The sequence below is a fragment of the Sphingomonas hankyongi genome (assembly GCF_023516575.1).
GTDB classification, from domain to species: domain Bacteria; phylum Pseudomonadota; class Alphaproteobacteria; order Sphingomonadales; family Sphingomonadaceae; genus Sphingomicrobium; species Sphingomicrobium hankyongi.
Window position 1 is genome coordinate 1 of the sequence record NZ_JAMGBE010000001.1, and the last position, 56,924, is coordinate 56,924.

Annotated in this window: 55 protein-coding genes and 2 riboswitches (1 of these 57 running past the window's edge); of the genes, 27 read left to right on the forward strand and 28 right to left on the reverse strand. The window is 63.0% G+C overall.

The window, feature by feature from the left end:
• The 5 genes from LZ538_RS00005 to LZ538_RS00025 all read right to left on the reverse strand — a co-directional run.
• The coding region (locus tag LZ538_RS00005; RefSeq protein ID WP_249829949.1) for a beta strand repeat-containing protein at positions 1-1,978 on the reverse strand (1,978 nt) is incomplete at its 3' end.
• 317 nt (positions 1,979-2,295) lie between these two features.
• Positions 2,296-3,771, reverse strand: coding sequence for a phage terminase large subunit (gene terL / locus LZ538_RS00010; protein ID WP_249829950.1), 1,476 nt, complete (start codon positions 3,769-3,771; stop codon positions 2,296-2,298).
• The gene (locus tag LZ538_RS00015) at positions 3,768-4,154 is read right to left on the reverse strand and encodes a DUF5681 domain-containing protein (RefSeq protein WP_249829951.1); all 387 of its coding nucleotides are present in this window, start codon (positions 4,152-4,154) and stop codon (positions 3,768-3,770) included. Before LZ538_RS00015 ends, terL begins: the two co-directional genes overlap by 4 nt.
• Entirely contained in the window at positions 4,154-5,524 is a 1,371-nt protein-coding gene (locus LZ538_RS00020; RefSeq protein ID WP_249829952.1) for a site-specific DNA-methyltransferase, read from the reverse strand. The genes LZ538_RS00015 and LZ538_RS00020 overlap by 1 nt, the downstream gene beginning before the upstream one ends.
• 517 nt (positions 5,525-6,041) lie before the next feature.
• A complete protein-coding gene (locus LZ538_RS00025) occupies positions 6,042-7,022 on the reverse strand; it encodes a retroviral-like aspartic protease family protein (RefSeq protein WP_249829953.1) in 981 nt (326 codons plus the stop codon).
• Positions 7,023-7,193: 171 nt separating this feature from the next.
• Between LZ538_RS00025 and LZ538_RS00030 the strand changes: the two genes are divergently transcribed.
• Positions 7,194-7,832, forward strand: coding sequence for a PilZ domain-containing protein (locus LZ538_RS00030; RefSeq protein ID WP_283937521.1), 639 nt, complete (start codon positions 7,194-7,196; stop codon positions 7,830-7,832).
• Here the strand turns inward: LZ538_RS00030 and LZ538_RS00035 are convergent, their stop codons facing one another.
• From LZ538_RS00035 to LZ538_RS00070, 8 genes are all read right to left on the reverse strand, one after another.
• Positions 7,833-8,246 carry a PilZ domain-containing protein gene (locus tag LZ538_RS00035; RefSeq protein ID WP_249829955.1) on the reverse strand — a complete coding sequence of 138 codons (414 nt, stop codon included), beginning with the start codon at positions 8,244-8,246 and terminating at the stop codon, positions 7,833-7,835. It lies immediately after the preceding gene.
• Between the two features lie 44 nt (positions 8,247-8,290).
• Positions 8,291-8,929: a DUF938 domain-containing protein gene (locus LZ538_RS00040; RefSeq protein WP_249829956.1), complete on the reverse strand. Its 639-nt coding sequence runs from the start codon at positions 8,927-8,929 to the stop codon at positions 8,291-8,293.
• Positions 8,926-10,494: an aminomethyl-transferring glycine dehydrogenase subunit GcvPB gene (gene gcvPB / locus LZ538_RS00045; protein WP_249829957.1), complete on the reverse strand. Its 1,569-nt coding sequence runs from the start codon at positions 10,492-10,494 to the stop codon at positions 8,926-8,928. The genes LZ538_RS00040 and gcvPB overlap by 4 nt, the downstream gene beginning before the upstream one ends.
• A complete protein-coding gene (gene gcvPA / locus LZ538_RS00050; RefSeq protein ID WP_249829958.1) occupies positions 10,491-11,849 on the reverse strand; it encodes an aminomethyl-transferring glycine dehydrogenase subunit GcvPA in 1,359 nt (452 codons plus the stop codon). The genes gcvPB and gcvPA overlap by 4 nt, the downstream gene beginning before the upstream one ends.
• Entirely contained in the window at positions 11,849-12,532 is a 684-nt protein-coding gene (locus LZ538_RS00055; protein ID WP_249829959.1) for a class I SAM-dependent methyltransferase, read from the reverse strand. The genes gcvPA and LZ538_RS00055 overlap by 1 nt, the downstream gene beginning before the upstream one ends.
• Before the next feature lie 62 nt (positions 12,533-12,594).
• Positions 12,595-12,966: a glycine cleavage system protein GcvH gene (gene gcvH, locus LZ538_RS00060; protein ID WP_249829960.1), complete on the reverse strand. Its 372-nt coding sequence runs from the start codon at positions 12,964-12,966 to the stop codon at positions 12,595-12,597.
• Entirely contained in the window at positions 12,966-14,165 is a 1,200-nt protein-coding gene (gene gcvT, locus LZ538_RS00065; RefSeq protein ID WP_249829961.1) for a glycine cleavage system aminomethyltransferase GcvT, read from the reverse strand. The genes gcvH and gcvT overlap by 1 nt, the downstream gene beginning before the upstream one ends.
• A 59-nt stretch (positions 14,166-14,224) precedes the next feature.
• Positions 14,225-14,294: riboswitch (glycine riboswitch) on the reverse strand.
• Position 14,295: 1 nt separating this feature from the next.
• A riboswitch (glycine riboswitch) is annotated at positions 14,296-14,383 on the reverse strand.
• 79 nt (positions 14,384-14,462) lie between these two features.
• On the reverse strand, positions 14,463-15,098 hold the full coding sequence (locus LZ538_RS00070; protein ID WP_249829962.1) for a hypothetical protein: 636 nt from the start codon (positions 15,096-15,098) through the stop codon (positions 14,463-14,465).
• A 92-nt stretch (positions 15,099-15,190) separates the two neighbouring features.
• On the opposite strand from LZ538_RS00070, the gene ispH reads away from it, so the two are divergent.
• Entirely contained in the window at positions 15,191-16,135 is a 945-nt protein-coding gene (gene ispH / locus LZ538_RS00075; RefSeq protein ID WP_249829963.1) for a 4-hydroxy-3-methylbut-2-enyl diphosphate reductase, read from the forward strand.
• Positions 16,135-16,578, forward strand: a complete 444-nt coding sequence (gene rnhA, locus LZ538_RS00080) for a ribonuclease HI (RefSeq protein ID WP_249829964.1) — start codon at positions 16,135-16,137, stop codon at positions 16,576-16,578. The genes ispH and rnhA overlap by 1 nt, the downstream gene beginning before the upstream one ends.
• Here rnhA and LZ538_RS00085 read toward each other — a convergent pair.
• Positions 16,575-17,663 (reverse strand): NAD(P)/FAD-dependent oxidoreductase, encoded by a 1,089-nt coding sequence (locus LZ538_RS00085; protein ID WP_249829965.1) that lies wholly within the window; start codon positions 17,661-17,663, stop codon positions 16,575-16,577. The genes rnhA and LZ538_RS00085 overlap by 4 nt on opposite strands.
• A 47-nt stretch (positions 17,664-17,710) precedes the next feature.
• Between LZ538_RS00085 and LZ538_RS00090 the strand changes: the two genes are divergently transcribed.
• From LZ538_RS00090 to LZ538_RS00125, 8 genes are all read left to right on the forward strand, one after another.
• Positions 17,711-18,184: an A24 family peptidase gene (locus LZ538_RS00090; protein WP_249829966.1), complete on the forward strand. Its 474-nt coding sequence runs from the start codon at positions 17,711-17,713 to the stop codon at positions 18,182-18,184.
• A 46-nt stretch (positions 18,185-18,230) separates the two neighbouring features.
• The gene (gene cpaB, locus LZ538_RS00095) at positions 18,231-19,277 is read left to right on the forward strand and encodes a Flp pilus assembly protein CpaB (RefSeq protein ID WP_249829967.1); all 1,047 of its coding nucleotides are present in this window, start codon (positions 18,231-18,233) and stop codon (positions 19,275-19,277) included.
• 1 nt (position 19,278) lies between these two features.
• Entirely contained in the window at positions 19,279-20,820 is a 1,542-nt protein-coding gene (locus tag LZ538_RS00100; protein WP_249829968.1) for a type II and III secretion system protein family protein, read from the forward strand.
• Positions 20,821-20,849: 29 nt separating this feature from the next.
• A complete protein-coding gene (locus LZ538_RS00105; RefSeq protein WP_249829969.1) occupies positions 20,850-21,500 on the forward strand; it encodes a CpaD family pilus assembly protein in 651 nt (216 codons plus the stop codon).
• Positions 21,500-22,768, forward strand: coding sequence for a pilus assembly protein CpaE (locus LZ538_RS00110; RefSeq protein WP_249829970.1), 1,269 nt, complete (start codon positions 21,500-21,502; stop codon positions 22,766-22,768). The genes LZ538_RS00105 and LZ538_RS00110 overlap by 1 nt, the downstream gene beginning before the upstream one ends.
• A 58-nt stretch (positions 22,769-22,826) precedes the next feature.
• Positions 22,827-23,792 (forward strand): type II secretion system F family protein, encoded by a 966-nt coding sequence (locus LZ538_RS00115; RefSeq protein ID WP_249829971.1) that lies wholly within the window; start codon positions 22,827-22,829, stop codon positions 23,790-23,792.
• 10 nt (positions 23,793-23,802) lie between these two features.
• Positions 23,803-24,801 (forward strand): type II secretion system F family protein, encoded by a 999-nt coding sequence (locus tag LZ538_RS00120; RefSeq protein ID WP_249829972.1) that lies wholly within the window; start codon positions 23,803-23,805, stop codon positions 24,799-24,801.
• A gap of 80 nt (positions 24,802-24,881) precedes the next feature.
• Complete coding sequence (locus LZ538_RS00125) at positions 24,882-25,160, forward strand: hypothetical protein (RefSeq protein WP_249829973.1); 279 nt, start codon at positions 24,882-24,884, stop codon at positions 25,158-25,160.
• Here the strand turns inward: LZ538_RS00125 and glyS are convergent.
• Both glyS and LZ538_RS00135 read right to left on the reverse strand, forming a co-directional pair.
• Entirely contained in the window at positions 25,157-27,199 is a 2,043-nt protein-coding gene (glyS, locus tag LZ538_RS00130) for a glycine--tRNA ligase subunit beta (RefSeq protein ID WP_249829974.1), read from the reverse strand. The genes LZ538_RS00125 and glyS overlap by 4 nt on opposite strands.
• Positions 27,199-28,056, reverse strand: a complete 858-nt coding sequence (locus LZ538_RS00135) for a glycine--tRNA ligase subunit alpha (protein WP_283937523.1) — start codon at positions 28,054-28,056, stop codon at positions 27,199-27,201. Before LZ538_RS00135 ends, glyS begins: the two co-directional genes overlap by 1 nt.
• Before the next feature lie 103 nt (positions 28,057-28,159).
• On the opposite strand from LZ538_RS00135, the gene LZ538_RS00140 reads away from it, so the two are divergent.
• The 4 genes from LZ538_RS00140 (at position 28,160) to pth (ending at position 31,565) form a co-directional block, all read left to right on the forward strand.
• Complete coding sequence (locus tag LZ538_RS00140) at positions 28,160-29,056, forward strand: TraB/GumN family protein (protein WP_249829975.1); 897 nt, start codon at positions 28,160-28,162, stop codon at positions 29,054-29,056.
• A gap of 252 nt (positions 29,057-29,308) precedes the next feature.
• Entirely contained in the window at positions 29,309-30,106 is a 798-nt protein-coding gene (locus LZ538_RS00145; protein WP_249829976.1) for a TraB/GumN family protein, read from the forward strand.
• Between the two features lie 110 nt (positions 30,107-30,216).
• The gene (locus LZ538_RS00150; RefSeq protein ID WP_249829977.1) at positions 30,217-30,897 is read left to right on the forward strand and encodes a 50S ribosomal protein L25/general stress protein Ctc; all 681 of its coding nucleotides are present in this window, start codon (positions 30,217-30,219) and stop codon (positions 30,895-30,897) included.
• Between the two features lie 89 nt (positions 30,898-30,986).
• Positions 30,987-31,565: an aminoacyl-tRNA hydrolase gene (gene pth, locus LZ538_RS00155; RefSeq protein WP_249829978.1), complete on the forward strand. Its 579-nt coding sequence runs from the start codon at positions 30,987-30,989 to the stop codon at positions 31,563-31,565.
• On the opposite strand, the gene LZ538_RS00160 is transcribed toward pth, so the two are convergent.
• The gene (locus LZ538_RS00160) at positions 31,546-33,336 is read right to left on the reverse strand and encodes a TIR domain-containing protein (protein WP_249829979.1); all 1,791 of its coding nucleotides are present in this window, start codon (positions 33,334-33,336) and stop codon (positions 31,546-31,548) included. The two genes, pth and LZ538_RS00160, sit on opposite strands and share 20 nt — an antisense overlap.
• A gap of 49 nt (positions 33,337-33,385) precedes the next feature.
• Positions 33,386-35,797, reverse strand: a complete 2,412-nt coding sequence (locus LZ538_RS00165) for a zinc-dependent metalloprotease (protein ID WP_249829980.1) — start codon at positions 35,795-35,797, stop codon at positions 33,386-33,388.
• Positions 35,798-35,894: 97 nt separating this feature from the next.
• Between LZ538_RS00165 and LZ538_RS00170 the strand changes: the two genes are divergently transcribed.
• Positions 35,895-36,494 carry a TIGR02466 family protein gene (locus LZ538_RS00170; protein ID WP_249829981.1) on the forward strand — a complete coding sequence of 200 codons (600 nt, stop codon included), beginning with the start codon at positions 35,895-35,897 and terminating at the stop codon, positions 36,492-36,494.
• A 34-nt stretch (positions 36,495-36,528) separates the two neighbouring features.
• Positions 36,529-37,629 carry a redox-regulated ATPase YchF gene (gene ychF / locus LZ538_RS00175; protein WP_249829982.1) on the forward strand — a complete coding sequence of 367 codons (1,101 nt, stop codon included), beginning with the start codon at positions 36,529-36,531 and terminating at the stop codon, positions 37,627-37,629.
• Here the strand turns inward: ychF and LZ538_RS00180 are convergent.
• The 3 genes from LZ538_RS00180 to LZ538_RS00190 form a co-directional block, all read right to left on the reverse strand.
• The gene (locus LZ538_RS00180) at positions 37,619-38,269 is read right to left on the reverse strand and encodes a phosphatase PAP2 family protein (protein WP_249829983.1); all 651 of its coding nucleotides are present in this window, start codon (positions 38,267-38,269) and stop codon (positions 37,619-37,621) included. The genes ychF and LZ538_RS00180 overlap by 11 nt on opposite strands.
• Positions 38,270-38,334: 65 nt before the next feature.
• Positions 38,335-41,085 (reverse strand): TonB-dependent receptor, encoded by a 2,751-nt coding sequence (locus LZ538_RS00185; RefSeq protein WP_249829984.1) that lies wholly within the window; start codon positions 41,083-41,085, stop codon positions 38,335-38,337.
• A 94-nt stretch (positions 41,086-41,179) separates the two neighbouring features.
• Positions 41,180-42,799, reverse strand: coding sequence for a tetratricopeptide repeat-containing sulfotransferase family protein (locus LZ538_RS00190; RefSeq protein ID WP_249829985.1), 1,620 nt, complete (start codon positions 42,797-42,799; stop codon positions 41,180-41,182).
• A 43-nt stretch (positions 42,800-42,842) separates the two neighbouring features.
• On the opposite strand from LZ538_RS00190, the gene LZ538_RS00195 reads away from it, so the two are divergent.
• Positions 42,843-43,298 (forward strand): MaoC family dehydratase, encoded by a 456-nt coding sequence (locus tag LZ538_RS00195; RefSeq protein WP_249829986.1) that lies wholly within the window; start codon positions 42,843-42,845, stop codon positions 43,296-43,298.
• Here LZ538_RS00195 and LZ538_RS13325 read toward each other — a convergent pair.
• The gene (locus LZ538_RS13325) at positions 43,295-43,810 is read right to left on the reverse strand and encodes a hypothetical protein (RefSeq protein ID WP_347402726.1); all 516 of its coding nucleotides are present in this window, start codon (positions 43,808-43,810) and stop codon (positions 43,295-43,297) included. The two genes, LZ538_RS00195 and LZ538_RS13325, sit on opposite strands and share 4 nt — an antisense overlap.
• Positions 43,811-43,934: 124 nt before the next feature.
• On the opposite strand from LZ538_RS13325, the gene LZ538_RS00205 reads away from it, so the two are divergent.
• From LZ538_RS00205 to LZ538_RS13390, 3 genes are all read left to right on the forward strand, one after another.
• Positions 43,935-45,332 (forward strand): leucyl aminopeptidase family protein, encoded by a 1,398-nt coding sequence (locus LZ538_RS00205; protein WP_249829987.1) that lies wholly within the window; start codon positions 43,935-43,937, stop codon positions 45,330-45,332.
• A gap of 137 nt (positions 45,333-45,469) precedes the next feature.
• Positions 45,470-45,823, forward strand: a complete 354-nt coding sequence (locus LZ538_RS00210; protein WP_430741944.1) for a MarR family transcriptional regulator — start codon at positions 45,470-45,472, stop codon at positions 45,821-45,823.
• Complete coding sequence (locus tag LZ538_RS13390; RefSeq protein WP_430741931.1) at positions 45,726-46,130, forward strand: SH3 domain-containing protein; 405 nt, start codon at positions 45,726-45,728, stop codon at positions 46,128-46,130. Before LZ538_RS00210 ends, LZ538_RS13390 begins: the two co-directional genes overlap by 98 nt.
• On the opposite strand, the gene LZ538_RS00215 is transcribed toward LZ538_RS13390, so the two are convergent.
• From LZ538_RS00215 to LZ538_RS00230, 4 genes are all read right to left on the reverse strand, one after another.
• Complete coding sequence (locus tag LZ538_RS00215; protein ID WP_249829989.1) at positions 46,123-46,455, reverse strand: hypothetical protein; 333 nt, start codon at positions 46,453-46,455, stop codon at positions 46,123-46,125. The two genes, LZ538_RS13390 and LZ538_RS00215, sit on opposite strands and share 8 nt — an antisense overlap.
• On the reverse strand, positions 46,452-47,417 hold the full coding sequence (mltG, locus tag LZ538_RS00220) for an endolytic transglycosylase MltG (RefSeq protein WP_249829990.1): 966 nt from the start codon (positions 47,415-47,417) through the stop codon (positions 46,452-46,454). The genes LZ538_RS00215 and mltG overlap by 4 nt, the downstream gene beginning before the upstream one ends.
• Entirely contained in the window at positions 47,414-48,673 is a 1,260-nt protein-coding gene (gene fabF / locus LZ538_RS00225; protein WP_249829991.1) for a beta-ketoacyl-ACP synthase II, read from the reverse strand. Before fabF ends, mltG begins: the two co-directional genes overlap by 4 nt.
• A gap of 106 nt (positions 48,674-48,779) precedes the next feature.
• The gene (locus LZ538_RS00230) at positions 48,780-49,016 is read right to left on the reverse strand and encodes an acyl carrier protein (protein ID WP_249829992.1); all 237 of its coding nucleotides are present in this window, start codon (positions 49,014-49,016) and stop codon (positions 48,780-48,782) included.
• 107 nt (positions 49,017-49,123) lie between these two features.
• Here LZ538_RS00230 and LZ538_RS00235 point away from each other — a divergent pair, with 107 nt between their 5' ends.
• From LZ538_RS00235 to LZ538_RS00245, 3 genes are all read left to right on the forward strand, one after another.
• Positions 49,124-49,585 carry a vgr related protein gene (locus LZ538_RS00235; RefSeq protein ID WP_249829993.1) on the forward strand — a complete coding sequence of 154 codons (462 nt, stop codon included), beginning with the start codon at positions 49,124-49,126 and terminating at the stop codon, positions 49,583-49,585.
• Between the two features lie 111 nt (positions 49,586-49,696).
• Positions 49,697-52,324, forward strand: coding sequence for a TonB-dependent receptor (locus LZ538_RS00240; RefSeq protein ID WP_249829994.1), 2,628 nt, complete (start codon positions 49,697-49,699; stop codon positions 52,322-52,324).
• Positions 52,325-52,410: 86 nt separating this feature from the next.
• Positions 52,411-53,574, forward strand: coding sequence for an FAD-dependent oxidoreductase (locus LZ538_RS00245; RefSeq protein ID WP_249829995.1), 1,164 nt, complete (start codon positions 52,411-52,413; stop codon positions 53,572-53,574).
• Here LZ538_RS00245 and grpE read toward each other — a convergent pair.
• Together grpE and hrcA are read right to left on the reverse strand one after the other, a co-directional pair.
• Positions 53,571-54,131: a nucleotide exchange factor GrpE gene (gene grpE / locus LZ538_RS00250; RefSeq protein ID WP_430741945.1), complete on the reverse strand. Its 561-nt coding sequence runs from the start codon at positions 54,129-54,131 to the stop codon at positions 53,571-53,573. The two genes, LZ538_RS00245 and grpE, sit on opposite strands and share 4 nt — an antisense overlap.
• A complete protein-coding gene (hrcA, locus tag LZ538_RS00255; RefSeq protein WP_249829997.1) occupies positions 54,131-55,165 on the reverse strand; it encodes a heat-inducible transcriptional repressor HrcA in 1,035 nt (344 codons plus the stop codon). The genes grpE and hrcA overlap by 1 nt, the downstream gene beginning before the upstream one ends.
• A 75-nt stretch (positions 55,166-55,240) precedes the next feature.
• On the opposite strand from hrcA, the gene rph reads away from it, so the two are divergent.
• The 3 genes in view from rph to hemW are tightly spaced (each overlapping or abutting the next) and all read left to right on the forward strand, a layout consistent with a single transcriptional unit that may run on beyond the window.
• Entirely contained in the window at positions 55,241-55,957 is a 717-nt protein-coding gene (rph, locus tag LZ538_RS00260; protein ID WP_249829998.1) for a ribonuclease PH, read from the forward strand.
• The gene (gene rdgB / locus LZ538_RS00265; RefSeq protein ID WP_249829999.1) at positions 55,954-56,565 is read left to right on the forward strand and encodes an RdgB/HAM1 family non-canonical purine NTP pyrophosphatase; all 612 of its coding nucleotides are present in this window, start codon (positions 55,954-55,956) and stop codon (positions 56,563-56,565) included. The genes rph and rdgB overlap by 4 nt, the downstream gene beginning before the upstream one ends.
• Positions 56,562-56,924, forward strand: partial view of a radical SAM family heme chaperone HemW gene (gene hemW, locus LZ538_RS00270; protein ID WP_249830000.1) — the start only. The gene runs 861 nt beyond the window's last position; 363 of the gene's 1,224 nt are visible here — the first part of the coding sequence; the start codon lies at positions 56,562-56,564; its stop codon lies off the right edge, out of view. Before rdgB ends, hemW begins: the two co-directional genes overlap by 4 nt.

Consider the following 56,924-nt stretch of genomic DNA (forward strand, 5'->3'; position numbering starts at 1 on the left):
GGTCACGCTCATCCTCAGGCGTCGTGGGATCGTCTACCGTCACTGGCGTGCCGAGGCCGTTGTCCTCAACAACAATACCCGTAGCGGTCGCCGCGCCACCGTTCTCGGCGATAGCATCGACGCTGAGCGTGCCGATGTTGGTGACAGCAACCGTGTTGACGCCAGAAGTCAGGCGAATGCCGGTTGCGTTGGCCGAGCTTTGCGCGACCGTGGTGGTCCCGCCGCCCGGAGTAGAAGTGGTGAACGTGCCGCCTGAAGCGTGGGCGACGACGTTCATCGTTCCACTGTTTGTGATGGTACCCGTCAGAACCGCCGGTGCTACGGCAGCTGCCGCCACCGAGCTGACCGGAATCACTACCAGCCCCTCGGCAACGACGCTGAGGCCAATGGCATTCGCCACAGCAGTTTCAGGCGCAATCGCATTCGCCGCGACGCTGAACGACCCGCTGTTGGTGTCAGCGATCGTCAACCCCTCGCGGCTCTGAATCAGGCCGGTCGCGTTAGCGTGCGCGGAACCGGCATCGCCCGACGCCGACGCACTCGCCACGACACTGTAGTCGCCGCTGTTCGAGAAAGTCGCCGAAGTCGCCGATTGGAACGCGCCCACCGCGGCGGCATTGGCCACTACATCGGTCCCGACCGCAATGGCCGTGGCAGAAACGTTTATCGTGTCCGTATTGACCAGGGATGCTGCGGCCGTCGTATCGCCATAGACGAACTGGCCGATGCCATTCGCGACAGCATTCGCAGAACCGGAGGTCGTTCCGTTCGCGGTTGCTGTGGCCGTGATGTCGATCGAGCCCTCGTTCGACAACGTTGCGGTGGCGACGTCACCCCCGAAGAAATTGACGACCTGGCCGACACCAACGCCGGTGCCACCCGAAGCGGTGGTCGCTCCGACGGTGGCATTAGCCGTTGCGATATCGCCAGTCGCGACTGCGTTCGCAGCAACCGCCATCGTCCCGTAGTTGGAAACGACCGCGTTGCCGGAGGTCGCAAGGATGGTGTTGGCGATGCCGTTGACAATCGCGGCATTCGCAACTGCAGTCGTAGTCCCGACCGCAAGCGCAGCGGCATTCACGGCCATATCGCCATGGTTGACGATCAAAGCAGTCGCAGTGTCAGCGGTGTATGCAACATTGACGATCCCACCAAAGACGTCGGCGCTGGCGGCTGCGGCGCCGGAAGCAGCGACCGCGGCGGCGGTAGCGGTAACGTCCATGATCCCATCGTTCTCGATGGAGGCGTTGATCGTCACCCCGTTAGCGCCGTTCTGGAAAACGCCGAAATCGATATCAGCGTGCGCAGTGGCGGCCGTGCCCCCGTTCGCGTTGGCGCTGGCAAGGACCGTGAGAATACCGTCGGCGCCATTATCAATCGCAATAGAGATCGCATCAGCGCCTGCGCCAGAGCCTCCCCAGCCGAGCTGGTAGATGCCGTAGCCGAAGCCGACACTGCCATCGAACGTAGCGTTCGCCACGGCCAAGCCCGTGCCCGTTGCATTAGCAACCGCGCCAACACCCAGCGCCCCGTCATTGTCGAGGGTCAGCGCGACGGTACCGCCGCCCGTCCCCATCTGGTTGACGCCGTCGTTGAATATCTGCGCGGTCGCGGTCGCGTCTCCGGCTGCATCAACGGCAGTGGCTGTCGCGCCGACATGGGCGGCCCCCGTGTTCGTGATCAAAAGCGTAACGTCGCCGGCCGGATCAGCACCGGTTGCGAGTGCATTCTGGCGAATTTCACCGGTAGCGACGCTGTTGACGACGGCCACGGCGGGATCATTGACGTCGTGCACGCCGGTGTCACCGATGTCGGAGATGTCCAGTGTGTCGGTCACATTCGCGCCGGTGTCAGCGGGCGGCGTGGGCGAATAAACGCCGGGCGTCACGGTGGTTGCAGCAAGCGCCGGCATGGCCATGCCAAACGCGGAAATGGACGCTCCCGTAAAAAGCGCGATGCGCCGCTTAGTGATATTCATAAAGTTAGACTTCCCCTTTCGCCGCGAATGCGGCGTTTAAATTCGAGTTGAGATGGGCTCCCCCTGGGCCGTCGCCCTGAAAGCGTGCGGACAACGTCACAACCCCGTAACAACGAAACGTTTCCGTTGGTCGTCGCTTCCGCGCAAGCGTGTGCTTTTTCGGCTACATTTTATGTCGGATAGCCGACATATTGGCCGATGATTTTGGTTATTATTGATTTAGTCAGAAGCTGTGTACGCTTTTTAATTGCGCTGATGGCGACCCGACAAAAGTCTCGGTTTTCGGGACTTCGGAGGCGAGGATTCAGCTTTGAGCTTCACGGGCGTCGGTCATTCCCGCTGTATTGTGGAAGTCCCTTCGGCCGCTTGGTGCCGGCAGGACGCTGGCGGGCGTAGCCCTCGGGCAGGAACTCACTCGCAAACCGCTGCTGGATCCAATCAAGGGCCTGGGACGTGCTATCCACCTGGTCGTCATTTGCCCGGTTGGGGAAGCCAAGCAGCTCATCGAGATAATCGGAGAGCCACGTTGCTTCTCGCGGAAGAACGACGCGCCCGGTTTCGAACATGACGCTCCTGGCCTGCATCCGTGCAAGCTTCTCGATCCTCGGCCTGACTATCACAGGCTTGCATTGAGTGGAGGTGCGTCGGAGATCCTGCGCGATCCCGCGGCCGAGGTCCGCATCCTCGATCAGTGTCATGTCGGCGCGGCAGTCGACATGCATCTTCTCAATCAGAGCGCGCAGGTCGGGCACCTCGAGACGCACGCGCTCGACGTGCAGCAGGTGAACTTCGCCAGCGCTAAGTCCCCAGACAGTCCCCGCCGACCAGTCCGCATTCTCCGACAGGGTCGAGGCCGTGTCCCAACTAATAAGCTTGAAATCGAACTCCTCGGGCGGTGCTTCACTAAAGCGCAGCCAGCCGCGCTTGATGATAATCCCGTCGTCCGGGACCGGCTGCTGCTGGTACTGAGCTTCGAAAGCGGTCCGGCCCATCTTACGTCGCAGCAGCTCGAGCTCTCGCTCGCCTGTCCTGGTCGGCTGGATCAGGTGACCTGGCTGGCGAACATGCGCCGGTCCGTATCCAAGGTCCCAGCACTCGCGGGTCGTGGCCACTGCAGGGATCCGAACCTGATCCCACTCCTCCTGCGCGAGCATGTGACCAGCCAGATCGTCGGCATGGAGGCGCTGCATGACGCAGATAATCGCGCTTTTCTTAGGGTGATTGAGGCGCGTTGAGATTGTGTGGTCGTAAGCGTTTTTCACGCGGTCGCGGGCGACCTTGGAATAGATCTCCTGTCCTTTGTTGGGGTCATCGAGAATGATGATGTCCGCCCCGCGGCCCAACACGCTCCCGTCGATTGAGGCAGCGAGACGATAACCTCCAACCGAGTTCTCCCACTCCATCAGGGAGGTGGGCACTCGTGGACGCAGGTTCGGAAACACACGGCGGATCCATTCGCAGGCCATCAGGCGCTGGAACAGCTTCGCCTGCGCCTTCGCAACGTCCCGGCTGTACGTGAGGCACATAATCTGTCGCCCAGGATGATGTCCCAGCACCCACGCAACAAACGCAATACCGACCAGGATGCTCTTCATGGTCCGCGGCGGCATGTTGAGCATCAACCTTTTGGTTTTCCCGGACCGCACCTCCTCGAGCTTCTTGGCAATCAGGTGGATATGCCAGTTCTCCTCGTAGGGGTTGCCGGGCTCGAGGGTCTCCATGACGCGCGCGACGAACACCGGAAAGTCGACACTCGCCATGGCGTCATAAAGGTTGGAAGGGAGCTGGTTCACGACGCGCCTCCCTCACCATCAGATCCACCACCATGGCGCCTCAGGAAGCTCGCGAGGACAGCTGGGTCGATCACGACCATCTTGTCTTCGTCGGAAGAGGCCGAAACGAGAGCGATCACGCGATCGATCGCTCTCAAATTCCCATTGGCCGCGTCATTGACGAGCTTTTTGACGATCAACTGTCGCTTCATGAGGTTGACCGTCTTGCCGTTCTCGGTGCCACTGACGATCTCGTCGAGTTCCTTCTCGACCAGCTTGACGAAGTCCCGCTCCTTTTTCGGACGGCCCCCAGGGTTCCCCGACTGCCCCTTGCGAAACTGTGTGCTGCGCGGCGGATTGCCCGGACCGACCTTCTCCGCGGGCTCGTTTCTAAGCCGCGCCATCACTCGGCCTCCTCGTCGAAGTCATCTTCGGCGACGGCTTCGGGGATTTGCGCGGCATTGGCGCGATCCTCGAGCTCCTTGAACGTCTCTCCGGTTTCGACGAGCACGGCGTCCTTGCCCGTGAGCTTCTCCCACCGGCGGATCGTCACATCACAGTAAAGCGGATCGATCTCGATCAAGCGCGCCTTACGGCGCGTTCGCTCCGCCGCGATAAGCGTCGTTCCGGAGCCGCCAAACGGATCCAGGATGATCCCGCCATGCTTGGAACAATCGCGGATCGCATCCGCGACCATCGACCAGGGCTTGACGGTAGCGTGCGATGCAAGTTCGTCGCTGCGCTCACCGTGGAAACCCGCGTTCCCGCGGTAGTCCCAAACGTTCGAGCGATATCGACCTGTCTCCCCGAGACCGAAATTATTGACGTGCGGAGCACTGCCGTTCTTCCACACGAAGACGAGTTCGTGCTGAGAACGGTAAAAGCTGCCCATTCCCGCCGAGTGCTTCTTCCACACGACGAGGTTCTTGAGTTCGGTGTAAGCCGCGTGACCCGCGTCGAGCATCTCGCGCATGTGGCGCCAGTCCATGCACTGATAGTGTATCGAACCGTCGATGCTGAACTTCGCCAGCAACTCGAAAGACGAACAGAGGAAACTGGTAAACTCCGTCGGCGCCATCTCTCCCGACGCCATGGCGAAATTGCCATGCTGGTGCTTGCCGTTGCCAGAGATGGCTTTCGCCGGGAGGTTATAGGGGGCATCGCTGAAGATCATCTGCGCGCGTTCCGCGCCAAGCAGCTGTTCGAAACTCTGCTCCTCGCGACAACTCGCGCAGATCAGACGGTGATCGCCGAGCGCCCAAAGAGCACCCGAAGCCGAGACAGGGACCGACCAAACATCAGGGACGTCATCCTCCGGTTCCTGCCCAGCTTCCGACTTCGTGACGGGCAAACAATCCAACTCGGCGGTGGAGAAACCGGTATCCTCGATGTTGAAGCTAATATCGAAGCTGAGGTCGATGAGTTCATCGAACTCCGCGCGAAGCTCACCGAGGTCCCACTCACCATCCTCGGACAGCTTGTTGTCCAGGATGGTGAACAAGCGAAGCTGTTCATCGCTAAGGTGGGACAGCTCGATAACGGGAACGAGTTCAAGCTTGAGTTTCTTGGCGGCGGCCCACCGGCGGTCTCCGACAACGATGCGGCCATTCTGGTCAGCGATGATGGGTACGAGAAATCCGAATTGACTGATAGCGCGCTCCATCCGCTCAACCGCCAATTTGGAATATTTGCGCAGCGATCGACGAGATGCCTTCAGCTCGGCTGGCGAACGATAGACAATGAAAATCCGAAGATCCTTGAGATCAAAGGTCATCGGAACCGACAATTGCGCAGCTGCGACCGTGCGGAGGCGGGACCGAACACGTATCTTAGAGGCAGCGTGGTTGATCGAAACGTCCATTGTGGGTCACCAAAGGAACCGAGCAGTTACGGGTCCAGCCGAGGAGCTCGTCCTCGAAAGCCCATTTCTGCTCTCCCTGGTGCAACGGGTTGCACGACTTGCGGAGTGCTGCTCCGCCCCCTCGGTTACGTTCGGGGCGAATAGTCGGATTGTAGCAGGTTGCCCTCGTCCGGGCAACTAACGCCTTGAATTAACCCGTTGAAAACGTTGACGAAAGATTGCAGACTCGCTTGGCTGCTCCCTGTTCGAGCCCTCATCGCGCCGCTGGTCTTTGCGGCACAAAGACGGCTAAGGCATTGTCCGAACTGGCTTATCTGAACAGCGGATGGTCAACGTGTGGGTCCACGGCTGGCCAGCCTCGCTGTTTTAGCAGGCAGAACAGGGAAGAGTCGCGAGCCCAAAAGTGGTTCTGGCAGTGACTGGCTTTGAATTAACGCGTCCGCGCGGCCGCCCAGCGCGTTTCCATTTCGCTTCTCTCCGGCAACATCACCCGGAACTTACGGTTCGCGAAGTCTATCGACACCTTCTTGAATGCTCGGATGGCGTTCATGCCGAGCAACAGCGCGGGCCTGTTCTCAAGGTCGAGCTGCCGAAACGTGTGCGCGTCGGTGAAGATGATCCCGAGATCATTGAGCGTGACCCCACCCAGCTCGAGCTCGCGGACGAAGGTGTAATTGCCGGATATCTTGCCGCCGGTGACCGACAGGAGTTCGACTTGGTCCTTGGACGCCCGCACGCGCTTACCCTGCAATTGCCGGCGCAGCGCTTCGTTCCCGAGGCTCACGGCAGAACCGGTATCGATCACCACAACGACGCGCCGGCCGTTCACGCTAGCATTGGTAAACAGCAGACGACCATAGCGACGCTTGCCGACCACCACGATCGTGCCAGGCTCGCCCCTGAAGTCGGGGGCCGAGGAAGGAACCACCGACATCGTATTCTTGTCGAAGTCGAACATGACCCGCTGCGAGGCGAGGGAATCCACTCCCAGGATGCCGTCTGCTCCCATGTGGGCCCTATCCAGAAGCGCAGCGTCGATCTCGCGCACTCGCTTCCGATCGAGTTCGAGCAGGGGAATCTTGGCCGTTTCAACGGAGGTCGCGCCGGATACGCTGTGAAGCATCACTGGCGCCTGCCGCGTGAAGCGAAGGCGATCGGCAACCTGGCGCGAAACGGCGGTGCGGTCCGCTCCGGTGTCGACAAGGAAGCGGTACGGGCCTGAACCCGCGAGCATGACCGGGACCGTCATCCGCTCGTCGACGTCGTCCTTCATCTGGACGTCGTCGGTCTGCGTGGTCTGATCAATCGGCTGCGGTCCGCTTACGGGCTGCAGCTGTATTCCGGGAGCCTGCGCTGAAAGCGGGGGCGCCGATCCAATCAAACAAACGGCCAGTGCCATGAGTCTCCGCATCGGGACCTCCCTGCCTGGAACACTACGACCGATAGATAGGCGGCGCAAATTCCAACCGAAGCGAACCGGTCTGAAACGAACTGGTAAGGGGTCATCGTTACGGCTCATGCGTGGGGCGGCTCGCGTGGCGAGCTGGATTGACGTGCGCAATCGAGGCTTGGAGCTGCAATTTTGGACCAACAACCGGTCGAGACCACGCTTTACTCGTTAGAGAAGTCACCCCCGTCTCCCAAACAGAGACGGGCCGATGAGAGGCACGTGAGCCTCCTTCGCGTCGGATCGCTGCTGGTGGAAGGGCGTCGCGAGCTCTGTCTAATCAAGAATATCTCGGTCGGCGGAATGCTGATTCGACCATATTCCCACCTCGCTGAAGGCACTCGGGTCTCGATCGAACTCCGGCAGGGCGAACCGGTGAGCGGCACCGCCCGCTGGACGCGCGGCGACAACGTCGGCGTCGAATTCGATGAGCCCATCGACGTGATCGGTCTCATCTCAACCCCAGACAATGGCCCTCGCCCGCGCAAGCCGCGGATCGAGGTCAGCTGCAATGGGTGGCTGCGCGAAGACGGCTATATCCACCGCATTGCCGTGGAGAACGTCTCGCAGGGTGGCCTGAAGGTCCTGAGCACCAGCGAACTTCCGGTCGGCGCGGACGTCGTCGTCTCACTCAGCGGCCTCCCCGCCTCCCCAGGCGTAATTCGCTGGCGGAGCGGCGATACTTACGGCGTGACCTTCAATCGCGCGCTTTCGCTTCCGGAACTTGTTGAGTGGCTGAAAGACCAGCAGGAGGGACCGCCGACGGCGGTCTGATCAGTCGCCGGGCCGCGGCACTGGAGCCGTGGTCATCCAGCGCTCAATCATCCTGCGTTCGTCTTCGCTCAATGGCCGGCAGGCGAGTCCCGGACGGCGAAATTCGGGCTGGATCCGCGCCTTTGGCTTCGGGACGTTCCGGAGCACTTCCTCCTTTTCGAGAGGCCGCTCGAAAGCGAGTCCCGCGAAGCGCCCCTGTACCCAGGCAACGCGCGCTCGAACGCTGAGGTCGTTCCTGCAGAACAGCGTCGAGGAGCCTTCCACCGGAAGCGCGTCACCCTCGATCAGGGCACCGTCTTTGGATAGGTTGCGCAGCTTGACCGCCTGCGTCGCGCCGCCGACTTCGACGGATGCGGCAAGAAGCACCGGCGAGCGGCGCGAAGACCGGTTATGCGTGATGCTGCTCTGGTCCATCGGGCCATCCTTAGGCCCGATCGGGTAAAACTTAGTTTAACGAGCTAGGGCGTCCGGACAAAAAGTAGCATCAGATTATTAGCCGGCATATCGCGCGTTTCGACAAGCTCGAAGCCCTGTGGCTCGGCGGCAGCAGCGAAATCCTCGACCGTCCTCAGGCCCCAGGCAGGATCCCGCCGCCTGAGGTCCGCGTCGAAGGCTAAATTGCTCGCAACCGTTGGAACATTCGATCTGAGCCAGGGCCCGTACAGGATCAGCGGAGCGCCCGACTTCAGCAGCTGTGCGGCGCCGGCGATCAGTCCCAGCGCGGAAGCCCAGGGGCTGATGTGAACCATGTTGATGCTGAGCACGGCATCCGCGCCGTTGATCGGCCATTCGCCTTGCGCTGCATCAATGACCAAAGGCGGGAAAAAGTTCTGCCGAGCAGATTCGACGCGCCATGCCTCGATCGAGGCCAGAGCGCCCGGATCCACATCGCTGGGCTGCCAATCAAGCTCAGGGAAGCGATCTGCGAAGTATTCGGCGTGCTCGCCCGTTCCGCTGGCGATCTCCAGGACCGTTCCTGTCGACGGCAGCCAGTCCTTCAAGACCTCGGCGATCGGTTGCCGGTTGCGAAGCGCAGCTGGCGCCGAGCGGAGGGCGCCAGCCTGCGGCGCCTCATAAAAGCGCCGCTCGTCGCTCACTCGGCGGCCTGCGCCGGCTCCGGCTCTCGATAGGTAAGGATCGGTTTCCGAGCGGCGAGCGTCTCATCGAGACGCCGACGCGGCGCGTGAACCGGTGCACCCTTGAGGCTCTGGTCCCCAGCTTTCGCTCGCTCGGCAATCGCACGGACTGCCGCGATGAACTGGTCAAGCCCGGCCTTGGATTCCGTCTCGGTCGGCTCGATCAGCATCGCGCCATGAACGACCAGCGGGAAATACATCGTCATCGGGTGGAAGCCCTCGTCGATCAGAGCCTTCGCAAGATCGATGGTGCTGAGACCCCCGGCGAAGCCTTTGTCCGAGAATATGGCTTCGTGCATGCAGGGCCCGCTTTCCGCGAAAGGTGCGTCCAGGACATCTTCGAGGCTGCGCAGGACGTAATTCGCATTGAGAACAGCATCCTCCGCTACCTGCTTCAGCCCGTCGGCGCCGTGACTGAGAATGTAGGCAAGCGCACGGGTGAACATGCCCGTCTGTCCGTGGAAGGCGACCATCCTCCCGAAGGCGTTCGGATGTTCGTCCCCCGCATTTTCTTCCTCGACCATCTTGTAGCTGCCGTCAGGATATTTCGCTGCGAATGGCAGCGGCCCGTAGGGCGCAAGAGCTTCGGACAGCACAACCGGACCCGAGCCCGGGCCTCCGCCGCCGTGGGGCGTCGAGAATGTCTTGTGCAGGTTGATGTGCATCGCATCGATGCCGAGGTCGCCGGGGCGGACCTTGCCGACGATCGCGTTGAAGTTCGCGCCGTCGCAATAGACGAACGCTCCCGCCGCGTGGACCGCGTCGCTGATCGCCTTCATGTCGGGCTCGAACAGTCCGCAGGTATTGGGATTGGTGATCATCACCGCAGCGACGTCCGGGCCCAGGCGTGCCTTCAAAGCGTCGAGGTCGACGCGTCCGGCCGCGTTTGCAGGAATATTCTCGACACGGTAGCCGGCGAAGGCCGCGGTCGCCGGGTTGGTGCCGTGGGCACTCTCGGGAACGAGGACAACCTCGCGCTTGTCTCCGCGTGCTTCCAGCGCAGCGCGAATGCAGAGAAGACCGCACAGCTCGCCGTGGGCTCCCGCCTTCGGGCTCATCGCAACTCCGTGCATCCCCGTGAGATCGAGGAGCCAGAAGGCAAGTTCGTTGATCACCTGCAGCGCGCCCTGCACCGTTTCCTGCGGCTGCAGCGGATGCACATCTGCAAATCCAGGAAGCCGCGCTACCTTTTCGTTGAGGCGCGGGTTGTGCTTCATCGTGCAGGAGCCGAGCGGGAACAGCCCCAGGTCGATGGCGTAATTCTGCCTCGACAACCGCGTGTAATGCCGGACAGCTTCCGGTTCGCTGAGACCTGCGAGGTCGATCGGCTTCGAGCGTTCCAGGGACCCGATGCGAGACGAGCGTTCGGGCATTTCGGCAAAATCGACGCCCGTCTGGTCCGTCTTGCCGATCTCGAACAGCAAAGGCTCTTCGAGCATCAGTGCGCGGTTTCCAGTTACCGTCTGCGCTTCGCCCTGCTCGTTCGCGGGCGCGGAAGGCCGCCAGCCTGAAGGATTGACGGTCACTGCACCACCTCCTCGAGCGCCGCCTTCAGCGCCGCAATGTCCTCACTCGTCGAAGTCTCCGTAACCGCGATCACCAGGCCGTTCTTGAGCGCATCGACGCCGGGATATAGCCGCCCGAGCGACACTCCGCCGAGCACGCCCTTTTGGACCATGGCATGAACCGCCGGGCGCGCCTCGACTGGCAGGTTCACCGTGAATTCGTTGAAGAAGCTTTCGTTGATCACCGTGACGCCGGGGATTGTTTCCAGCTGCTCCGCCGCTTCGCACGCGCGCGCGTGATTCAATTGAGCAAGCTGCCGAAGCCCCTTCTCCCCAAGCAGGCTCATGTGGATCGAGAAAGCTAGCGCGCAGAGCCCCGAGTTGGTGCAGATGTTCGACGTCGCCTTCTCGCGCCGGATGTGCTGCTCGCGGGTGGACAGGGTGAGTACGAAGCCGCGCTTGCCTTCGGCGTCGACCGTCTCGCCGGCGAGGCGGCCAGGCATTTGCCGGACGAACTTCTGGCGCGTAGCGAACAATCCGACATAGGGGCCGCCGAACTGCAGGCCGACGCCGATCGACTGTCCTTCCCCGACGACGATGTCCGCGCCCATCTCGCCAGGCGATTTGATGAGGCCGAGCGCGACCGGCTCGGTCACGACCGCGATGAGCAGCGCCCCGGCGGCATGCGCCGCCTCGGCGATCGGGGCGAGATCGACGATGCGTCCGAGAATGTCGGGATATTGCACCACGACCGCGCTGGTTTCCCCATCGATTGCCGCGATCAGCTTTTCGGCGTCGGTTTCACCGGTCAGCTCGGGCAGAGAAGCCTGGAGCTTGTCCTCCGTGAACTTGGCCATCGTCCTGGCGACGCCGACGTAATGCGGATGCACGCCGGATGAGATGATTGTGCGGTTCCGGCGCGTGATGCGGTGCGCCATCACGATCGCTTCCCACATGGCGGTCGAACCGTCGTACATCGACGCGTTCGCGACTTCGCAGCCGAGCAGCCGCGCCACCTGGGTCTGGAATTCGAACAGCATCTGCAGCGTGCCCTGCGCGATCTCGGGCTGATAGGGCGTGTAGCTGGTCAGATATTCGCCGCGCTGGATGATATGATCGACGCTGGCAGGGACATGGTGGCGGTAGGCGCCGCAGCCGAGGAAGAACGGCGCTTCACCGGCGACCATGTTCTTGCGCGAAAGCGCCGTCATGTGACGCTCGACCGCCATTTCCGAGGCGTGCATCGGCAGGCCCTCGATCGGTCCTTTGAGACGCAGGTCCGCAGGAACGTCGCGGAACAAATCGTCGATCGAGCCGGCGCCGATGACTTGCAGCATCTCGCTGCGGTCGGCGTCGCTCAGTGGCAGGTAACGCATCAGTTGGGCTTCCTCATGATGAAGCGAAGTCGGACATAATCGGCCATGTTGGAGCCGACGCGGTCGGCAACGGCATCGGCAATTTCAGCGCGCTCGCCTTCAGGAACCAGCGCTCGGTCGAGCCAGCCCTTGCGGAAGGCTGTGACCCAGGCGGCGATGCCATGATCGATCGGAGTCGGGCGCTCGATCAGGCGCGCATCGACGTCGCGGAAGCCCGCCTCCTCGTAGACCTCGGCGAATTCTTCCGGTGACGCGTACCAATTGCCGGCTTCGGAAGGCGGCCGATAACCTCGGCCGATCAGTTCGTCATCCAAGGCCTCGCGCAGCTTCTCGAGGTTCCCCTCGCCGCCCATCTCGCCAACGAAGCGGCCGCCGGGCCGAAGGGCCCTGAAGATCGCCGCTGCCGCCTGCTCCTTGGCGAGCACCCAGTGAAGGGCGGCATTCGAGAAAGCCGCGTCGAATTCCTCGGAGAAAGATATGGCCTCAGCGGCCAGCAGTTGCGCATCAACGCCATTCGCTTGTGCCGCCGCGACCATCTCGGGCGAATTGTCGATCCCGAGGACCGTAGCGCCGCGTTCGGCGATCTTCTTTGTCAGGGTGCCCTCGCCGCAACCCACGTCCAGGATTCGTTCGCCCGCCTGCGGATCGAGAAGCTCCAATGCAGCGCCGCCAAGCTCGGACACGAACGTGCCTACGCGGGCGTAGTCCGCCGCATCCCATTTGCTGGTCGAGGCGACCGCTGGCCTCAAAGCGTTTTGATCCAGTCGCGGTACGATGCCTCGTCCATCAGGCCTTCGACTTCGCCCGGGTTGTCTAGCTTCAGCCTGAAGAACCAACCTTCGCCTTCCGGATCGCTGTTGATCAGGCTCGGATCGTCCGCGACCGCCTTATTGCCCTCGACGACCTCGCCGGCGACAGGCGCGTAGACGTCCGATGCCGCCTTCACGGACTCCACGACAGCAGCTTCCTGGCCCTTATTGAGCTTGCGCCCTGCCTCGGGCACTTCGGCGAAAACGATGTCGCCGAGGGCTTCCTGCGCGTGGTTGGAGATGCCGACGGTCGCGGTTTCGCCGTCGACGCGGACCCATTCATGTTCGCGAGTGAAATACAGAGACATCAGGCGGCTCCCTTGCGGTGATAACGGTGGGGGACGAACGGCATTGCGGCGACGCGGGCATCGAACAGCTTTCCGCGCTGCTCGAGCTTCAGGGCGGTGCCGATTTCCGAGAGATGCGCGGCGACATAGCCCATCGCGATCGGCCGCTGGAGCGACGGCGAGAAGCCGCCGCTGGTTACCCGGCCAACCTCATTGCCTTCAGCGTCGAGCACGAGTGCGCCCTCACGCACCGGCTGCCGCCCGTCGACGTCGAATCCGACGCGCTTTTGCGGCGCGCCATTCTCGATCTCGGCGAGAATGCGAAGGGCTCCAGCGAAACCGCCGTCAGCCCGCCGGCGCTTGTTGATCGCGAAATTGAGCCCGGCCATGACCGGCGTAGTCTCCGGGTCGAGGTCATGGCCGTAGAGCGGCAGTCCTGCTTCGAGGCGCAGCGAATCGCGGGCACCCAGGCCGATCGGCTTTACGAGGGGGTTGCCGACGAGCCTTTCCGCAACGCGCTCGACGTCGGAAGACGGCACGGAAATCTCGAAGCCGTCCTCGCCCGTGTAGCCCGAGCGGCTGACCCATACGGAAACGCCGTCGAGGTCGAACGGTCCGCCCTGCATGAAGGACAACTCGCTGACGCCCGGGATGATTTGGCTAAGCACCTCGGCGGCGCGTGGGCCCTGCAGGGCAAGCAAGGCCTGCTCCTTCATATGATCTATGACGACTTCGCGCGGCAGCCGACTTTCGAGGTCCTCGATATCGCCGTGCTTGGTCGCACCGTTCACGACCACGTAGAAGTCGTCGCCGCGCCTGGTCACCATCAGGTCGTCGATGATGCCGCCCTCGTCATTGAGGAGGAGCGAATATTTTAGCTTCATGTCGCCAAGGGCCTGGAAATCGCCCGGAAGCAGTTTTTCCAGCGCCATGTCGGCGCCTCGCCCGTGCACCAGCAGCTGGCCCATGTGGCTTACGTCGAACAGGCCCGCATTCTCACGCGTCCACAGATGCTCGGCCATGATGCCTTCATACTGGACAGGCATCTCATAGCCCGCGAACGGGACCATCCGCCCGCCCTTCGAACGATGCCATCCATCGAGAGGCAGGCGCCCCAACCGGGGGGCTTCGACACCTTCGCCGCCAGTGGGATCGCCGCTAAAGGGCGTGCCCCGAGCCTGGGTTTCGTCGGTGGGGCCGCTGTGGACTTCCTTGCTCATGGGCGCTCCGGGTCAGGTGACGACAGCCAACGCTCGACCGTGATGATCGACCGCCGCCCCCGTCTGTCGCTGCGCCTGAGAGCTTTGCCCCTTCGGCGGTCCGCAGTTGGGCGGACACTTTCCAGACTGTCAGGCGCGCGCGGTCCTGGTGCCTGAGAGATTCCGGGGGCGGTTGCTCCTTCGGCGCTGCAAGTTGCAGACTCTCCCGCGCGGCCTTCCGGCGAGCTTCCCCGCCGGCGACGCGGTGGGCCTTGGCTCGCCCCCGCGCGCGAGTCAACGCGGGTTTTCGGCGAAAGCTTAGCGGGTTGCGTTGTAGCGCAGCTGCTCGTTCGTGAGCTGGAAGCCGATCAAATGCTCAAATGTCGCATTCTGGACTGCGGTGCGCACGGCAGGATCCGAAAGCGGATCGACCGCCGCTTCGGCCTCACCGGGCTTGCGCGGCCGGTTCAGGATCTCCCGAACGTTCGCCGGGAGCGTCGCGGCCCCGCGGTTCACGCGCACCGTCGCCTGCAAGCGCGTCCACGAATGGATGGCTCCAGGCTGGAAATTGAGGACCGCCTGTCCGACGCGCTTCGCGACGATCGTCGTGCCGCCCTGCAGGGCGACATCGAAATAAGGGAGCACGACCTGTCGCGCCGGGCCGGCGTCGCGACGCAGGCCGGTGATCGTGAACGTGATCGTCGACACGACATCGTTGCCCACGTCCTGGCACACCCCTCGAACGTCGCTGATCGCTGCAGTGACGTCGATGGCACGGGAATCGGTGCTCCCAGCCGGGTTGAACAAGGTGATGTCGCCCGTCGCAGCAGGAACGCCGGCAATCGGACAGGAACTCCGGACCGCATAAATGCCCTGCCCCTCGATCACGTCCCCTCGGTGTACGCACCCGCCAAGCAGGGTCAGGGCAAGCAAAGCGGCGAGGCGGAGCTTCATGAGGTGGGGAATTCCTTGACTGCAGAACAACTGTCCGCGCGTCATAGGAAGGCCCTTCTAAGCCTGCAAGCGATGCCTTACATGCCGCGTCGATGGTCAACCGCCCTCCCCTCAAGGTCCTGATCGCGGCCCCCCGCGGCTTCTGCGCGGGCGTCGATCGGGCAATCCAGATCGTCGAGCTCGCGCTCGAGCGCTTCGGGGCGCCCGTCTACGTGCGGCACGAAATCGTCCACAATCGCTTCGTCGTGGAGCGGCTGCGCGGGCTCGGCGCGGTGTTCGTCGATGAGCTGGACGAAGTCCCGGACGATCGGCCGGTGGTTTTCTCCGCCCATGGGGTCCCTAAGGCTGTTCCTGCCGCGGCGCAGGACCGCGGCCTGAGCTACGTCGACGCCACTTGCCCGCTTGTGTCCAAGGTTCATCGCCAGGCGGAGCGCCTCATCGCCGACGGTCGCCACATTCTTTTCATCGGGCACGCCGGACATCCGGAAGTGATCGGGACTTTCGGCCAGGTTCCGCCGGGATCGATGACCCTCGTCGAAACCGTGGACGACGTCGCGCGGATCGAGGTCGCGGATCCTGGAAACCTTGCCTTCCTGACCCAAACGACACTCTCGGTGGATGATACGGCAGCGATTGTCGAAGCGCTTCAGCGCAGATTCCCTGGCATCAAGGCCCCGCGAAGCGAGGACATTTGTTACGCGACGTCCAACCGCCAGGCCGCGGTCAAGGCGATCGCCGCCGAATGCGACCGCGTGCTGGTCATTGGTGCGCCGAACAGCAGCAATTCCCTGCGCTTGGCCGAAGTCGCGGAGCGGATGGGCGCCCCAGCACGCCTCATCGAGCGGGCAAGCGACATCGACTGGGATTGGCTTGGACAACCTCGGACGGTTGGAATCACCGCTGGGGCCTCTGCACCCGAGGTCCTCGTCCGTGAGGTGGTGGATGCGCTCGGGTCACGATTCGATGTGCGCGAAGAAATCGCCGATCACACGCCCGAACGCATGACGTTCAAGCTGCCGCGCGAGCTTGTCGCTTAGTGGCGGAGCTGCCGCTCGTCGAAATCTTTACAGACGGCGCCTGCCGGGGAAACCCGGGACCGGGCGGCTGGGCCGCGTTGCTTCGAATGGGAAGCAAGGAACGCGAAGTTTCGGGCGGCGAACAGCTGACGACCAACAATCGCATGGAGCTCATGGCCGCCATCAAGGGCCTTGAGGTGCTCAAGCGTCCGTGTCGGGTCCAGCTGCATACGGACAGCATCTATGTGCGGGACGGTATCACGCGCTGGATCCACAATTGGCAGCGCAACGGATGGCGAACATCCGACAAGAAGCCGGTCAAGAACGCGAAGCTGTGGCAGGAGCTAATGGATGCAACCGCGCCGCATCGGGTGGAATGGCATTGGGTGAAAGGCCACAGCGGCCATGCCGAGAACGATCGCGTCGATGCTCTGGCGTGCGCGGAGGCCGACAAGCTCCGCTAGGCAAACCGCCTTGGCGAGAAGACCGAGGCCTCAATTTCTGCGACCATCGAATCGCGCGGCGTTTCCAGCAGCATCGAGCTTGCCAGCTTGGCGGCGGCCGGGGCGGTCTGGATTCCGAACCCGCCCTGGCCGGCGCACCAGAAGAACCCGGGCTGCTCCGTCGCGAAGCCATAAACAGGCAGCCGATCCGGCGCGAAGCTTCGGAGGCCCGCCCAGCGCCGCTCGACCCGCTCGATGCGCCAGTCGACCACATGCTCGAATCGGTCGATGGCCGTCGCGACATCGATCTCTTCCGGCGCAGCGTCGCATGGATCGGTCGCGATCTCGTCGTGCGGAGTCAGCCAGATGCTGCTGTCGCTTTCCCCCTTGAAGTAAAAAGTGCCAGCTGCATCGTCGACGAGCGGAATGTCCTTCAGGCCGCGCCGGCCGACCTTCAGTTGAACCATCGTGCGCCGCTTGGGCGCTATTCCCAGCGGCCGCGCGCCACATCTGTTTGCAACATCATCAGCCCAGGCGCCGGCAGCATTCACTAACGTTCCCGCCTGAACCGTCTCACCGTTATCGAGGCGAATCGCCCATCGCCCGGCATGAAGAGTTGCACGGTCGAGCCGTGCATTGGTCTCGATTCGCCCACCGCGTTTCTTGAACTTACGCAGATACGCCGCGTGAAGCGCAGCGACATCGATGTCCGCACAGCCCGGCTCATACACGGCGAAGTGCCATTCCGGTCGGATGCCCGGGATCAGCCGGCGAAGCTCTTCGCGATCGAGCGGCCGCGACTCAACACCCACCGGCGATTCCGGCTGTTCGTCGCGCCCCAGATGAACGGCTCCGCGTGTTCGCAGGAACCCGGACTCCGAGAAATTCGCCGGCGGCGCCTCCAGAAACGGCCGAGACGCGCGGCTCAACGCCGAGACCTTTGGGCCTCCATAACTTTCCAGCCAGAATGCCGCCGAGCGGCCGGTGGAGTGAAATCCGCAATATTCCTCCGCCTCGACGATCAGCGTACGGCGCTGCGCCGAGATTTCTGCACCCAGGCTAGCTCCGGCGATCCCGCCGCCGACTATGACAACATCGAAGTCCACGCGGTCGGTTACGAATTGGAAAGCCCCACCGTCTAGTGGTGTGGGCCATGTTCAACGGCCTGTTTACCGAGATCCTGCTCGCGATCCTCGCCGCGCTGCTCATCACGGCGGCGGTAATCGACGTTCGCACGTTCACGATCTCGAATCGGCTGAACGCAACGGTTGCGCTGCTCGCGCCGCTTTATTGGCTGTCCATCGCACTCGCGCCTTGGCCGGGAATCGCGGTGCAGGTCGCGGCAGGTCTCGCCGTGTTCACTCTGCTGGCCGCGGCATTCTTCGCGGGAATGATGGGCGGGGGAGACGTCAAGCTCGCAGCGGCATTGGCGCTGTGGTTCTCACCTGCGTCAACAATCAAATTTCTTATCCTGATGTCGATCGCGGGCGGGGTTCTGACCCTGCTGATCCTTGGCTGGCACCGCGCCAGAAAGCGCGAAGGACGTCCGGAAATTCCATACGGGGTGGCGATCGCATTCGGGGGTCTCGCGATTCTCACCCAACGGTTTCTTAACCAATTTGCCTGATGTGTGAGGCTGTTACGGGGACCCTTCAAGGGGAGGCGATTGCGCCATGGATGTAAAGAAGCTCGCTCTGCTCGTTGGAGCGCTGGTCATCGCGGTGATTACTGCCGTTATGGCCAAGAACATGTTCGCTGGCGCGGGAGCCCAGCAGGCCGTCGCGGCGCCGGTTCCGACAGGACCCAAGGTGCTCGTGGCCAAGAAGGCTCTTCCTGTGGGCACGATCATCGACGCCGACAGCCTCATCTATCAGCCCTGGCCTAAAGAGCTGATGCAGTCGGCTTATTATGTCGAAGGCTCGACGGATGGAGATCCGAAGGCGCTGCTCGGCACTGTCGTGCGCAACGCAATCACGGCTGGCCAGCCTGTGACCCGCGGCTCGCTCGTCGGACCGAAGGACCGTGGCTTCCTCGCCGCGGCGCTCGGCCCGGGCATGCGCGCGATCACAGTCCCGGTAAACGCATCGACCGGCGTCGCCGGCTTCGTCTTCCCGGGCGACCGCGTCGACATGGTGCTCACGCAGCAGGTTGAAGGCGGCGGCGACGGCCCGGCCCTGAAGGTCTCGGAGACCATCGTTCGCAACGTCCGCGTGCTCGCGACCGACCAGCGGGTCACTCAGACCGACGAGGAAGGCAAGACTGAGGTGAAGATCGCCACCAACGTCACGCTCGAGGTCACTCCGCGGATCGCGGAGAAGGTGGCGGTGTCCCAGAGCATGGGCACGCTGTCGCTCTCGCTGCGCTCGATCGCCGACAATAGTGCGGAGCTGGAGCGCGCCATCGCGTCCGGCGACGTGAAGATCCCGGCCAATGCGAACCCGGCCCAGGAGCGTCAGCTTCTGCTCGCGGTCGCCAATCGTCCGATGGATAACAATACGACCTTCACCACTGGCGGAGACGTGTCTCGCTTTCAGCGTCGCTCGGTCCCGGCCCGTTCGCCCTCGGGCGGCGGTTCGTCCGACGCGCTGTCCACGTTCGCCAATGCGCTGATGGGCAAGGGGAGTGCGCCAAGCGCAGCTGCGCAGGGACCGGTCAATGGCCCGGTCGTGCGTGTCGCGCGCGGCAATGATGTCACCGTCGTTCCGGTGGGAGCTCGCTAAAATGAATACTCGCACGATCAACCGCCGGGCGCGTCTCGGCACAGCGGTTGCGGCGGTGGCCCTCGGCCTCACCGCGATCACCGGGGCTCCGGCCCAGGCTCAGCCGAAGGCCTATTCTTCCGGCTCCTATCGTCCGACCACGCAGGTTCCCCTGTCCGTCGGCGAGGGCCAGATGATCAACCTTCCGCGCGCCGTCGCAAGCGTCTGGACTTCGAACCCGAAGATCGCCGACGTCTATGTCAACGGCTCGCGCCAGATAAACGTCTTCGGCAAGGACGCCGGCGAAGCCACCGTCATCGCGACGGCGGCGGACGGATCGGTCGTCTACGGAGCGAAGGTTCGGGTCAGCCCGAATATCAGCTCGGTCGACGCCATCCTGCGCGAAGCCATGCCGGACTCGAACATCCGCGTGACGACCGTCGGCCAGGTGGCCGTGCTTAACGGCACTGTCGCTTCTCCGGAGGACGCCACCCAGGCCGAGCTTCTCGTCAAGGCCATGCTCAACGCAGGCATCAAGGACGGAGAGCCGCTCAACATCCTGCCGGTGAACCGCCTCAAGACGGCGACGCCTCTGCAGGTCAACCTGAAGGTCAAGATCGCCGAGGTGAACCGCTCCCTGCTCAAGCAGATCGGCGTCAACCTGTTGGCGAGCACCGGCGGCGGCTTCAAGATCGGTATCGCCCAGGGCGAAGGCATCCACCTTCCCCCGGTCGACTGTACCGACGATTGTAGCGGTCCGAAGGTCATCCGGAACCCGCTCGGCTCTACCCTTTCGGGTGTCGGCAAGCTGTTCGGCATGGATCTCATGTCCTCGCTCGATCTCGCGGAAGTGGACGGTTTCGTGACTACCCTCGCGGAGCCGAACCTGACCGCGCTCTCGGGTGAGACCGCAAGCTTCCTCGCCGGCGGTGAGTTCCCGATACCGGTCTCGCAGGAGCTCGGCGTGATCACCGTCGAGTACAAGCAATATGGTGTCGGCCTCGCCTTCACTCCAATCGTGCTTGCCGACGGCCGCATCTCGATGCGCGTCCGCCCGGAGGTCAGCGAACTGTCCAGCGAAGGCTCGATCAAGCTCAATAACTTCGACGTACCTGCGCTGGTTACGCGCCGCGCCGAAACGACCGTCGAGCTTGGATCCGGCCAAAGCTTCATGATCGCCGGCCTGCTTCGCAACACGACGACGAACAATATCGACAAGGCGCCGTTCCTCGGCGACCTGCCGATCCTTGGAGCGCTGTTCCGCTCCACCAGCTTCCGCCGCCAGGAGACGGAGCTGGTGATCATCGTCACTCCGTACCTCGTGAAGCCGGTTTCCGGTCAGCTCGCGTCGCCGGTCGATGGCTATCGCGCGGTTGATGACGGTCAGCGGGTCTTTATGGGTCAGTCGTTCAAGGGCGTCAGCTCGCCGGACGTGGTTCTTCCGCCCCCGGCGAACCAGTACCCCGCCCCCGCGATCAGCGCGCCCGTGTCCGGCACCGCCGCCACGCAGACGGTCACCGCGCCAGCCGCGACGGCCGGCGCCGCCCCTGGGTTCAAGCTGTGACCCGCGGTCTCTTCAGGAAGGAAGCCACGATGCGTTCCAAGCTCATTGTCATCGGCCTGGCATCAGTCCTCGCGGGCTGCGGTGCGGGCCTTCCGGACCGGCCGGAGACGGGTCTGAACCCGGTCAACGTACCGGTCCTGACGACCACGAACTATGCGTTCGACGCGGCCGCTCCAGGCGGATCGCTGGCGGGCGGCGAGGCGCAGCGTCTCGACGGCTGGCTGCAGGGCCTCGGCCTCGGATACGGCGACGCAGTATACGTCGACGGCAGTTACGGCAGCGCGCGCTCGGAAGTTGCGCAGGTCGTCGGCCGCTATGGCGTGATGGTCCAGCCAGGCGCGCCGGTCACGGCCGGCAATGTGGCCCCCGACAGCGTTCGCGTGGTGGTCAGCCGCCGCACGGCGGGTGTCCCGGGCTGCCCCAACTGGAGCGTCGCCTCCTCGCCGAACTATGAGAACCGCACGCTGTCGAACTTCGGCTGCGGCGTGAACAGCAACCTGGCCGCGATGGTCGCCAACCCGACGGACCTCGTCCACGGACGCGCAGGCGATTCCGCGGTCGATGCTTCGACGGGCGCCAAGGCAATCATGCTCTACCGCAGCTGGCCGCTCACGGGCGTCCAGGAAGGCCAGCAGCGCCGGCCGCTCAAGGACGTCGATACGAAGAAGGACAGCAAGTGATGAACGCTCCCTTCCAGGCACGCGCAGGTCTGCGCGACCCCTTCACCGCCTTCGTCTGCGACGATGCAACGGCCGACATGCTGCGGCCGGTGGCAGTCGAGCACGGCTGGTCGCCGGAGAAGGTGAACAAGGGCGGGCTGCGCAACGCGGTCCAGTCCCTCTCCGTCTCCGCGAGCCCGAACATCCTGTTCGTGGACCTTTCGGAATCGGGCGATCCGCTGACCGACATCAACGCGCTTGCGGAGGTCTGCGAGCCGGGGACGATCGTCATCGCGTCGGGCACCGTCAACGACGTGCGCCTCTATCGCGATCTCGTCGCCAGCGGCATCCACGATTATCTGCTGAAGCCCTTCACGATCGACCAGCTGCGCGACACCTTCGCGCATGCACAGATGATCCTGTCGGGTCCGCGCGGCGAAGCGCAGGTCGACAAGCCCCACGTGATGGCGGCGGTGATCGGCGTTCGCGGCGGAGTCGGCGCGTCGACGATGGCGACCTCGCTGGCGTGGCTCCTGGGGGAGAAGGCGCATCGTTCGACCGCCCTGCTCGACCTCGACGTGCACTTCGGAACCGGCGCGCTGGCGCTGGATCTGGAACCCGGACGCGGCCTTACGGATGCGATCGAGAACCCGAGCCGCATCGACGGGCTGTTCATCGAGCGCGCAATGGTTCGCGCCAATGAGCGGCTGTCGGTCCTTTCGGCCGAGGCTCCTATCCACCAGCCCCTCGTGACCGACGGAACGGCTTTCTTCCAACTGCAGGAAGAAATGCGGAACGCCTTCGAGTCCACGGTGCTCGACCTGCCGCGCCACATGCTGATCCAGTATCCGCATCTGGTGCACGACGCGCACGTCGCGGTCGTCATCGCCGAGCTGACGCTGGCGGCAACCCGCGACACGATCCGCGTGCTTGCGTGGCTGAAGTCCAATGCGCCGCAGACCAAGGTCATCATCGTGGCCAACGGCGTGCCCTCGGGCGGCGCGCTGGAGATCAGCCGCAAGGACTTCGAGCAGTCGATCGAGCGGCAAGTCGATATCGTCTTCCCGTACGATGCCAAGCTTGCGGCCCAGGCTGCGAAGCTCGGCAAGCCCATGGCTGAAGTCGCGGGCGGCAAGATGGCGGCGCCGTTCAACACGCTGTCGAGCATGGTGCTGAGCCACGCCAGTGAGGAAGGCGCAGGCGCCGACTCCGGCGCTGCTGCAAGCGCCAAGTCGCTGGTCGATAATCTGAAGTCGATGCTGTCCAAGCCGAAGGCTCAGGCGGCGTAATCGGCGATGCTTCGCCCGGCCATCACGCCGGGCGACGAGAGTGAGAGGCAAGGCACGAATGATCCTGTGGCTCATCATTGCCGGCGGTATCGGAGCGCTCGCACTGGCGTTCGTGGCCGTCCGCGGACCTTCCGCGTCGAAGGCGGTCAAGCGCCGCATGGAGATGGTGAAGGAACGCCACGGCGACGTCATCACCGGTAACGCGCAGGCGCAGATCCGGAAGCTGATGGCCGAGCGGGCGAGCCGTATCGAGGGTTATGCTTCGACGCTGATCCCGAAGCCCGCCCTGCTGCGCAAGCGGCTGGAAATGACGGGCAAGAGCATCACGCTCGGCAAATATTCTATGATCTGCCTTGGCATCACCGCGTTCGTCGCGGCGGCGATGTTCTTCCGCGGCGCGCCGATCCTGCTCTCCACGTTCCTGGGACTGTTCGTCGGCATCGGCGGCCCGCACTTCGTGATCGGCTGGCTGATCAAGCGTCGCGTCACCAAGTTCACGTCCAACTTCCCTGACGCCATCGAGCTGATGGTTCGCGGCCTTCGCTCCGGCCTTCCGATCACCGAGACTCTCGGCATCGTTGCCGGGGAAATCGGCGGCCCCGTCGGGCTCGAGTTTCGCATGGTTTCGGACAAGATGAAGATCGGCCGAACCATGGAGGCCGCGCTGCAGGACACCGCGGATCGACTGGGCACTCCGGAATTCCAGTTCTTCGTCATCACGCTGGCGATCCAACGCGAGACCGGCGGTAATCTGGCCGAGACCTTGTCGAACCTCGCCGATGTGCTGCGCAAACGCGCGCAGATGAAGCTCAAGATCCGCGCGATGAGCTCGGAATCCAAGGCATCCGCCTACATCGTCGGATCGCTGCCGTTCGTGGTGTTCACGCTCGTTTGGTTCATCAACCCGGGATACATGAGCGGGTTCTTCGTGGACCAGCGCCTGATGGTCGCCGGCATCGGCGGGCTCATCTGGATGAGCATCGGCGCATTCATCATGGCCAAAATGGTCAACTTCGAGATCTAAGGGGGAAGTCGTGCAAGTTACGCCTCCAGCAGGCCCAACCCTCCTCGGTTTCGACGTCATCTGGATCGCAACGATCCTGAGCGCCGTCGCGACGTTCGCGGTACTGCTCGCCATCTATGCGGCAACGACTGTCCGCGATCCGATGGCGCGCCGCGTCAAGGCGCTCAATGAGCGCCGCGAGCAGCTCAAGGCGGGCATCGTCGCCTCGACGAACAAGCGCAAGAAGCTGACCAACAAGAACCAGGCGGCGGACAACGTTCGCCAGCTCCTGATGCAGTTCAAGATGCTTCAGGACGATCAGCTGAAGAAGACGCAGACGAAGCTGATGCAGGCCGGTATCCGGACCAAGGACCTCGCCTTCTTCATCATTTTCGCGCGGTTCGTCCTGCCAGTCGTGCTCGGCGTCAGTGCCATACTCCTGCTTTATGTCTTCGACTTCTTCCCGGAATGGTCGGCGCTCCGTCGCTACATGACCCTCGCGGGCACGGTGGTCGGTGCGTACAAGGCGCCGGACCTTTGGCTGAAGAACAAGATTACGAAGCGCAGCCATGCGATCCGCAAGGGTCTGCCTGACGCGCTCGACCTGCTCGTCATCTGCGCCGAGGCCGGCCTCACCGTCGACGCCGCGTTCAACCGCGTCGCGAAGGAGTTGGGCAAGGCCTATCCGGAGCTCGGCGACGAGTTCGGCCTGACCGCGATCGAGCTCGGCTTCCTCAACGAGCGCCGCCAGGCGTTCGAGAATCTGGCCACCCGCGTCGACCTCGAAGCCGTTCGCGGCGTGGTCACCACGATGATCCAGACCGAGAAATACGGTACGCCGCTGGCCTCAGCGCTGCGCGTGCTCTCGGCGGAGTTCCGGCATCAGCGCATGATGCGGGCCGAAGAAAAGGCTGCGCGCCTCCCGGCGATCATGACGGTGCCGCTCATCCTGTTCATTCTGCCGACGTTGTTCGTGGTCATTCTCGGGCCGGCTTCCTGCTCGATCCACGACAGCTTCCTCAACGGCTGACCCATTCTCGGGCAAGCTGTGGAACGCGGCCCGCGCCCCGTGCGTAGTGGCCGCAATTCCACTTTTGTTGGGGATGCGAAATGGGCTTTACGGCAGATCCGAACCAGCTGGTTATCGCCGGCCTTGTCTTCTTGCTGGGATTGCTGATCGGCATCTTTCTGACCGCCGGTGGCCGTCGCAAGTGGAAGACGCGTTATGATTCCGAGCTTCAGAGGCGCCGCGATCTCGAAAAGGCGCACGAGGATCGCGAGAAGCACTGGTCAAACCAGGAGAAGGAATGGCGTGAGCGCGATTCCCTTCGCGCCGCTGCGATCAAGGACCCCCGCGAGCCCGGCGACGGCGAGACTCGCTCGCTCTAGCCCTCGATCCTCGAGAAATCCGCGACGCGGTTCACCGCGTCGCGGAAGTGCATGAGCAAGTTGAGCCGCCGCTCGCGCTTGCCAGGATCGGGATCGTTCACAGTCACATTATCGAAGAAATCGTCGATGGGCCTTCGCAGCGTTGCAAGCGCCGCCATCGCGGCGGTGAAGTTTTCCTTTTCGATCGCCGCTGAAGCCGTCGGCTCGGCCTTGTCCAGCACATCGACCAAGCCCTTTTCTTGCGGCTCGAGATCTGGACCACCCGATACGGCCGTCCCTTCCCACTTCTCTTTCTTGAGGATGTTCGCGGCACGCTTGTAGGCCGTGAGTAGGTCGGCACCGTCCTCCGTTTCGACGAAGTCCTGCAGCGCTTTGACCCGCGCTAGCAAGCGGACGAGATCGTCCTCCCCTCCCAGCGCGAAGACGGCATCGATGAGATCGTGCCTGACGCCCGCTTCCCGCTGCTGAACCTTCAGGCGATCGGCGAAGAATTCGAGAATTTCAGGGGCCGTTCGATCAAGCCTGTGCGCCGCTTCGCTATCCGCGCGCTGTCCAGCGGAATTCGCCAGGCTCCCGCGAACGGCTTGCGTAAGCGACAGCCTGAGACCGTTTCGAACGATTAACTCGATAGAGGCGATCGCCGCACGCCGTAGGGCAAAGGGATCCTTCGATCCCGTCGGCTTCTGATCGATTCCGAAGAAGGCGCAGATGGTATCGAGCTTGTCGGCCAGTGCGACGGCGGTCGATGCCGGCTTCGTCGGAACGCCGTAATGATCGCGAACTGCGTCCGCGACGGCATTCGGTTCACCCTGCGCCCGCGCCAAATATCCGCCGATTATACCCTGTAGCTCGGGGAATTCGCCGACCATGCCGGTGACGAGATCCGCTTTTGCGAGGCGCGCTGCCCGTTCGACCTCGTCCGGCTTCGCGCCTTTGACGATGCCTTCCTCGACCAGCCACCGCGCAAGCTTGGCTACGCGCTCGACCTTGTCGGCGACCGTGCCGAGCTTCTCGTGGAAGACGATCCCGCTCAATTTCGTCGCCTGCTCTTCCAGCGGGACTTTCAGGTCCTGCTCCCAGAAGAAACGCGCATCGGCGAAACGCGCGGCAAGGACGCGCCGATTGCCCTCGACGATAGCCTCGCCGCCATCGCTCGCGTCCACGTTCGCGACGCACACAAAGGCTGGGGCGAGCATTGCCTCGCCGTCGACGCAGGCAAAATACTTCTGGTTCGTCCGCATGGTGAGTACGATCACCTCGCGCGGAACGTCCAGAAACTCAGGATCGAAGCGACCGAGCAAAGGCATCGGCCACTCGGTCAGGCCTGCATTCTCGACTACCAGCCCTTCATCCGGCAGCAAAATCAGGCCGGCTTCTTTCGCTGCTGCTTCCGCCCCTTCGCGGATGATCTGTTCGCGCTCGTCCTGGTCGACGATCACGTGGCAGGCGCGCAGTTTCTCAATGTAATCCGACGCCCCGCCAATTGTGATCGGCCCGGGATGATGGAAGCGATGACCTACTGTCGTCGCGCCGCTGTGAAGCCCGTCGATCTCTACGGGCACAATTTCCTCGCCGAATATCGCGACGATGCCCTGTAGCGGCCGGACCCAGCGTTGCGACCCTGCACCCCAGCGCATCGATTTGGGCCACGGAAAGTCGTCGACGATCCGCTGGATCGCCTCACCCAGCACTTCAGGCGCAGCCCGTCCAGGCCGGTCGATGACGGCGAAGAGGACACCGTCGCGCTCCTCAAGCTGCTCGCGGGCCAGGCCGGTCTTGCGCAAGAAGCCGTCGAGCGCTTGCGGCGGCGCCGAGCTGCGCGGCCCCTTGATCTCCTCCCTGACCGCCTCGGTCTGCTCGCCGACGTCCCGTGCGATGAGCACCAACCGCCGCGGCGTCGAATGGACATCGATCGCGCCGGTCGAAAGCCCCGCTTCGCCGGTCCTTTCGGCAAACATGCGCGCTAGGTCGTTGCGGGCGGCCGACTGCATCCGCGCCGGGATCTCTTCCGACCGGAGCTCCAGCAGAAAGTCGGCCATCAGGCGCCCTGCCCCCGCTCCAGCCACTCGGCGCAGGCCGCTTTCGCCAAGTCGCGGACGCGCCCGATATAAGCCTGACGCTCGGCGACCGAGATCACCCCCCGCGCCTGCAACGTATTGAATACGTGGCTTGCCTTTATTGCCTGCTCATATGCCGGGATGGGCAGCTTATTCGCCAGGCAGCTCTCGCACTCCGCGGCCGCCTTGCGGAAGGCGTCGAAGAGCGTGTCCGTATTGGCAACCTCGAAATTATAGGCCGACATCTCGACCTCATTCTCGAGGAAGACGTCGCCATAGGTCACACCGGCGTCGTTGAACTTCAGTGCGAAGACGTTGTCGACGCCCTGGATGTACATGGCGAGACGTTCGAGCCCATAGGTCAGTTCTCCGGTCACCGGCCTGCATTCGAACCCGCCGACCTGCTGGAAATAAGTGAACTGGGTCACTTCCATTCCGTCGCACCACACTTCCCAGCCAAGGCCCCAGGCGCCGAGCGTCGGGCTCTCCCAATCATCCTCGACGAAGCGGATGTCGTGCTTCAACGGGTCGATGCCGATCGCCGAGAGGCTGCCGAGATAGAGGTCCTGCAGGTCCGCGGGACTAGGCTTCAGCACGACCTGGTACTGATAGTAATGGCCTAGCCGGTTGGGGTTCTCGCCGTAGCGGCCGTCCGTCGGCCGACGGCATGGCTGGACATAGGCAGCGCGCCAGGGGTTCGGCCCGAGCGCGCGCAGTACAGTTGCAGGATGAAAGGTCCCTGCCCCCATCTCCATGTCGTAGGGCTGCAGGATCACGCAGCCCTGCTCGCCCCAATAGCGATGCAGAGTGAGGATCAGGTCCTGGAAGCTGAGGCTCAAGAAGATGTCCCGTGGTCGGTTTGCGAATTAGGGGCAATGCCGGTCTCTTCAGGAAACGGCAAGCTTGCGGCCTTAAATCCTGCACCCCACTTCGGAGTCCATGATGAAAAAGCTTTTCCAGCGCCTGTTTACGCCCGTCGCCGCGATGCTGGCGCTCGGGTCGGCCGGACAGGCGTCGGCAAAAGGGGCCGTTGCCCATCCCGCGATGTGGTCCGTGTCGGACGCGGACACTACCGTCTATCTCTTCGGCACGATCCACCTGCTTCCGAGCAATTATCAATGGCGGACCACAAAGTTCGACCAGGCGGTGTCGGGATCGCAGCAGCTGATGGTCGAGACCATCGTCGATCAGAATAACCCGCAAGAAATGCTGCAAGCCCTGACGGGCCTCGCCTTCTCGCCGAACCTCCCTCCTATCACCGAGCGTGTTCCGCCCGAGAAGCGGGCGGACCTGGAGGCGGCGATTGCCAAGAGCGGCATTCCGAGGGCGAGCTTCGACAAGATGGAGACCTGGGCCGCGGCCTTCATGCTCCTCGGCAATCAATTCAAGGACATGGGCCTGAAGGTCGGAGAAGGCGTGGAGATCATTCTCCGCGATTCCTTCACGAGCCAGGGCAAGTCCGTCGGCCAGCTTGAGACGAACCGGGAGCAGCTGAGCTTCTTCGATGCACTGCCCGAAACGGCTCAGCGCGCCTTGCTCGAGGGATCGATCGAAGAGCCCAAGAATATGAGTAAGGACTTCGCATCCATGCTGGGCGCCTGGGCGCGAGGTGACGTCAATGAGATCGCAGAGACGTTCAATCGCGATCTCGCCGTTTCTCCGGAGCTAAAGGACGCACTTCTCAAACGGCGCAACGCCAATTGGAGCCGGTGGGTCGAGCAGCGCATGGCTACCCCCGGGTCGGTCATGGTGGCGGTGGGCGCGGGCCATCTCGCGGGCCGCGATTCGGTCGTCGAGATGCTCAAGAAGAGCGGCTATCGGGTCCGCCGCGTCCAGTAAGCGACAGGAGTCCGGAGCGATCACGCCGTTCGTCGCTTAAATTTCACAATTCGCGGAATTCGCTAGACTTTTGTTAACAGGTCGATGACCATTCTGGCTGGGTATCGGGCTGGGGGGTTCGATGCGCGTCGGGAGTTTTGCGGGGATTTCCTCGCTGTGGATGGGCCGCGTTCGTTGCTCATCGGGGGAAACACGGACTCCTTTCGCACGTCGCCTAACCTAGAGCCGAAGAGCCCCAGGGAGGGTGGAGCTATGGTCGGACTTCTCGTCGCTGCAGCGGTAGCCGCCGCAATGCCCGCGGCGATCGATGCACCCGCTCCGAATGCCGATCCAGCGATCTTCGTCGTCCGGGACCCCGACACGACCGTTTACATTTTCGGGACGTTCCATGCCCTCGACGGCAAGACCGACTGGTTCAACGACCAGGTCAGGACGGCCTTCGACAGCAGCAGCGAGCTCGTGCTCGAAACGCTCGTTCCCGAAGGACCGAAGCCTTATGCTCCGTCGCGCCCGCCCCGCCTGGGCATGTCGGTTGCGCCGTCGGCGTCATTCCTCGCCACTACGCGGATGGCGATCGATGCGGGACGCTCGCAGGGGCTCAAGGTCAATTACGGCGCGGACATGATCCTGCGCGAGGAGGCTGAGGCCACAGGCAAGCAGGTCGACGGGCTCGAAACGCTGGACTCCCAGCTCAACATGTTCGCGAAGATGCCGCCGATGGCCGCCGCAGCTCCGCCAAAGGTGGGTGAGCCAGTCGATGAAAGCCCCGTCGAAACGCTGTCGCGGTCGATGGTGGAAATGCAGAACGCGTGGAATAGAGGCGACCAGAGCGTTTTCGTCCGGATGCTGGACCAGCTTCGTCAGGCGTCGCCGGATACCTACCGAATGTTGTTTGCCGAGCGGAATTCGCGCTGGGCGGACTGGATCGCCGGGCGCATGCAAACGCCGGGAACGGTCTTCGTCGCCGTTGGGGCGGGCCATCTGGCGGGCAAGGACAGCCTGCTCGTTCGTCTTGCCCAGCTCGGCATCGAATCCCAGCGGGTCAACTAAACCTCCCCGAACTTGCTTTTCCGGCGGTCGTGCCTTAGGGCGCGGCGCTCTCGGCCATGGTCATCCCTGGAGGCGTGGCGGAGGTTTTTGATCAATCGGAGAATAGCGAAATGAGCGAACAGCTGACGCTGCCCGCCGAAGCGCGCGACCGGGCTGGCAAGGGAGCCTCCCGTGCATTGCGTCGCGATGGACGGGTGCCCGCCGTGGTTTACGGCGAGAAGAAAGAGCCGCTTTCCATCCATGTGGAGGAAAAGCTGCTGACCAAGATGCTTCACACGGGCCACTTCATGAACTCGGTCGTGATGATCGATTTCAAGGGCAAGGCGCATCGCACTCTGCCTAAGGCTGTCGATTTCCATCCGGTCTCAAGCCGGCCCATCCACGTCGATTTCCTGCGCATTGGCGAGCACACGAAGGTCAATGTCGCCGTGCCGATGAAGTTCGACAATGAAGAGGATTCGCCGGGCCTGAAGCGCGGCGGCGTTCTCAACGTGGTCGTGCACGAGCTCGAGATCGTCTGCGACGCCGCCCACATCCCGAACGAGATTCACATCTCGCTCGAAGGTTTAGAGATCGGCGATTCGATCCATATCGGCCAGGTCAAGCTGCCCGATGGTGTCGTCCCGGCCAACCAGGACGAGGACTTCACCGTCGCAACCATCGTCGCTCCGTCGGCGATGAAGGCCGAAGAAGAAGAGGCTGCGCCGGCCGGCGAAGTCCCAACCGTCGAAGGCGAGGAAGGCGAAGGCGAAGCCCCGGCCGAAGGCGGAAGCGAGGAAGGCGGCGAATAAGCTCCTTCCCTCTCCGGAGAAAAAGAGAGCCGCTCACCCGCAAGGGTGGGCGGTTTCTTTTTGCGCCAAGCTCACGCTAGGGATCCACGATGCAATTGTGGGTCGGCCTTGGAAATCCCGGCGAGAAATATTCGCTGCACCGGCACAATGTCGGGTTCATGGCAGCCGACGTCGTGCACGACGTGCATGGCTTTAGTCCGTGGCAGAAGAAGTTCCGGAGCCTGATCGCCGAGGGACGCCTTGGCCGGCACCGGATCCTGCTGCTTAAGCCCCAGACCTTCATGAACGACAGCGGCGATGCGGTTCAGCAGGCATTGCGTTTCTACAAGTTGGACGAAGAAGCCCTGACTGTCTTCCACGATGAGCTGGACTTGGCGCCGTTCAAGGTAAAGGTGCGCGTTGGCGGCGGACTTGCAGGGCACAATGGCCTGCGGTCCATCGATGCGTCGCTGGGCCCGGAGTTTCGTCGCGTGCGCATCGGTATTGGACACCCAGGACCTGGGCAGAAGCATCTCGTCACGCCGCATGTCCTGGGCAATTACGCGAAGGCCGAAATGGAGCCCCTATCCGACATGCTTGCAGCCATTGCGGCGGAGGCAGAGTGGCTGGCCGACGGCGAAGACGCCCGCTTCATGAGCGAGATCGCGCTCAGGTTGAAGCAGAACTAGTATCACCCGAAGCGAGGCGTGCTTCATCAGGGACCATGTCTTCCGTCACCCCAGTTCGCTCCATCGCCTCCGCGACCATGCGCTTAAACCGGGGATGATCGCGCAGCGGATCCATGTCTGGATCCGCGAGCATTGTGAGCATGAGGCTTCGGCTCTGGCGGGGCATCAAAGGCTCGATCATATCAAGAGCGCCATCGATATCGCCGGCAGAAACGGCGAGAACGCAGGCAAAATTGTACGGCATGTTGATGTTGTCCGGATCGACCATCATCGCGCGTTCGATCCGCTCTCTGGCTCGGTGCAGGTCTCCCAGGATCACGAACGCCGCTGCGCTCACGCCCAGTGCCGATGCGTTGAGGCTGTCCTGCTCGAGCACCCGCTCGCTTCGTTCAAGCATGCGCTGAGCGACTTCGGGCATTCGCTCATTCAGCCCCAATGACGTGCAGCAGGTCGTCAGCATCATGCAGGAGTGAAAGTCGTTCTCGTCGAGCGACGCGGCGAGTTCATAATGATGCATCGCTTCTTCCACGCGCCGGTGCTGCATCAATAGCCGCGCGGCTTCCCGATTGGCCTCCCAGCTATTCGGATCGAGCTCCAGCGCATGGCGGATCTCGGCCTCCGCCCGTTCGAAATCGCCATGTTCGGCAATGTGACGCGCGCGAACGCTGTAAGCCGCAGCCAAGGTGGGATTGAGCTCAAGCGCTTTTTCAGCCGCCGCCAGCCCATCGTCAACGTCCCGCCCGTGGTGATAGCGCATGCTTGCCTGGGCGACGGCGAGCAGGGCCCATGCCTCGGCGTAGTTGGCATCCAGCGCAATCGCGCGCTGGGCGGTCCGGATGACGATCTCGTCGCGCCTGACGTCGCCATAATTGCCCGACACCCAAAGCTGTCGTGCCATCAGGTACAGGTTGTAAGCGTCGACGTTGCTCGTTCCTCTTTGCTCGATGGCCTTCTTCTCGGACGGCAGCAGCTTCAGCTTCAGAGCATCCACGATCGCCTTTGAAATTTCATCCTGGATAGCGAAAATGTCGGTCAGTTCGCGGTCATATCGCTCGGCCCAGGCATGGTCTCCGCTCGCGCCGTCGATCAACTGCGCGGTGATGCGGACGCGTCCTCCCGACTTGCGGACGCTGCCTTCCAGGACATGGCTGACCCCGAGCTTGCGGGCGATCTCGGAGACATCGCCTGCCTGGCCCTTGAATGCGAAGGCCGTGTTCCGCGCAGTCACGGCAAGTGCGGAAATCTTCGACAAATCCGTTGTGATGTCTTCGCTGATGCCGTCGCTGAAATATTCCTGCTCAGCGTCGCCGCTCATGTTCTGGAACGGCAGAACGCAAACCGAGACCTGCTGCCGCCGCTTGACGTCCGGAGCCGCCTTCGCTGGCGCACCGGCAAGCGCTTGCACACTGGACAGGAGCTTTTGCCAGCCCGAGCAGGACTTGCCGTCCCAGGCGATCAGCTGCGCGCATTGGATCTGGTTGAAAGGAAGCGGCGGGATAGCGCCATCGAGCGTAACCTGCACGAGGGTGCCGGCTGATCGCGCGGCGTCCGCCTCCGCCCTCACCCATTGCGATTTAACCGCTTCCGCCGACCAAAGAACCACGACCGCCTGAGCGGATTTGAGCCGCTCCTCTATGACTTCGGAATAGGTACGATGCGCGGGCAGTTCGTCGTCCCGCCAGACCTGATAACCCTCCGAGCGCAGCGCATCCGCCACGCGAACAGCATGCGGCTCGTCCGGCCGCGCGTAGGAGACGAAAACGTCCGACATCCAGCCCCTGAGGGCGAAATATCAGGAACCTGGCGGCGAGTCATCGCGCCTAGAGAACCTCATCCATCCCGATTGGCATGCCGGGCGGCACTCGTGGCAGGCGCTTCGGATCGGCAATGGCCTTGTCCAGCGCTTCGCGATCTCGCAGGAGCGAAGCGAACCCGCGGCTCCAGTCGACGACGGCGGCATCGCGCCCCTTCACCTTGTCCAGGCTGTTTGCGAGGCGGTCCAGCCTGCCCGAGAGCTGCAGCGCAATTGTTGGGGACAAAGCGGGGTCACGCTGAACTCGCGCAAGCGCCAGTATCGTGGTCGTTGCGATCCTCCTACCGACCTCCGTACCAGAACCGGCAAGAGCATGGTCGATGAGCATGTCGGACACGCGCGCCGGGTCAGGCACATTCGAATCGCTGGAATGCTGAATCTCGAGGCGGTTGAGGCGCTGGGGGTCGAGCAGCGCCTGCAGCGTCTGTACGGCGCCGATCTCAGTCGCTTCGAGCGGATCGAAGACCGGCCCGCCAGCGGTGGGGATGATCTCTATCTCCGTCTGGCGATCGTCATTCCCGCCGAAACCTGCCGACAGCAACGGCTGCAAATTGCTCGGGACCGTGAGCTCGCCGGGGGTTAGGGTATCGAGCAGCGCGTATAGCGCGGCCCATTGCGCCGCAGCAGGGACAGGCCGCGCCTCGAGGTTCTCGCCGGCCAGACTATAGGGAAAGTCCACTCCGCCCAGCGACTTGGAGGCAGCTTCGACCTGGTAGCGGCCGAGCAGCCACATCGGAACGAACGCACGGCGCAAGCCGGCAAGAGATTCTCCGGCAGGAATCGACCCGCGCCCGAAGCGCTGCAGAGCCACGCGACGCACATCCATGATCCGCTTGAGTTCCCCGACGGAATCCGCGGCATCGTCCCACAGCGCTCCGGACGGATGCCCGGAACTGACGGGCCTCGAATCCTGGTCCGCCACGAACCGCAGGCCGGCTGCGCGCGCTTCGGACAGGATAGGAGCAGCCTCGGCGTCGGTACGAGCTCCGTAGAGCCATTTGATAACCCACTTGTCCCACGGGCCGACACCCACGCCATAAGCATTCAGCAGCGAGGGCGCGCCGTCCTTGAGGCCGACCCGCGGCGCCGGATAATCCATGACCGAGAAACGGTCCTGGCTGCTCGCGGCCATATTGTGCTGCAACCCGATCGCATGGCCGACCTCGTGCGCGCCGAGCTGCCGAATGCGTGCCAGAGTGGCGGTGATCGGGTCGTCAGGATTTCCCGTGCCCGTCAGCCCGGCGCCCACGAGCGCCTGGAAAATCAGCATGTCCTGCCGCGCTCTCAGCGATCCGAGAAGGACGGAGCCTTTGATGATCTCGCCGGTGCGCGGATCGGAGATGGGCGAGCCATAGGACCAGCCGCGCGTGGCGCGATTCACCCAGTTGACCATATTGTAGCGGACATCGAGCGGATCGGCGCCCTCGGGCAGGATTTCGGCTCGGAAGGCATCGACGAAGCCGGCAGCGTCGAACGCCTGGTTCCACCAGCTTACGCCCTCGCGCAGAGCGGTGCGCATTGGCTCAGGTGCGCCGCGATCGATGTAGAAAATGATCGGCTTCTTGACGGGGGAGCGCGCGGCGGTCGGATCCGTCTTCTCAAGCCTGAAGCGGCTGGCAACGTCGCGAACCACGCTGGCGCCGAGCGGCGCCGAGAAGTCGAGTTGTTGCCGGCCGATCGAATAGCCGAAGGGATCGGTACGCGGGACATAGCCGGGCGCCGGAAGGCGAATGAGCGAATGACGCAGCACGAGCGTAACGCTGTCACTGTCCGGGATGATGTTCGTCACCTCACCCGTAGGTTCGTCGGAACGGAAAGTCAGTCTCGCGGCGAATTCGGCATTGTCCGGGAAGACCTTCACGAAGTTGGGATCCGCCGCGCTCAGCTCCGGAGCGAATTTGTACGTCCCTCCCCCGCCTTGCTTCAGCGCCTTCGCAATCCCGCCGTCGTCGCGCGCGAGGAAACCGGCCAGGTCCACGGTGAACGATCCGTCCGGCTTGCTATCCACGACGTCGCCCACCCAAATCGTCGAGGTCGCGAAGGATTCACGGACCGCTTTCACTTCTTCCGCATTTCCGGAGCTCGCGACGAACTTGGGGTTTTCGATCTCCGCCGCGACCTTCTTGCCGATGCGCCGGAAGACGAGCAGGCGGGAATCCGATGGGCGCGCCCGATCGAGACCGACGGGCGCCGACCCCAGGCCAGTCTCGAGCTGGCTTAGATAGATGTAGCGGCCCGCTACCCCTTGCGCATCCGGCTTGGGGAAGGACGCGATGATCTTCCCGGTCGCAGGCTCCGCCTTCACCTGTAGAAGCACCGGCTCCGACACTGATGACGTCTTCACGGGGACAGCCGTCACCGCACAAGGAGCGCAGGTCGACAGCGCGAACGCCAGCAATCGAAAACTCTTACTCTTCATTTTGGCAGGTTCTCCCGGAGGAGCTGGACGCTAATCGGCAGCCTGCCCACTGTCTATCCGGTTGCGCTCTACGTTTGCGGATCGCAAAGCGACCACGATGACGACGCGCAGTTTGTTCGTGACCAAGGTCTATGAGGCCGACCTGAGCGAGAAAGTCTCGCTCGAAACCCTCGCCCATTCGATCCGTACGTTGGCTCAGGACGATCAGGCCGGGCGCCGTTGGAGCCGCGAGTGCGGATATACCGGCTACACCAGCTATGCGTCGCTGAATGACCTGCCGAAGCGTGACCCCGCGTTCGCCGATCTAACTCGGCTGGTGAAGCCGCACGTTGCCCGGTTCGCGAAGGAGTGCGCATTTGCTCTGGAACGGCCGCTTCGGCTCGACAGCTTGTGGGTCAACCAACTGCCGCTCAAGGGGCATCACCGGGCGCATATCCATCCGCACAGCGTCGTTTCCGGCACGTTCTACGTCGAAATTCCAAAAGGCTCCGGCGGTATCTGCTTCGAGGATCCGCGCCTGCCCGCCCTGATGGCTGCTCCGCCGCGAGAGAATGGCGCTCCGGAGGGCTTGAGGACGATTGTCAGCCTGGAACCCCGCGCTGGACTTCTCTTGTTGTGGGAAAGCTGGCTCCGTCACGAGGTGCTGGCCGGTTCTGGCCGCGGCGACAGGTTGAGCGTCAGCTTCAATTTCGCGTAGAGGGCCGCAAACTTCCCTCATCATTAGGAATAACATGGGCTTCCGCTGCGGCATCGTCGGCCTGCCAAACGTCGGCAAATCGACCCTTTTCAATGCTTTGACCGAAACTGCCGCGGCGCAGGCGGCAAACTATCCTTTCTGCACGATCGAGCCCAACGTCGGCCGGGTCGCGGTACCGGACGCGCGGCTGGATGAGATTGCGCGCATCGCCAAGTCTGCGAACGAGATCGAAACCCAGATCGAGTTCGTCGACATCGCCGGCCTGGTGCGAGGTGCGTCACAAGGCGAAGGACTCGGCAACCAATTCCTGGCGAACATCCGGGAGGTCGATGCGATCGTTCATGTGCTTCGCTGCTTCGAGGGAGGAGACGTGACGCATGTCGAGGGCCGCGTCGATCCGATCGCCGACGCGGAGACGGTGGAGACCGAGCTGATGCTTGCCGATCTCGAAAGCCTCGAGCGGCGAGTGCCAAACCTCGTGAAGAAGGCGCAGCAGGGCGACAAGGAGGCGAAGATAGAAGCCTCAGTTCTCACACAAGCGCTCGACCTGCTTCGCGCATCGAGGCCGGCGCGGTTGACCCAGCCAAGGGACGCCGAGGAAGCCAAGGCGCTTCAGCGCGCCCAGCTGCTGACCGCCAAGCCGGTACTTTACGTCTGCAACGTGGACGAAGGCGACGCAGCCGATGGCAATGAGCTGTCGGCGCGCGTGTTCGAAAAAGCTGCTTTGGAGGGAGCGAAAGCGGTCGTGATCTCGGCAGCGATCGAGGCGGAGATCGCAACGCTGCCCGCGGACGAACGCGAAGCCTTCCTGTCCGACCTCGGCCTCCACGAAACAGGGCTCAACCGAATGATCCACGCCTCCTATGAGCTTCTCGGCCTCATCACCTTCTATACGGCAGGGCCGAAGGAAGCGCGTGCGTGGACGGTTCACCGCGGGGCAAGAGCGCCGGAGGCTGCCGGGGAGATCCACACGGACTTCGAGCGCGGGTTCATCCGCGCGGAGACGATCGCCTACGACGATTATCTGAAGTGCGGCGGGGAAACGGGCGCCAAGGATGCCGGCAAGATGCGGGCCGAAGGAAAAGAATATGTCGTGCAGGACGGCGACGTGATGCTGTTCCGCTTCAACGTTTAGGGGCAGGTTCTTTCCGCGCGGGCCAGCGCTCGGCAACCGCCACCATCGCCAGCACCCAGGCTGCGCCGAATGACCAGCCGCCAATGACGTCGCTCGGCCAGTGCACGCCAAGCATCGGGCGGCTGATCCCGACGCAGAATGTCCCAAGCAACGCCCCGGGCACTGCCCACCATCGTTGTTCGCGCGGTGCCGCGAGCAAGGCGAGCGTAAGCAGCAGGATCATGGAATTGGCAGCGTGCGCGCTGGGGAAGGACAGGCTTTGCACCGGCACGAGATGCTCGGTCGCGGTCGGCCGCAGCCGGTGGATACCGAACTTCTGAAGCTCGACGAGGATTCGCCCGATCAGCGTGATGGCCAGTAGCAGGACTGCCGTCCGCAAGTGCTTCCGATAGAGTAGCCAGCCGCCTGCGATGATGCTGAGGAGGATCACCGCCTGCCACTCGCCGAACACCGTCACGAATGTCGCGAAGGCCCGAACCGCGGGCTTGTGCGCCGAATAGAGCGCTTCGAGCACGGCGAGGTCCAGAGTACCGGTCCCGCCAACCATCATCGTCAGCCAGATAGCTACGAGCGCCGAAGCGGCGGCTATCGTCCCTGCGCGATGGGCAGTTGGTCGAGCTGGAGGCGGCGAATCAAGCATCGCCAAGCGGATAAAAGAAAAGGGGCGCCGAAGCGCCCCTCCCCCGAGAATGTTTACCGCGGACCCTAGAACTTCATGCCCGCGCGGATACCGATCGTCCGCGGACGGCCGGGCACGATCTTGGTCTGATTGAGGCCGGTCGGATTGCCCTCGACGTCCTCGAGCACGCCGCAAAGCGAACAGACTACGAAACGCGAAAGCTGGTTGCGCTCGTCGAAGATGTTCGTGCCGAACAGTTCAACACTGTAACGGCTCCAATCGTAACCGGCGAACAGGTCGACCAGGGTATAGGCCGGGATCGTACCGGTCACGGCCTGGTCGGCCGTATTCAGGCCTGACGGGGCCGAGCCCTGGTGGACGAAACCGATCTGGCCGTGAGCTTTGCCTGGGCCCATGTCCCAGGTGTAGCGCGCTGTCGCCGAGATCTTGAACTTCGGCGTGACAGGAAGGCGCGTACCCTTTGGCGCCGTGATCTCGTCGAACTCGGTCTCATCCTCCTCGGTGGTGGGATCGTCCGGCGTCAGCAGGAGGTGGCAATCCGGCACCGGATTTCCCGCGACCCCGCAGATATTGTCCTTGGTTTTGGCGTCTGTGTAGGCAGCCGCCACGTTCAGCGTCAGCCCACGATAGACATAGTTTACGTCCGTCTCGATGCCGTTGATCTTCGCATCGCGGCCGTTCTGGACGACGGTGAGGCTGTTCTCACCCAGGAAGCTGAACTGAAATTTCTGCCAGATCTGGTGGTAGATGGCGCCATTCCAACGAACCGGCCCCAGCGTGGTTTTCCAGCCCAGCTCGTTGTTGATGAGGAAGTCCGCCGCATAAGGCGCCAGGCCGGGCTGACGATTGATGCCGCCGGGCCGGAAGCCCTTCGACCTCGTCGCATAGAACATCAGGCTGTCGTGTGGCTTCCACGTGCCGTTGAAGCGATAGGTCCAACCCGTATCCTTGCTCTGCTTCGGCTTGACGACACCATCGGCGAAGCGGCCCACGTTGATGCACGGCGTACCCGGTAGCAGGCCGTTGAGAATGAGCGTCGTGTCGGTGCCATTGATCTGCGATTCCCGGAGCGTGTCTCCGCTGGTCGTGAAGCATTGCGCGACGCCGGTCTTGGTGCTTCCGACCGCGTTGGGCGGTGGCGGGTCGTCGCCGATGGCGTCACCGTTCGAGTCCTGGATGAAGTTTGGATCGCGTCCAAAACCAGCGAAGCCGAAGACGGTATTGTCGAACTTGTACCAGCGCCCGCCGCCCGTCAGCGTGAATTGCGGCGTGACGTCGAAGCTTAGCTCACCGAACACCGCATAGTCGCGATCGATCCGCTCCTGCTTCGTCAGCCAGAGCAGGCCGGGCCGACCGTTGACCGACAGCGAGGCCGCCAGATCATCGACATGATATTCCTGGAGGATGTCATTCGACTGGCGCTGGTAGAATAGGCCTCCAATGAAGCGGAATCGGTTCTCGGCCGGAGAAGCGACACGCAGCTCCTGGCTCAACTTTTTGAAGTTGTTTCCGCCCGTGATGTACTGCCGGATATCGATGGGGTTGCCAGCGTCGTCGAAGAAGTACTGGTAATTCGCGATACCGCCGTACGGTTCATAGTAGCGATCATACGCATCCGCGTAATCGGTGTAGTCGTTGATCGAGAAATTGGGCCGATGCATGAATGCGCCGGCGTATGTGATGTCGAAATTGGCGATCTTGCCTTCGATGGTCAGCGCATATTGCGTGAACTTGTCGGTCGCGGGTTCCTTCCGGAAACGCTGGGTTTCGAGGTCGCCAAGCGCATCGTCCATGAACCAGACGCCTTCCGTCTTGGAATGCTGGTGCAGGATCGTTGGCGTGACGGTCCAATTGTCATCGAGATCGATCTTCAGCGCGGCGCGACCACCATAAGTGTCGTTGACGTTGAAATTCTTCTTCACGAAGGCGGCATTGTCGACGTGGATGCCGTTTCTCACGCAGCCGACCGTCACAGTGTCGCCAGGCTCGGCGTCGGGACTCGTATCGGGTTCGGTGATCGGATCGCCGCAATAGGTGCGTTCGCCAAAGACGTTGTCGATGTAGCCAGCATCGTGCTGATAGAAAGCACTGGCGCGGAATGCGATATTGTCGGCCACGGGGAGGTTGATCATGCCCTCCAGGCTTCCACCGACGCCGCCATGGCTCACGCCATTGAACTCGGCATCGACCCGGCCGGTCGTGACACCCAGCTCAGGCTTGTTGGTGATGATGCGGATCGTGCCGGCTTCGCTCGATGCGCCGTAAAGAGTGCCCTGCGGACCGGCGAGACTTTCAATACGAGCGATGTCGTAGATGTGGACGTCCAGCGTTCCGCCGATCGTCGTGACCGGCTGCTCGTCGAGGTAGAAACCGACCGATGGCAGCGAGCCCGTGTGGTTTCCGTCGCCGCCAGTCGCGACGCCGCGCATGTAGACGGTGGTGAACCCCGGCGCCGCCGTCTGGAAGCTGACCGATGGAAGCTGCTTGGTGTAGTCCTCGAAGTTGGAGATGTTCAGCTGGTCGAGACGGCGAGTGCCGATCGCCTGGACGCTCATCGGAACGTTCTGAAGGTTCTCCTCGCGCTTCGTCGCCGTGATGATGATCTCAGTCTCGTCCGGAACCTTCCCGTCCTGCGCGCTCTGGACGACGGGATTGGAAGTTACGTCCGTAGCGTTGGTGCCCGGCGCCGGTGACTGAGTCGTCGGTGTCTCAGGAGTGGCATCCGCCGGGCTCGGCGTTTGCGCGAAAACTGGCGAAGCGATGGCAGTAGAAGCGAGAAATCCGAGCGTTAGCGCACGGATGGTACGAGCAGTCATTTCCAGAGGCCCCCTCAGGCAAATCTGTCGACATTGCGACAGAGGGTTCCACCGATGTCAACAGGCCGAAACGGCTGCTGACACGATTGTTACATTAGCGTTGCAAGAATGACGCGGGTGCCTGTGGATAGGCGTCCAGGACCTCCCCCAATGCCTCTTTCAGCGGGCCGAGATGATCCTCGTATCGGCGCCATTCGTCCGCGGCATCGCGGTAGATCGGCTGACGCACCTGCTGCGCGCTAGGAGTGCGGACGGCACGCTCCGTATTGTAGAATTCCAGGCACGCCGGCTCGAACTCCAGGCCGCAATAGTCGAGGAGCGCCCGCACTTCCGCCTCAGTATCGTCGATCATCCGTTCGTAGATCACGCGATGGACGCGCCCGGGCATGACCATGTCGATATGCGACATCAACCGCACATAGTCCGAATAGTATCGGCCCAAGTCGGTCAGATCGTAGGTAAAGTCCTGGCCCCGCGCGAAATGCTGGCGGAAGTTCGACATGCAGCACGCCATAGGATGCCGCCGCGCGTCGATAATCGTCGCTTTGGGCAGGATGAAATGAATGAAAGGCACGAACATCCAGTTGTTCGGCAGCTTGTCGATGAAGAACGGACGATCTGTCCTCCGCTGGATCGCGCTGCGCTTGAGATATTCCTCGCCCGCGGCGCAGCGCTCATCCTCGGTGAGTTCGACGGCGGAGCGAGGATATTTGCCCCCGCCCCGAGCGATCGCGGGCATGTCCGGCAGCTCGGACGTGCCTTCGACCAGGCTATGGGAGGACAGGATCTGCTCGACGAGAGTTGAGCCCGCGCGGGGCATACCGACCACAAAAATGGGATCTGGCGCGAGGTTGCCCCCTGGGGTCGCCAGCAATTCAGCCGTGAACAGCTCGATACTTCGGTCGACGAGCTCGCTGAGATGGCCTGCAACGAACGGATGGTATTGCCGCCGCAGCGCATTGCCGGCTGCATAATGCGCGAATGCATCGTCGCTCCGGCCAAGATCGTGGAAGGCCTTTCCGAGCGCAAAATCGAGGTGGAAGCGGTCGTCCTCCTTAAGATCGTGGCGCGCGAGCGCTGACTGCATCGCCTCCGCATCGGATTCACTAAAGCGGACGGTCTTGAGATTGGCCAAGCTCCACCACGCCTCGCCGAGCGCTGGATTTACGGCGATGGCCTTGCGGTAGGCGGCGACGGCTTCGTCGAGGCGACCCAAAGTCTTGAGCATATGCCCGTAGCTGAGGAGGACACGAGGTTGATCCGGCGCGCGCCGAAGCACCTGCTCGTAGAGTGCCACCGCCTGCTCGAAATCGCCGAGCCGCCCCAATGTTGCTGCCTTGAGATTCAGATGCCCAGGCTGGTCGGGCTCCGTTTCGAAGATGTCATCGAGTAGTTCCAGGGCTTCCGCAGGCCGTCCCAACCGGCCCAGCACCATCGCCAGATTGGCTCGCGCCGCAGTAAAATTAGGACTGATCTCCACGGCCCGCCGCAGGAGCGTCTCGGAATCCTTCAGACGGCCCAAGCGTGCGGCAAGCTCGGCGAGCATGCGGATCGCACGCACGTCGAAAGGGTCTTCCTTGAGGTACGGTTTCAGTATCCGCTCGGCGATATCGAGACGGTTTTCGTGCAGCGCCGCTGCCGCCTCAATTAGACGCGGGTGCCATCGTCCGCTGATTTGAGCATCGCTTGCCACACGGCAGCCGTAGCGCGGCATTTGCCCTCGCGCCAAGCGACCTCCGCCGTTATGCGCCGCCGCCATGCGATATTTCGAAGATCTGGTGGTGGGCGCCCAAACCGAATTCGGCTCCTACGACGTGACGCGGGAAGAAGTGCTGGAGTTCGCCAGGAAATACGATCCCCAGCCCTTCCATTTGTCGGACGAAGCCGCGGCAAAGACGCATTTTGGCAGGATTGCCGCGAGCGGCTGGCACACCTGTGCAATGACCATGGCGGTCATTGCCCGGCGCGTCGTCGATGACGAGCAAGCAGGACTGGGATCTCCCGGGATCGACGAACTGCGCTGGTTGAAGCCGGTCTATCCCGGCGACACGCTGCACGTGCGCGGCGAGATCGTCGAGAAGACCCCGTCGCGCAGCAAGCCCGATATTGGCTCTTTCAGGTCACGGACGACCGTAACCAACCAGGACGGCGTTCCCGTCTTGACCTTCGTATCGATCGTCCTGATCCGTCGTCGGCCCGACGCGCAACCTTAGTCCTCGTCTCTCGCCTTCCGCGCGGCGCGACGCTCCTGCCGCTCGATCCTGCGCGTCTCGGCAGTCTGGGTTCGCGCGGTCGTCCGCGGTGTGCGGGCCGTCCGTGGACGGTTGAAATCACTCCAGTTGGACTGGATGCGCGTACGCTGCGTGGTTGGGACCGCGGCTACGCGCTGCGTCCAGTACACGCGCTGCGCGTCACTCCAGACGCGTGGTCGCCGGTACGTGTCGTAAACGTAAGAGCCGGTGCCGGGGTAATAATAGCCGTCGTACCAGCCATAGTAGGGCGACCCGTAACCGTAGCCGTAACCCGAGCCGTAGCCGTAACCTGAGCCGTAGCCGTAGCCGACGCTCGCGTAGGGCCCGTAGGATGAGCCGTAATAAGGGCTATAGCCGTAACCGTACGAGCCATAGGGACTGCCGTGGCCGAGCCCCATGCCGAGATCGCCGTAAGCGCAGCCGCCAAGAGCGAGCGCCGCGCCGGCCAGTGTGGTGATGAATGGAATACGCATGACAAACCTACTCAAAACAGGTGGATAGCACTAACGAACTGAGTTCGAGCACGTTCCTGAGGCTCGCCTGCTTCACGCATGCGCCGCGCTTGCCACCGGCCTTCCCTCCGCTAAGGGGCGGTCGATGACCGACTTTGCTTCGCTGCTCGTCGCCGATCGCGGCCAGGCTGCGCGACCGATACACCTCGTCGACAAGGACAGCTTCGGGGAATGGCTGAAACGGCGCCCCGCAGAAGATCGTGCGCTGCTGGACGCTCATCGCTTCGACGGGAAGCAGGGGTTCTCGTTCGCCATACTGCCGCGCGGATCCGACTTCGAAGTCGTGGCGGCCGTCAGGAAGGCGGATGAACTGTCCGCCTGGTGCCTCGCGAAACTGGCGGAGAGCCTGCCCGAGGGCGTTTACAAGCTCGCCTCTGGCGAACCCGGCAAGGCGACGCTGGGCTGGCTGCTGGCGCAGCACAGCTTCGACGACTTCCGCTTAAAGAAAGAGGAGCCGAAGCCGGGTCCGCGGGTGCTGCTGACGGGGGAACCCGCGAAGATCGAAAGCGCAGTGCAGTTTGCAGAAGCCACTGCACTGGTCCGCGACCTCGTTAATATGCCCGCTGGCATGCTCGGCCCCGCCGAGCTCGAGCAGGCAGTCAGGACTGAAGCAAACCGCTTCGGCGCGAAGGTTCACGTGATCACCGGCCAACAGCTCAGCGACGGCTACCCGCTCATTGCGGCAGTCGGCGGTGGCGCATCGAAGGACCGGGCCCCTCGGTTGATCGAACTGGAATGGGGCAATCCCAAGGATCCGCTCGTGGCGATCGTCGGCAAGGGCGTCTGTTTTGACAGCGGCGGCCTCGATCTGAAGCCGGCCTCGGGCATGCGCCTGATGAAGAAGGACATGGGCGGGGCCGCGCACGCTCTCGCGCTCGCGAGGTTGGTGATGACCGAACGGCTGCCGATCAGGCTGCACCTCCTCATCCCTGCAGTAGAGAATGCGGTCTCAGAGTCTGCTTACCGGCCGGGCGACATCGTGAAGTCCCGCAAGGGCCTGTTCGTCGAGATCGACAATACCGACGCCGAGGGGCGGTTGATCCTCGCCGACGCGCTCGACAAGGCAGTTGCCGGAAAGCCGGAACTGATCATTGATTTCGCTACCCTCACTGGGGCCGCGCGCGTCGCCTTGGGCCCGGATCTCCCGGCGATGTTCTCCAATCGAGACGAGCTTGCGAGCGAAATCGAAAGTGCTGGCCTGAGCGTCGATGACCCGGCGTGGCGAATGCCGCTGTGGGAGCCCTATGACGAACTTTTGAAGAGCGACATCGCCGATGTAGCGAACGCTTCGAGCTCACCCATGGCAGGCTGCATCACTGCCGCGCTCTTCCTGAAGCGCTTCGTCCCGGACGATATTGCCTGGGCGCATTTCGACACCTTCGCATGGCGAGACCAGGCCAAGCCAGGACGTCCAAAGGGAGGAGATTCGCTCGGCCTGCGCGCAGCTTTTCATGTCCTTCGAACGCGTTATTCGAACAACTAATCCTTCATTTCACCCGAGATTTGGCCATTTTCAGGTAATTGGCCTGCAACATTTCGCGTCCTTACCGGTTTAATTGCCCGTAACGCGACACGGGATGGAGATGAGCAGCTATGGGCGAGGTTTCGCTTACCGGCTGGATGAAGGCACTCATAGCCTATGTCCGCTCGGGCGAGCCCGACCTGACGAACCGGCAGATGGCGCTCCTGATGCTGGTTTATCTCACACCGGGGCCTCACACCGTAAGAGGCCTTGCCAGGCTCCTTGGGGTCTCCAAGCCGGTAGTGACGCGCGCCTTGAACACGCTCGGCGCGCTCGGCTATCTGCGGCGTGAACGGGACCAGGACGACCGCCGCAACGTGTTTGTCGTCCGCACCAACAGCGGGGCAGAATTTCTTGAAGGCTTCAAGCGCAACCTCCGCGAAGGGGACAACGGCGGCGGCGGCCACAGACCCATCATCGGGCAAGCCCCCGCGTACGCCCATCAGCGGTGATAGTTTCGCACTGAGCGGTTCGGGCGATCGTCCGGACCCAGCTTTCCATGCATATCGCAAAGACCTGGCGGACGTTTGTCTCGCCGGCCAGGTCATTGCATCGCATTATGCCGAGGCCGTCGATCGCGAAGTCACCAGTGGCGGCGAGCTTCGCACGGCGCCTGACGGCGAAGTCATCCGGCAGCTGAAACCGGGCGAACCCTTCAGCCTTCTAGATGACAGCGGGGGTTGGGCCTGGGGCTATGCCGGGAACGAGCACCGCGTCGGCTTCGTCCGCTCGGAAGCGCTGGCTCGGCGCGCTAGTTGAAAATCGCGGTTTCAAGCCAGATCAGCTGGTAAAGGCTGCTGCCCACTAGAACGGCGAGCAAAGCCAGGATCGCATAGTCACGCCAGGGCTTCCTGGGACGCCGGGGCGGGAATAGCAGCCACGCGGCGAACGCCGATAGCACGATCGTTCCCATGGCGGTGTTGCGCAGGAAAATCGCGACGACTTCACGAATATGCTCCGTCCCGGCAGCGGTCTCTTCGCCATGCGGGCTCATCAGCAGCGCCGTCAGCCAGGTGACGACCGCGGAGACGAGCATCAATTCGCCGAAGAAGATGCGGCCGCGGAAAATACCGCGGTTCCTCACATTTCGCCCCTTTGCCGCCGGAGTGCATACCATTTGGCGACATTGGCCTGATGCTCGGCGAGCGTATTCGCGAATACGTGGCCGCCCGTCCCATCGGCGACGAAATATAGGGCCTTTGTCGAGGCGGGATTGAGCACCGCGGCTATGCTGTCCCTCCCCGGATTGGCAATCGGACCCGCGGGCAGGCCAGCGCGCCGGTAAGTATTGTAGCCATTGTCATCCATCAGCTCGGAGCGGCGGATTCTCCGGCCCAGCGGTTTCCCCTTCGTCACGGGATATATAACGGTCGGATCTGCATCCAGCTTCATGCCGATCTTGAGGCGGTTGCAATAAACTCCCGCGATCATCGGCCGCTCCGCAGCCTTGCCGGTTTCCTTCTCGACGATTGAGGCCAGGATGACCGCCTGTTCCGTGGTCACGATAGGGCAGGCATAGCTTCGCTTCGGCCACAGCTGGGCGATGGTCTTCTTCATTGCGGACTGCATGCGCGACAGCACCGCCGATCGCGCCTCGCCACGCTTGTAACCATAGCTGTCCGGCAGGACCGATCCCTCGTCGATGGCCGGCACCGCACCGCTCAGATACCCGTTCGTCGCCAGTTTCTCGGCAACAATGACCGAAGGCATGCCCTCGGTCACGGTAATCAGGCGCTGGACCGGCTTGCCGTGCTGGAGGAGATCGAGGATCGCGGCGCCGCCCATGCCCTTCGGGATCTCGAACTCGCCTGCCTGTATCGGGTCGCCGGAACCCAAAATCCGGGCGATGAGCGAATAGCTCCGGGCGGTACCCGGGATCGCCCCTTCCCGGGCAAGCTGCCGCGACACGCTAGACAGCGTCGAGCCTTCTTCGACGATGATGCTATGCGGTCCTGGCTTGGGCCCGGAAGCCCACCAGAGGATATAGAGGGCAGCCAGCGCGGCGAGGATGAACGCGGCCGCGCCGAATACAAGCAGTCGCCTCACACGGCCTTCATGATCAGCGATGCATTGGTTCCGCCGAAGCCGAAGCTGTTGTTCAGCACCGCGCGCACCGTGCGCTCCTTCGCCTTGTGCGGGACAAGGTCCACCCCGGCCGTCCCCTCACTCGGATTGTCGAGGTTCAGCGTCGGCGGAACGATCTGGTCGCGCATGGCCAGGATGCAGAAGATGCTCTCGACCGCTCCCGCACCGCCAAGCAGATGGCCGATGGCCGACTTGGTCGAGCTCATCGACAGCGACCCGATCGCATTGCCGAACAGCTTGCGCACCGCGCCAAGCTCGAGCTCATCGCCGAGCGGCGTGGATGTCCCGTGGGCGTTGATATAGTCGATGTCGGACGGCTGCAGGCCCGACTTCCTAAGCGCCATCTCCATCGAACGATATGCGCCCGACCCTTCCGGGTGGGGTGCGGTCACGTGATATGCGTCGCCCGACAGCCCGTAGCCGATGACCTCGGCATAGATCTTGGCGCCGCGATTCTTGGCATGCTCATATTCCTCGAGCACCACCACGCCGGCGCCCTCGCCCATTACGAAGCCATCGCGATCCCTGTCGTAAGGCCGGCTCGCCTTCTCGGGCTGGTCGTTGAAGTTGGTGCTGAGCGCGCGTGCCTGCGCGAAGCCCGCGATGCCGATCGGGCAGATCGTCGCCTCCGCGCCGCCCGCGAGCATGATGTCCGCGTCACCATCCTTGATCATCCGCGCGGCGTCGCCGATCGAGTGCGCGCCCGTGGAGCAGGCCGTCACCACGGCATGGTTCGGGCCCATCAGGCCATATTTGATCGAAACCTGCCCCGAGATGAGATTGATCAGACGGCCGTGCACGAAATGCGGGCTGACGCGACCAGGCCCGTTCTCGTGCAGGTTGACGCTTTCCTTCTCGATACCGGGGAGCCCGCCGATGCCGGATCCGATCGAGCAGCCCGCGCGAAGCCGCATCTCTTCCGGCATGTCCGCAAGCCCCGCATCCTCAATGGCTTGGCCGGCAGCATCGATCCCGAAAACGATGAATGGGTCGACCTGGCGCTGAACCTTGTGGTCGACGCGCTTGGACGGATCGAAGCCATATTCGTGATCCGCCGGCTTCACCTCACAGGCGATGCGGCATTTCTGGTCACTGGCGTCGAACTTCGTGATGGGACCAGCGCCGCTCTTGCTGGCGAGGATGTTCTTCCAGCTGGTTTCGACGTCGCCTCCAAGCGGCGTCACCAGCCCAAGACCCGTCACAACTATACGGCGCATGTTTTCCACTCCGTCAGTTCCTCCAAAACAAACGGCCTCCCGATTGTGTTCGGGAAGCCGTTCGATGCCGCCCTACGGCGCGCGGCGGCAGATCGGCGGACCCCGATCAGCCCTTGTTCTGGTCGATATAGTCGATCGCGTCGCGGACGGTCGTGATCTTCTCGGCGGCATCGTCCGGGATCTCGACCCCGAACTCTTCCTCGAAGGCCATGACCAGCTCGACGATGTCGAGGCTGTCCGCACCCAAATCGTCGATGAAGCTCGCGTCCTCGGTGACCTTGTCGGCTTCGACGCCGAGGTGTTCGACGACGATCTTTTTCACCCGATCGGCAGTCTCGCTCATGGGTAGCTTCCTCCGTTTATAGCTTTTGCGCTGCCCTAGCGGCGGTCCCCGCCCCTCGCAAGAGCAGCGGGCTTGGTGAGAGATCAATGAGCGCTTAACTCCCCTTCGTGGTTTCACGTCCCCTCACCACTGGCGAAATTGCAATCGCGCGCTCCGTGTTCGGCGACGCAATCGACTATGCGTCGGTGCGGCTCTTCAAGCGCAAATGGTGGCCGTTCCACCCCAAAAATGCCGCGATGGCCCCCATGGGGAACATCTATTTCCACCCCGAAGGCGGAGTCTGGTCGGATGATTTCTCAAAAGAGCCGCTAAGTCGCCAAGGCTTTTTCATCCACGAGATGACGCATGTTTGGCAGACCCAGACGAAGGGGAAGCTCTACCTGCCTCTGATGCGGCATCCCTTCTGCCGCTACACCTACCAGCTTCGCGAAGGCCGGTCGTTCGGCCGCTACGGTCTTGAACAACAGGCGGAAATTGTCCGCCACGCGTTTCTGGCGAGACACGGCGCCGCTCCGCCGATCTGCCCGCCGTCGTCGCTCCTGCCCTTCCGCGAAGGCTCCCGACTGTAACACTGCCGCAACAGATGGAACCAGAAGTGCCGGCCGAGTCCGCGGCGCTCTTCTGACTCATGGCCGTTTCAGGCATGCTCGCGCCGCCATCGAAAAATGAGGGGGGCTCAAATGCGTGGCTATACCACTTTGCTGATCGGTACTTCTGTACTCGCGTTCTCCTATCCCGCACTCGCTCAAACCGGGGAGGAGCAACAGGCGCAGACTGCGAATCAGCAGCAGCAGGCCGCGCCCTCCACTACGGAGCAGCCGTCCGCAGCTGACCAGGGTGAAATCATCGTGACGGCGACGAAGCGCGCGAGCCGCGTGCAAGAGGTGCCTTTCTCGATCAACGCGCAGACGCAGCAGGACATTGAGCGCGCCCACGCTCAGACGATCGAGGACATTAGCCGCAACGTCGCCGGGCTTACCGTTCAGAATCTTGGGCCGGGCCAGAGCCAGGTATCCGTGCGCGGCGTCTCCGCCGGCCAGATCGCCCGCGACCAACCGGGCGTGAAGGAACAGGTCGGCATCTATCTCGACGAGTCGATCACTTCGATGTCCCTGTTCACGCCGGATTTCGACCTATTTGATTTGAACCGCGTGGAAACCCTGCGCGGACCGCAGGGAACCCTGTTCGGCGCGGGAAGCGTCGGCGGCACGCTTCGCTACATCACAAACCAGCCCAACGTCGATCGCATCGAGGGTGCGGTCGAGGCCGACGCCAACATTCTCAAGGATGGCGACATGGGCTATTCGCTGAAGGGCGCGGTCAACCTTCCCCTAAGCCAGATCGCAGCGCTCAGGGTCGTCGGCTATGGCACGCACTTCGGTGGGTTCATCGACGCAGTCGGGCCGTACGAGAAGAAGAATGTCAACGACGGCGGCCGTATCGGGACGCGCGTATCGTTGCTGTTCCAGCCGATGCCCGAGCTAAAGATCACCCCGCGCTTCGTTTACCAGAAGGTCGAGGCTGACGGCTTCAACCGCGAAGACCATTACATCATCTTCGACAACCAGTTCACCACCACGGGCGGTGAGCTGATCGGCAAGCGCAAGCAGTATCTGAAGTTCCAGGAGAAATTCAGAGATAAGACCTGGCTCGCCGACCTTGTCGCCAGCTATGACTTCGGTCCTGTGGAACTGACGAGCGTCAGCAGCTACCTGCACCGTGACGTTCTGGTCAGCCGCGATGCCTCGGCGCTGACTGACTCGATTTTTGTTTCGTTCACCGGTCTTGGTGTCGATCCAGCAGCCATCGAGTTGCCGTCGAACCTGCTGGACACGACCACACTCAAGCAGTTCACGCAGGAAGTTCGACTGGCGTCGACCGGCACCGGACCGTTCCAATGGGTGGTCGGCGGGTTCCTGTCGAACATCAAGCGCGAATATACGCAGCGCCTGCCGACACCGGGGGTCGAAGGGCTATTCACGCAGCAGGCCATCGCCGGTCAGTGCATCATCGCCGAAGATCCGACGTTCTGCTCGGCGCCCGGTGTGCCGAAGACCGAAGCGCAAGTCTCGCAGGGGTTCCCCGCGAACTCCCCTTACAACGCGGACTTGCCCTATGACATCAAGCAGCGGGCCGTCTTTGGCGAAGGCAGCTACGACTTCGGTCAATTCAAGATCACTGCGGGCGGCCGCTATTACAACTTCAAGGAGGAACGCGACTTCATCTCGGGCGGCGTGTTCTCAGGCTTGGTGATCAGCCTTGGCGACAAGACTAAATCGGACGGATTCAGCCCGCGGGTGATCGCAACGTGGGAGCCGAACCGCAATCTCAGCGTCAACATTCAGGCCGCAAAGGGCTTCCGGCTCGGGGGAACCAACGACCCCCTCAACGTTCCCTTGTGCACCGATGAGGATCTCGAGATTTTCGGCGGGCAGGGCTCGTATAAGGATGAGACGCTGTGGAACTACGAAGCCGGGGTCAAATATTCGAAACACGGCTTCACTTTCAACTCGGCGATCTTCCACAATGAGATCCGCGATCTCCAGGTGACGCAGACTGCGGGAAGCTGCTCGTCTCGTATCGTGTTCAACGTTCCGAAGGCTCACTCGACCGGTATCGAGGCGGAGTTCGCCGCGCACCCGCTGCCCGGCCTCGAGCTGTCGCTTTCCGGAAACTACCAGAACGCCGAGTTCGACTCGACGGTGCTGACGGGCGCCGGTGACGTGCTGGGCGGCATCGAAAAGGGCAATCGCCTGCCGACCGTGCCGAAGTTCCAGATTGCGGGAAGCGTCACCTACGGCGGACGCCTCAGTTCAGCTTCCGACTGGATGATCAATGCGAACGTCCAGCATATCGGCAGCCGTTTCGGTGAGCCGAACGACCAAACTCCTGGAGCCGGTGATGTCGGGAGCGCGATCTTCTTCGATCCCGTCACCGGCGACTTCGGCTCGGGCGAGAACAATATCGGGTCGCTGAAGCTGCCGTCCTATACTCTGGTCGGCATGTCGGGCGGGGTCCATTGGGATAACGGCCTCGACATCTCGCTCTATGTGAAGAACCTCTTCGATGCGAATCCCAAGCTGTCGATCGACCGTGAACGCGGTCTGCGGGCTCGCTTCGGCTATCTAATCGGGCAGCCGCGCATGATCGGCCTAACGGTGAGGAAGACCTTCGGCAGCGAGAGATACGTACCGCCGCCTCCGGCGCCGCCGCTCCCGCCGCCACCGCCAGTGGTCGAGGAACCGGCTCCGCCTCCGCCGCCTCCTCCACCGCCGCCACCGCCGCCTGCGGCTGGCGAGCGCGGCTGACGCGAAAGCAGCAGTTGAGTATCACGCGCCGCTCGCTCCTTACCGGAGCGGGCGGCGCCGCTCTATTGGCGGCTGGGAGCTCAGGGATGGCACAAGGATCGAGCGGTGAACGCGTCGTGGTCGTCGGTGCCGGCGTCTTCGGCTCCTGGACTGCCCATCATCTCCAGCAAATGGGCCATCGCGTCACGCTCATCGACGCGCACGGCCCGGCGCATTGCCGCGCCTCCTCAGGCGGCGAGTCCAGGCTGACGCGCGCCGGCTACGGCCGTGACGAAATCTACACGCGAACCGCTCGCGACAGCCTTCCACAGTGGAAGGCGCTAAGCGCCGTATCCGGCCTTCCCATCTTCCTGCCGCACGGCGTCCTTTTCTTCTCGCAGCAGTGCGACGATTACATGCAGGGCTCGATCGATGTGCATCAGAAGCTGGGCATGCCGCTGGAAGTCCTTGACCAGGCGCAGCTGCAGCAACGGTTTCCGATGATCGACTTCCACGGCGTTGAGCTGGGGATACTCGAAACGGCCTTTGGCGCGCTGATGGCCCGGAGGGCGGTGCAAACGCTGGTCGACAGGTTCGTCCGCGCCGGCGGCACTTACGTGAAAGGCCTCGTCGAAATTCCAAGGTCGAAGGACGAGCTGGACGAGGTGCGCCTGTCAAACGGTGAGGTCGTTGCAGGCGACCGGTTCGTCGTGGCGGCAGGACCTTGGTTGTCGAAGCTATTTCCCGACGTGGTCGGGAAGCGGATCCGCGCCACACGGCAGGAAGTCTTTTACTTTGCGGCGCCTGCCGGCGACCGGCGCTTCCTCGGCCCGGCGATGCCAGGCTGGGCGGACTTCAACAGCGGCGACATCTTTTATGGCTTCCCGGACCTCGAAGGCCGCGGCGTGAAGTTCGCGCATGACCAGCATGGCGTCGAAGTCGACCCCGACACGCAGAGCCGCCGGCCGACCGATGCCGCGCTCGCGGAAATCGTCGCGTTTCGCGACCGCCGTTTCCCGGCTCTGCGCGATGCCCCCCTCATCGGCGCGGAGGTCTGTCAGTACGAGAATAGCTCGAACGGCGACTTCCTGATCGACTTTCACCCGCAGCTACAAAACCTGCTGATTGTCGGCGGTGGGTCAGGACATGGCTTCAAGCATGGCCCGGAGGTTGGCCGTTACGCCGCCTCACGGTTATTCGGTCTGGTGAATCCGGAGCCGCGATTCAGCCTCGCGTCGAAAAGCCAGGTTCACCACCGCGAGGTGCACTAGTCCGGTTTCTTGGCCACCCCAACCAAAGCGGGCCGAAGCAAGCGGTCCTTCATCATGTAGCCGGCTTGCATTTCGGAAACGATTGTTCCCGGCTCGGCTTCATCCGAGGGGATTTCCATCATTGCCTGGTGACGATGCGGATCCAGCGGCTCGCCGATCGAGGTGATTCGCGTAATGCCTTGCCGATTGAAGGCGGCCTCCAGCTCGCGCGCCGTGGCCTCGATGCCGGTCAGGAACTGGCTCGCGACCTTATCCCCACGCAACTCTTCGGACACCGCCGCCAGGGCACGGTCGACGTGATCCTTGATCGCGAGCATGTCGCGCGCGAATTGCGTGGCGGCATAGGCCGACGCCTGCTGCTTTTCCGCTTCCAGCCGGCGGCGCACGTTCTGCGTCTCGGCCGCGGCGTAAAGCGCCTTCGACTTGGCTTCCTCCAATTGGCTTTCGAGCTCGGCAATGCGGTCGTGCTCGGCAAGCTCGGGCGAACCTTCGGCCGTTTCCTTGCGGATTTCCTCTGCCTCGTCGTGCAGCTGTTCTTCGTCTTTGGTCGCTTCCATCATGCCATCAATCTCGTGAGCGCTTTCGCAGTGAAATCCACCATGGGAACCACGCGAGCATAGTTCAACCGGGTTGGCCCGATGACGCCGACAACGCCGACGACCTCGCCCTGGCTCCCCCGATAGGGTGCGGCAATAACCGACGAGCCCGAAAGAGCGAACATGCGATTCTCCGATCCGATGAAGATCCGGCATCCCGGCGCATCGCGCGCGCTTTCGAGCAATCGCGCGATCTCTTGCCGATCTTCAAGCTCGTCCAGCAGCTTGCGGACGCGCTCGAGGTCCTCGGCGGCGGTTTCGTCGATCAAATTGGCCTGCCCGCGGACGATAAGCACCGGTCGGCGCGCATGGTCCTGGCTCCACGCGGCGAGGCCGGATGCGACCAGCTCTGCCGCGGCGGCGTCGATCGCTTCCTTCCGCTCGCGAATCTCGGCGCGAAGCCGCTCTTCGGCTTCAGCAAGCGTCATTCCCGACAAGCGCGCATTCACGAAATTGCTGATTTCCGCGAGCGCGACGGGCGACGTCCCGCCGTCGAGAGCAATGATACGATTTTCGACACTGCCGTCGGAGCCTACGATCACCGCCAGCGCTCGTGTTTCGCTGAGCGGCACGAACGACAATTGCCGAAGCCTGAGTTCGCGCTTCGGGGCGAGCACCACGCCAGCGGCGTGGGAAAGTCCCGAAAGAGCCGCGGACGCGGCAGCAAGAGCATCTTCGATCGGCTGGTCACGGACGATCCTGCGCTCGATCTCGCGCCGCTCATGTGGGTCGGGGCTCGACGCCTGCATGATGCCGTCGACGAACAGGCGCAGCCCTGTCTCCGTGGGCACGCGACCGGCGGACGTATGCGGATGCGTGAGAAGGCCGCGCTCCTCCAGTTCCTGCATGACGCCGCGGATTGACGCTGGCGACAAGCTCACGCTTCCGGCGAGCACCTTGGATCCGACGGGCAGGCCTCGGTCCAGATAGGCCTCAACTACGAGACCGAATATCTCTCGCATCCGATCGGAAAGCTCGCCAATGGCCTGCGTCATGCGGCTCCATCTAGGATTGCTGTTGCACCCGGTCTAGGGAGCGCCGGCACCAGTATCAGGAACAAAGGAGTCTCCATGCGCCCTTCCGGACGCGCCCCCGACCAGATGCGCGAGCTCAAGTTCGAGCCCGGCTTCACCCGCCACGCGGAAGGCGCCTGTTTGGTCAGCTTCGGCGAAACGCGGGTGCTCTGCACCGCGTCGGTTGAGGACAAGGTACCTCCGTTCCTGCGCGGCAAGGGACAAGGCTGGGTTACCGCCGAATACGGAATGCTCCCGCGCGCAACGCACACCCGGGGAAGCCGCGAAGCGGCGAAGGGCAAGCAATCCGGGCGGACCCAGGAGATCCAGCGCCTCATCGGCCGATCGCTACGCGCCGTTGTGGACTTGCCGAAGCTCGGCGAGCGCCAGATTATCGTCGATTGCGACGTCATACAGGCGGACGGCGGAACGCGAACCGCGTCGATCTCGGGAGGCTGGGTCGCGCTCCGGATCGCCCTCGACAAGTTGCTCGCCAGCAAGGCGCTGGCTGCCGATCCAATCCGCACGCAGGTCGCGGCCGTCAGCTGCGGAATCCATCAGGGCACTGCGGTGCTCGACCTCGACTACGACGAAGACAGCCAGGCGGGCTGCGACGGCAATTTCGTGCTGACGGCGGACGGCTCCATCGTGGAGGCGCAGGTGACCGCCGAGGGCGAATGCTATGACGAGGAGGGCCTGCTGCGACTGCTTCGACTGGCGCGGATCGGCTGCTCCGACATCTTCCAGGCCCAGTTGAAGGCCTCCGGTCGATGAGGCCGATCGGCGACAAGCTCGTGATAGCGACCCACAATCCGGGCAAATTGCGCGAGATTGCGGCTTTGATCGAGCCGCTCGGGATCTCCGTCGTAGGCGCGGCGGAGCTGGACCTCCCCGAACCCGAGGAAATCGGCAACAGCTTTGCTGATAATGCGGACCTCAAAGCGAGAGAGGCCGCGGACCTGAGCGGCTTGCCCGCCCTTGCGGACGACAGCGGGCTTTGCGTCGACGCGCTGCATGGGCGGCCCGGGATCTTTTCCGCGCGCTGGGCGGAGGACGAAGAAGGCAATCGCGACTGGATGCGCGCCATGGAGAAAGTCTGGCGCGAGGCGGAAGCCACGGACCCGGACGCGCCCCCGGCGGCTCATTTCGCCTGCGCCTTGGCAATCGCCTGGCCGAATGACGGGCAGACCGAGACCTTCGAAGGGCGGGTCGACGGGACTTTGGCCTGGCCTCCCCGCGGGGAAAAGGGATTCGGTTACGACCCGATGTTCATCCCTGTAGGTTACGAGCAGACCTTTGGTGAGCTCGAGCCGGAACTGAAGCATTCGATCAGCCACCGCGCAGACGCATTCCGCAAATTGTTGGCGGCACTCGACGAATGACCGGTGAGCCGCTGGCGCTCTATGTCCACTGGCCATTCTGCGTCAGCAAGTGCCCTTATTGCGATTTCAACAGCCACGTGCGCGCAAGCATCGATAATGATGCATGGCGCGAGGCCTTGCTCGCCGACTTGGCCCATGAAGCAGCGCTTCTGCCGGGACGCACCCTGACTTCGATATTCTTCGGAGGCGGGACACCATCGCTGATGGAACCGTCGACCGTCGCCGCGATCATAGAAGCCGCCGCGTCTCACTGGACCGCTGCTGACCGCATCGAGATCACGCTCGAGGCCAATCCCAACTCGGTCGAAACCGGGCGCTTCGCCGATCTGGCGGTCGCCGGCGTGAACCGCCTTTCGCTT

Coding starts and splice junctions, on each gene's coding strand:
- LZ538_RS00015 (WP_249829951.1), bottom strand. CDS start 4,154: ATGGCGCGGCTTAGAAACGAGCCCGCGGAGAAGGTCGGTCCGGGCAAT.
- LZ538_RS00020 (WP_249829952.1), bottom strand. CDS start 5,524: ATGACCTTTGATCTCAAGGATCTTCGGATTTTCATTGTCTATCGTTCG.
- LZ538_RS00025 (WP_249829953.1), bottom strand. CDS start 7,022: ATGCGGAGACTCATGGCACTGGCCGTTTGTTTGATTGGATCGGCGCCC.
- LZ538_RS00035 (WP_249829955.1), bottom strand. CDS start 8,246: ATGGACCAGAGCAGCATCACGCATAACCGGTCTTCGCGCCGCTCGCCG.
- gcvPA (WP_249829958.1), bottom strand. CDS start 11,849: ATGCGTTACCTGCCACTGAGCGACGCCGACCGCAGCGAGATGCTGCAA.
- gcvH (WP_249829960.1), bottom strand. CDS start 12,966: ATGTCTCTGTATTTCACTCGCGAACATGAATGGGTCCGCGTCGACGGC.
- gcvT (WP_249829961.1), bottom strand. CDS start 14,165: ATGAGCAAGGAAGTCCACAGCGGCCCCACCGACGAAACCCAGGCTCGG.
- LZ538_RS00070 (WP_249829962.1), bottom strand. CDS start 15,098: ATGAAGCTCCGCCTCGCCGCTTTGCTTGCCCTGACCCTGCTTGGCGGG.
- ispH (WP_249829963.1), top strand. CDS start 15,191: ATGGTCAACCGCCCTCCCCTCAAGGTCCTGATCGCGGCCCCCCGCGGC.
- LZ538_RS00090 (WP_249829966.1), top strand. CDS start 17,711: ATGTTCAACGGCCTGTTTACCGAGATCCTGCTCGCGATCCTCGCCGCG.
- cpaB (WP_249829967.1), top strand. CDS start 18,231: ATGGATGTAAAGAAGCTCGCTCTGCTCGTTGGAGCGCTGGTCATCGCG.
- LZ538_RS00100 (WP_249829968.1), top strand. CDS start 19,279: ATGAATACTCGCACGATCAACCGCCGGGCGCGTCTCGGCACAGCGGTT.
- LZ538_RS00105 (WP_249829969.1), top strand. CDS start 20,850: ATGCGTTCCAAGCTCATTGTCATCGGCCTGGCATCAGTCCTCGCGGGC.
- LZ538_RS00110 (WP_249829970.1), top strand. CDS start 21,500: ATGAACGCTCCCTTCCAGGCACGCGCAGGTCTGCGCGACCCCTTCACC.
- LZ538_RS00115 (WP_249829971.1), top strand. CDS start 22,827: ATGATCCTGTGGCTCATCATTGCCGGCGGTATCGGAGCGCTCGCACTG.
- LZ538_RS00125 (WP_249829973.1), top strand. CDS start 24,882: ATGGGCTTTACGGCAGATCCGAACCAGCTGGTTATCGCCGGCCTTGTC.
- glyS (WP_249829974.1), bottom strand. CDS start 27,199: ATGGCCGACTTTCTGCTGGAGCTCCGGTCGGAAGAGATCCCGGCGCGG.
- LZ538_RS00140 (WP_249829975.1), top strand. CDS start 28,160: ATGAAAAAGCTTTTCCAGCGCCTGTTTACGCCCGTCGCCGCGATGCTG.
- LZ538_RS00145 (WP_249829976.1), top strand. CDS start 29,309: ATGGTCGGACTTCTCGTCGCTGCAGCGGTAGCCGCCGCAATGCCCGCG.
- LZ538_RS00150 (WP_249829977.1), top strand. CDS start 30,217: ATGAGCGAACAGCTGACGCTGCCCGCCGAAGCGCGCGACCGGGCTGGC.
- pth (WP_249829978.1), top strand. CDS start 30,987: ATGCAATTGTGGGTCGGCCTTGGAAATCCCGGCGAGAAATATTCGCTG.
- LZ538_RS00160 (WP_249829979.1), bottom strand. CDS start 33,336: ATGTCGGACGTTTTCGTCTCCTACGCGCGGCCGGACGAGCCGCATGCT.
- LZ538_RS00165 (WP_249829980.1), bottom strand. CDS start 35,797: ATGAAGAGTAAGAGTTTTCGATTGCTGGCGTTCGCGCTGTCGACCTGC.
- LZ538_RS00170 (WP_249829981.1), top strand. CDS start 35,895: ATGACGACGCGCAGTTTGTTCGTGACCAAGGTCTATGAGGCCGACCTG.
- ychF (WP_249829982.1), top strand. CDS start 36,529: ATGGGCTTCCGCTGCGGCATCGTCGGCCTGCCAAACGTCGGCAAATCG.
- LZ538_RS00180 (WP_249829983.1), bottom strand. CDS start 38,269: ATGCTTGATTCGCCGCCTCCAGCTCGACCAACTGCCCATCGCGCAGGG.
- LZ538_RS00185 (WP_249829984.1), bottom strand. CDS start 41,085: ATGACTGCTCGTACCATCCGTGCGCTAACGCTCGGATTTCTCGCTTCT.
- LZ538_RS00190 (WP_249829985.1), bottom strand. CDS start 42,799: ATGCCGCGCTACGGCTGCCGTGTGGCAAGCGATGCTCAAATCAGCGGA.
- LZ538_RS00195 (WP_249829986.1), top strand. CDS start 42,843: ATGCGATATTTCGAAGATCTGGTGGTGGGCGCCCAAACCGAATTCGGC.
- LZ538_RS13325 (WP_347402726.1), bottom strand. CDS start 43,810: ATGCGTATTCCATTCATCACCACACTGGCCGGCGCGGCGCTCGCTCTT.
- LZ538_RS00205 (WP_249829987.1), top strand. CDS start 43,935: ATGACCGACTTTGCTTCGCTGCTCGTCGCCGATCGCGGCCAGGCTGCG.
- LZ538_RS00210 (WP_430741944.1), top strand. CDS start 45,470: ATGAAGGCACTCATAGCCTATGTCCGCTCGGGCGAGCCCGACCTGACG.
- fabF (WP_249829991.1), bottom strand. CDS start 48,673: ATGCGCCGTATAGTTGTGACGGGTCTTGGGCTGGTGACGCCGCTTGGA.
- LZ538_RS00230 (WP_249829992.1), bottom strand. CDS start 49,016: ATGAGCGAGACTGCCGATCGGGTGAAAAAGATCGTCGTCGAACACCTC.
- LZ538_RS00240 (WP_249829994.1), top strand. CDS start 49,697: ATGCGTGGCTATACCACTTTGCTGATCGGTACTTCTGTACTCGCGTTC.
- LZ538_RS00245 (WP_249829995.1), top strand. CDS start 52,411: ATGGCACAAGGATCGAGCGGTGAACGCGTCGTGGTCGTCGGTGCCGGC.
- grpE (WP_430741945.1), bottom strand. CDS start 54,131: ATGGAAGCGACCAAAGACGAAGAACAGCTGCACGACGAGGCAGAGGAA.
- hrcA (WP_249829997.1), bottom strand. CDS start 55,165: ATGACGCAGGCCATTGGCGAGCTTTCCGATCGGATGCGAGAGATATTC.
- rph (WP_249829998.1), top strand. CDS start 55,241: ATGCGCCCTTCCGGACGCGCCCCCGACCAGATGCGCGAGCTCAAGTTC.
- rdgB (WP_249829999.1), top strand. CDS start 55,954: ATGAGGCCGATCGGCGACAAGCTCGTGATAGCGACCCACAATCCGGGC.